The following is a 57,671-nucleotide window of genomic DNA, read 5'->3' as shown; positions in this document are numbered from 1 at the left end:
TGGCGACACCGGTGATGAGCGCGTTGCGGCGGTTCTTGAGCTGCTGGAACTGCATGGAGGGGACAACCTCTTCCGTCGGGCGGGGCCGTGCACGGGGCACACGGGTACCGCGAAGCGTGTTCGGAGAACAGCCCGCGTGCCGTGCATCGGACGGCCGTGGCGCCCCGTGGTGAGACGGGGCTGGCGGGGAGGGCGCGGGGCCGGACCGGGCTGGTACGGCCGCACTGCCTTGCGACCCGGTCATTCTTGGCAGACCGCCCCGACGGAGGCAATGAGCGCTGAAACGACTGCCGGTAGTAGACACGGCAGTGCGCCCGGCCTCGACCGGACGCTTCGAAGAGCAGTACCCCACCTGCGCCCCGGCCAAACCGATCTCCCGTAACACCCCGCTGACCTGGGCTGTTCGCCACCCGGACCGGCAGCCGGGGACGGGCCGGACCGGGGCGGGCGTCTTTACCCCGTATTTATCAACTATCGGCGGTAGTGGACGCCCGGGCCCGTGTGGGCGGGCTCACAGGAACCGGACCCGAGGGCTGCGCAGCGCGACGGCACGGTCACCCGGGAACGCCCCGCCGCCCGACGGTCGACCCTGGTGCGGAGAGCGGGCGGGCGACCTCCGATACTGGGGCGGTGATCATCGCCCTGGTGCTGCTGACGGTCCTGGCCCTGCTCGTCCTGGTGCACTGGTACCTCTGGCGGCGGCTGGTCCGCGACGTCTCCGCGCCCGGCGGGTGGTACCGGCGGATCGGGACGGTGCTGGCGGTCCTGCTGCCGCTGCTGAGTGTCGGTGCGCTGGTGGGCGGGCGGGTGCTGCCGCTGGCGGTCGAGCGGTGGTTCGCCTGGCCCGGCTACCTGTGGCTGGCGGTGCTGCTCTACCTCACCCTGGCCGTGCTCGTGGGCGAGGTGGTCCGGGCGGTCTGGCTGCGCAGGCCGGCCCGCCGCAGGCCCGAGCCGGCCGTCGGGCCGGCCGCCGAGCCGCCCGTGGACGGTGCGCCCGACGATCCGTCCCGGCGGCTGTTCGTGGCCCGGACGGTGGCGATCGGCGCCGCCGGTGCGGCGGTGGCGGTGGTGGGCAACGGTGCCTACGGGGTGCTGCGCGGGCCCCGGCTCAAGCAGGTGACCGTCCCGCTGGCGAAGCTGCCCCGGCGGGCGCACGGCTACCGGATCGCGGTGGTCAGCGACATCCACCTGGGGCCGATCCTGGGCCGCGCGCACACCCGGCGGATCGTCGACACGATCAACGGCGCCCAGCCCGACCTGATCGCGATCGTCGGCGACCTGGTGGATGGCAGCGTGCCCGAACTGGGCCCGGCCGCCGTGCCGTTGGCGGATCTGCGGGCCAGGGACGGCGCGTTCTTCGTGACCGGCAACCACGAGTACTTCTCCGGCGCGCAGCCGTGGGTGGAGTTCGTCCGCTCGCTCGGGGTGCGGCCGCTGGAGAACGACCGGATCGAGCTGCCCTGGTTCGACCTGGCCGGGGTGAACGACATCGCGGGCACCGCCCAGGGCCAGGGCCCCGACTTCGAGCAGGCGCTCGGCGACCGGGACCGGCTGCGGGCGGCGGTGCTGCTCTCGCACCAGCCGGTGACCGTGCACGACGCGGTCCGGCACGGCGTCGACCTCCAGCTGTCCGGCCACACCCACGGCGGGCAGCTCTGGCCGGGCAACTACATCGCCGAGCTGGCCAACCCGACGGTGGCCGGCCTGGAGCGGTACGGCGACACCCAGCTCTACGTGACCCGGGGCGCGGGGGCCTGGGGCCCGCCGGTCCGGGTCGGCGCCCCGTCCGACATCACGGTGCTGACGCTGGCCTCGCTCCAGGCCTGACGCGGGTTCCGGAGGCGGCGTCAGCAGCCCGTCCTTTCCCCGGAGTTGGTCCCGCCGAATGAACGAGGGAGAACTTCCGGACCAACAGCACGGCCGGAGGATGATTGTCCCTTCAATGACTCCCGTGTGCACACGTAGCTTTGGCATGCGCTGCCGGGGCGGCTCCGGAGCGAACGTGGAGGCACTCGGATGTCAGGGCAGCGGAGTGGCGACGACGGGGTCGCCGAGCCGGTACGGCGGGGATCGGTCCAGGCCGAGCGGGATGTGAACGGCCGGTACCGCTGGTCGTTGAAGGCGCCGAACGGCCGGATCGTGGCCGTGTCCGCGCCGGTGCACGAGAGCGCCGAGCAGGCCAGGCAGGTGTTCGAGGACTTACGCGGGGCGGCACCCGGCCTGGTGGTGCGGATCACCCACGTCCGGGACGGGATCGGCTGGATCTGGGTGGTGCCGGGCCCCAGGGGGGTGCCGGAGGCCCGGTCGCACCGGACCTACGAGCGGTACGCCACCTGTCAGAACGCGTTCCGGCGCTTCGTGGCCCTGCTGGAGCGCCCGGACGGTGTCGGGATCCCGGCCGCGCACGATGAGTTCTGAGAGCGGGACGGGCCCCCGGAGAGGCCCGAGACTGGTCACCGTCCGGCTCGGCGGCGGCCGGATCGGCTGGCTGCTCGCGGCGGCCAACGGCCGGCAGCTGGCCAGGTCGGCGGTGACCTACCGGAGCGAGGCCGAACTCGACGCGGCCCTCGGGCAGTTGCTGGTGGAGCGGGCCGCGCTGCGCTATCTGGTGCAGCAGGACGGCGACCGGGCCTGGGGCTGGTCGGCGCTGCTGCCGTCCCGTACCACCGGCCGGGTGATGGGTGAGGCGGTGGCCCGGAGTGCGCGGGGCTACCTGCGCCAGGACCAGTGCCGGCAGGGCATGGCCAGCTTCCAGGCGATGCTCCAGCACCTGCGCGCGGTCCGGGGTGCCGGGTGACCGGCAGGTTGCCGATCGCTCCCCGAACCGCCACCGGGAGAAGAACGATCCACCGGCCGGGCCGAGTTGACGCAGTCGCAGCGGGCTGCTGGACACCCGGCCCGGCCTCGGGCTAAACCTCCGGCCCCGAACCGGTTCCGGACCGGACCGCGGACCGGACCGCTCCGGGTGGACCTTCCACCGGCACGTGCCACCCGGCAAGTATCTGAGCCGTCGGACGAACGGCCGCCGAGTGCGGCCGCCGCCGGCGCTCCCGACCGGGCCCCGGGCCGGGAGCAGGCACCACAGATGCTCACTCCGACCGGAGGAACACCAAATGCGCAACACCGCCGCCAAGTTGGTCGCCGCCGTCGCGGTCACCGCCGCAGCCGTCGCCCTCGCGGCAGTTCCCGCCCAGGCCGCCGACCCGGTTGCACCGAACGCTGTCGACATCGTCGGCACCGGCTCCGACACCACTGCGCCGTTCATCGCCCAGATCTCGGCCGACTACAACGCCTCGATCGTCGGCGCCCCGGCCAGCACCCCGCGTCTGTACAGCTGGGAGCCGCTGGGCTCGGCCAACATCACCCCGAAGGCCGGCGCTGCCACCATCGCCCGCCCGAACGGCTCCAGCGCCGGCATCACCGCGCTGAACAACAACACCGTCACCACGGTCGACTTCGCCCGCTCCTCCCGGGGCCCGCAGACCGGTGACACCGCCGACGACCTGTTCGTGGCCTTCGCCAAGGACGCGGTCACCTGGTCCGCCAAGAACGCGGGGCACGCTCCGGCGAACCTCACCACCGCGCAGCTCAAGGGCATCTACGAGTGCACCATCACCAACTGGAGCACGGTGGGCGGCACCGCCGGCACCATCAAGCCCTTCCTGCCCCAGAACGGTTCGGGCACCCGTAGCTTCTTCCTCAAGGCCATCGGCGGCGCCACCCCGGTCACCCCGGGTGCCTGCGTGACCAGCGGCCCGCAGGAGAACACCGGCACCACCGCGGTGCTGGACGACGTCGACTCGATCTTCCCCTACTCGGTCGCGGCGTACATCAGCCAGGTCTGGGGCGGCCACAGCACCCCGACCGACAACCCGGGCAACCTGACCCTGCGCAACGTGAACAGCGTCGCCCCGGTCAACGCCTCGCACACCATCAACGCCCCGTTCGCCGCCAGCGCCTACGGCCGCGTGGTCTACAACGTGGTCCGCACCTCCGCCTGGAACACCGCGGGCACCTACTCCACCAACCTGAAGGCCGTCTTCGGCCCCTCGGGCTGGATCTGCACCCACCCGACCACCATCACCAACTACGGCTTCCTGGCCCTGCCGGGCGCGGCCTGCGGTACCACCACCACCATCTGATCCACCTGCTGATGCACCGCTGATCCACCTTCAGCACCACCCGACGGCCGAGCCCGCAGGGGCCCGGCCGTCGGCCTGCCCGGCACCTCGTTCCGCACCGTTCCACCCGCACCCCAAGGAGCCCGTCATGACCCGCCTCCGTACCCGTCTCGCCCTGGCCGGCGCCGCCGCGCTCGCTGCCGTGACCGCGCTGACCGGCCTGACCGGTACCGCCGCCGCCACCGAGGCTCCGGCCACGCCGGAGACGACGGCCCTCACCGCTCCGGTCGCCTCGATCGGCACCGCGGTGATCCGCGAGGACAGTGACTTCCTGCGCCGCAGCGCCGAGGCGGGCATCTTCGTCCTGCCGCTGCCGCCGGGCACCGCCGCCTACGACAGCGCCGCGGGCTTCTCCGGCAGCTTCCCGGTCACCGGTGCGACCGGTGTGCTGCGCGAGTACTACGGCAACGTCCAGCTCGGCGGCAGCCTGCTGGCGGTCAACGTCCGGACCGGGAAGACCGCGCTGTTCCAGCAGCTGGCCTTCGACGTCGACAACTGGCAGCTGACCGGCGTGCCGCTGGGCGGCACCGCCCCGGTCGGCCTGCTGGAGCCGACCGAGAGCACCGTCGCGGTCTCCGGCGGTGCCAACTCGCTGACCTCCAGCGCCCTGACCGTGGACGCCGAGGGCGCGCAGTACCTGGACACCAAGCTGGGCACGTCCTTCTTCACCGCGGGCAGCCGGATCGGTTCGTTCGCGTTGAACTACACCCAGACTTCCTGATCCGACGCCGAACCATCGCACCGGAACGGCCCGTGGCGCAGTGAATGGCGCCACGGGCCGTGCCATTTCGGCCGACGCGCAGGCAAGTTGGGGTCTCATACATCTGAATGGTCATCAACTGTCATATCCACATGGGGAAATACCGGAGTCTCGATCCCGGTGGGTCCGGTTTCGGACAGCCGTGATCGGCTCAGCGAAAGGGCAACCCTCATGAGGCTCCGCAGACCGGGCAGTTCCGCGCGTCGACGGTGGGCGAAGGTCTTCGCCGCCGCGACCATCGCCTGGGCGGCGGCGCTCACCCTGGCCGTGCTGCCCGGCAGTCTCGGCACGGTGCCCGAGGCGCACGCGGCCGGCGGGGTGACGGTGCAGGGCCCGCCGGTCTGGCACCCCGAGGACTGGACCACCGGGGACCGCGGCACGGTCACCCTGGAGACCGCGACCGACCTCACCAACGAGCGGGTCCGGGTCCGCTGGGCCGGCTTCACGCCCACGGTCTTCACCTGGGGCGGCCCGGTGGACGTCGCGGTGACCGGCTCCAGCGACATCCTCTACTCGGTCCGGGTCTACCAGTGCCGGGGCACCGACCCCAGGCCGACCGACTGCTACGGCAGCACCGTCTACAACGGGGACGCGGCCAAGGGCTTCGAGCAGGAGATGGCGCAGGGCGCCACCACCCCCGAGTTCCCCAGCAACATGGTGATCGCGCCCACCCGCCCGGACGGCACCGGCGAGGCCGAGATCGAGCTGTGGACCTCCCAGCAGAGCCAGACGCTGGGCTGCGACGCCACCCACCCCTGCTCGCTGGTGGTCGAGCCGCAGTACGGCGGCGACTCGCTCGGCGCGTACCAGACCCCGGTCGGCACGGTGAACTGCGACGACCACTCGCCGGACGGCGACGGCTTCTTCAACACCGCCTCGGACGGCTCGTTCCGGAAGAACGCGGGCGGCCGCTACCAGACCGGCGAGACCTGCGCCTGGAACCAGCGCGCCGTGGTGCCACTGAAGTTCGCCCCGACTCCCGGTGACTGCAAGGCGGCTGACGCCGAGTTCGCGATGGCCGGCCTGGAGATGGCCAACCGCGCGGTGCAGCAGTGGCGGGCCGGATTCTGCGGCGGTGACCAGCCGCTCAACCTCGGGTACGTGTTCGGCGGCGGCGAGCCGCAGGCCAGGGCGGCCTTCCTGGAGGGGCGCGGCGCCGACGTGGCGCTGACCGCGGAGGCCGACCGCAACCCGGCCGCCCGCCCGTACGTCTACGCGCCGCTCGCCACCACCGGGATCTCGGTGGTCTACGTCGTCGACGACAGCACCAACCGCCGCCAGGTCCGCCAACTGCGGCTGAATGCACGGCTGCTGGCCAAGATGCTGACCCAGTCGTACGACCTGCAGTACGGCGCCGTCATCCCCTCGGTGGACGGCAACCCGAAGTGCGTCTTCCTGGACCCGGAGTTCCTCAAGCTCAACCCGGTGGACGTGGTGAACGGCCCGGTCTGGCCCGACTGCGGTTCCGGCGGCAACAAGGCCGAGACCACCCCGGTGGTGGTCGGCGGTACCTCCGACCTGGTGCACCAGGTCACCTCCTGGATCGCCGCCGACCCGGAGGCGGCCCAGTTCCTCGGCGGTGCCAAGGACCCGTGGGGGATGCGGCTGAACTCCTTCTACCTGCGCTCCAAGTTCACCGGCTACCCGGTCGACACCTTCCAGCCGCAGGACTACAGCGGTCCCGGCAACTGGAAGCAGTACGAGTGGAGCCCGCTGATCGGCGGACTCGGCCAGGTCTCCCGCAACGTCCTGGAGGGCCGCGCCACCTGCAGCGACCCGAACCTCGACAACACCGGGGCGCACCCCAAGTGCGCCACCCAACCGGTCGGCCAGCGCGCGCTGTTCGCCATCATGGACGCCGGCCAGGCCAAGGCGTACTCGCTGCCGGAGGCGGCACTGGCCAACCCGGCCGGGGAGTTCGTCACCCCCTCGACCGGCGCGCTCCAGGCGGCCGTCGGGGTGATGGCCACCGACCCCGTCACCGGTACCCAGCACCTCCCGTACGGCGAGGCCGGATCGGCCTTCGCCGGTGCGAAGGGGGCCTACCCCCTGACCACGGTGCAGTACGCGATGCTGCCGACCAGCGGGGTGGCCGCGGGCAAGGCCGCGGCGATCTCCCGGTTCGTCCGGCAGGCCACCGACCTGGGCGGCGGTCAGATCTACGGCACCGCGCCCGGGCTGCTGGCCCCCGGCTTCCTGGCGCTGACCGAGGCGCAGTCCGCCCAGGCGAAGGCGGCGGCCGCCCATGTCGGGGCGCAGGACTCGGCACTGCCGGGCAACCAGGTCGCGGTGGCCGATCCGGGCACGCCGTCCACCGGCTCGGGGACGGGTACCGGCGGGACCACCGGCGGCGGGAGCACCGGTGGGACGACCGGCGGCGGCGGTTCTTCGGGCGGTGCCGACAACCCGGCTGCGCCGAACGGAACTTCGGGCGGAGCGGCGCCCGCTCCGGTGGCTGCGGCCAGCTCCACCCCGCCGGTGGCGGCCGCTCCGGTGGCGGCCGGACGGCCCGGACAGGACCGGGCCGGGGCGGCCCGGCTGATGCTGCCGGTGCTGCTGGTGATCGGCGCGGTGCTGCTGGTCGGCGGTCCGACCACGCTGCTGCTGAGCGGAACCGAGGCGGGCGGTCGGGTCACCGCCGGGCTGCGCTGGCTGGTCGGGTCCCGCAGGCGGAGCTGAACCGGCCCGCACCGCAAGCCAGTTGCCCGCTCCGACCGCAGTGGAGAACCCTGCCATGACATCCACCATCCCCGCCCCGGCGGACCTGGAACCAGAGGACCGGCCACGGCGGATCAGCGCGCCGGTGAGCCCGGGCGACCGGGTGTTCCGGTCCGTGCTGACCGCGGCCGGGCTCTCGGTCTTCCTGATCATGGGGCTGATCGCCTTCTTCCTGCTGCTGCGCGGCGGGCAGGCGCTGAAGGTCACCGGTTGGTCCTTCCTGACCGAGCAGCGCTGGAACACCGGCAACCACCAGTTCGGGATCGGCGCGGTGCTGCCCTTCGGCGTGCTGATCGCGCTGGTCGCCCTGCTGATCGCCGTCCCGGTGGCACTCGGCACCGCCGTCTTCATCTCCGAGTACGCACCGGTGCGGCTGCGGAAGGCGCTGATCTCGCTGGTCGACCTGATGGCCGCGATCCCGAGCATCGTCTACGGCCTCTGGGGCCTGTTCTTCCTCCAGCCGAAGCTGGTCGGCCTGTCCCGCTGGGCCTCCCACCACCTCGGCGACCAGCTGCCGTTCCTCAAGGTGCGCGGCGGCGACGTCGGCGCCTCCTACACCTCCTCCTCGTTCATCGCGGGCGTGGTGGTGTCGCTGATGATCATCCCGATCGTCACCTCGCTCAGCCGGGAGGTGTTCTCGCAGGCCCCCCAGGGTGAACGGGAGGGCGCGTACGCGCTGGGCAGCACCCGCTGGGGCATGGTGCGCACGGTGGTGCTGCCGTTCGGACGGGGCGGCGCGATCGGTGCGGTGATGCTGGGCTTCGGCCGGGCGATGGGCGAGACCATCGCGGTCGCGCTGATCATCTCGCCCGCGTTCGTGTTCAACCCGCATCTGCTGGAGGCCGGCGCCAACTCGATCTCGGCGCTGATCGCGCTGCGGTACGGCGAATCCGACGAGCTGTCACTCTCCGCCCTGATGGCGGCCGGACTGGTGCTGTTCGCCCTGACGCTGCTGGTCAACCTGGTGGCCGGCGTCATCATCAACCGCTCGCGCTCCGGCGCGGCGACCTCCGACTGAGCACCGAGGACACGGCCGATGACCGACACCCTTGCCCCCGCCCGCCCCCGTACCGACCCGGTCGAACCCGAGCTCCGGCTGCGGATCGGCGGCGTCACCCGCGCCGAACTGGCCACCCTGGCCGGTGCCGCCGGCGGATCGCTGGCCCTGGACTGGCTGCTGTACGAGCGGCTGCTGCCCTTCAGCGGCGCGCTCGGCTTCCTGCTCGGCTGGTACCTGCTCTTCCTCATCTGCTACGCCGGGGCCACCCGGCTCCAGTGGGACGGCCGACTGGTGCGCGAGCGCCTGGTGTCGGCGCTCGCCTGGAGTTCGGGCCTGCTGGTGGTCGCGCTGACCCTGGACCAGATCGGCTACCTGGTGCTGCAGGGCATCACCGCGGCCCGCCACCTCAACTTCTTCACCGAGTCGATGGAGACCACCGCGGCCCTCTCGCCGATCACCTCGGGCGGCGCGCTGCACGCGATCATCGGCTCGCTCGAACAGCTCGGCCTGGCCACGCTGTTCTCCGTCCCGCTGGGCATCGCCGCCGCCGTCTTCATGTCCGAGGTCGGCGGCCGGCTCGCCCGGCCGGTGCGCACCCTGGTCGAGGCGATGACCGCACTGCCCTCGATCGTGGCCGGCCTGTTCGTGCTCGGCGTGGTGATCCTGACCCTGGGCGCCGAACGCAGCGGCTTCGCCGCGTCGCTGGCGCTCACCGTGATGATGATGCCGATCATCACCCGGGCCGCCGAGGTGGTGATCCGGCTGGTGCCGGGCACCCTGCGGGAGGCCTCCTACGCGCTCGGCGCCAGCCAGTGGCGGACGGTCTGGAACGTGGTGCTGCCCACCGCCAGGCCCGGCCTCGCCACCGCCGTGGTGCTCGGGATGGCACGCGGGGTCGGCGAGACCTCGCCGGTGCTGCTCACCTCCGGGGTGACCCCGTACTTCAACCACAACCCGTTCAGCGGCCAGCAGATCAGCCTGCCGCTCTACATCTGGAACTACGTCCGCCAGCCCTACCCCGAGATGGTGGCCCGGGGGTTCGCCGCCGGGCTCACCCTGATGGCCGTGGTGCTGGTGCTGTTCCTCGTCGCCCGGGCCCTCGGCGGCCGCCGGCCGGGCGAACTGAGCCGCCGTCAGCGTCGGCAGATCGCCCGGGACCTCGGCGGTCGCGCCGCGGGCGGGCCGAGCCGTCGTCAGCGCCCGCTGACCGCCCGGGACGCGGCGGCATGACCGCCGGCTCCGGACCCATCGCTCCCGCACCGATCGACCACCCCAGAGGAGTCCCCATGCCGTGGGCATCCGCTCACCGGCCGCACCGCGTACCCGCCGTGCTGCTCGTCCTGCTGCTGCTCGCCGCCTCGGCGGCGCTCGGCCGGGCGACCCCGGCGTACGCCGCGACCTCGCTCAACGCGGACGGCTCCAGCTGGGCCGGTCCGGCCATCGACCAGTGGCGCCAGGACGTGGTGCCGCAGGGCATCCAGATCAACTTCAACCCGGCCGGATCGGCCGCGGGCCGGAAGGCCTGGGCCGGCGGGCTCAACGACTTCACCGCCTCCGACGTGCCGTTCCGCTCCAAGCAGGACACCGGCGCGAGCGGCGCGGTCGGCGGCTCGGGCGCGGCCGGCGCCGAACGGCCGGTCTACGGCTTCTCGTACGTGCCGATCACCGCGGGCGGCACCGCGTTCATGTACAACCTGGTGGTGGCGGGCAAGCGGGTCACCGACCTGCGGCTCTCCTCGGACACGCTGGTGAAGATCTTCACCGGGAAGATCACCAACTGGAACGACCCGGCCGTCACCAAGGACTACGGCCGGGCGCTGCCCAGCCTCCCGGTCACCCCGGTGGTCCGCTCCGACGGCTCCGGCGCCACCGCCCAGTTCACCCGCTGGATGCAGCACACCCACCAGGCCGAGTGGGAGGCGTACTGCAGGTCGATCAACGGGATCACCTGCGGCGACTACACCGAGTTCTACCCGGCCCTGCCCACGATGCGGGCGCAGAACGGCTCCGACGTGGTGGCCAACTACATCAAGTCCCCGTCCAACGGCGCCGGCACCATCGGCTACGACGAGTACTCCTTCGCCAAGCGCAGCAACTGGCCGGTGGTCAAGGTGCAGAACGCCGCCGGGTACTACGCACTGCCGACCGCCTCCAACGTCGCCGTCGCGCTGACCGCCGCGAAGATCAAGGGAGTTGACGACGCCACCCCGGCGAGCGACCCCAACTTCCTGCAGCAGAACCTCGACGACGTCTACAACATGACCGACCCCCGGGCCTACCCGGTCTCCAGCTACAGCTACCTGATCGTGCCGCGCGCGGGGGCGACCGACCCGGTGCCGCCCCGGTTCAACGACGCCAAGGGCAGTGCGCTCAGCCGGTTCATCGGCTACGTGCTGTGCGCGGGGCAGGGCCAGGCCGACAGCCTCGGCTACTCGCCGATCCCGCGCGGGCTGGTGCGCGGCGGAATGCTCCAGGTCGGCCACATCCCGGGCAACGCCAGCCCGGTGAACCCGGACACGCTCGACAACTGCGCCAACCCCACCTTCGACAGCAGCGGCCGGCTCACCGTGCTGGTGAACGCGCCGCAGCCGAGCCCCTGTGACAAGGCGGGCGCCCCGCTGGACTGCGTGGTCAAGGACGGCAAGCCGGTCGCGGCCGGTACCGGTGGCGGCAACTCCGGTGGCAGCACCGGTGGTTCGACCGGTGGCGGTACCGGTGGCGCGGCCGCCGGCGGCGCTGCGACCGGGACCGGCGGCACCGCGACCGACCCGAACGCCGCCCCGCCGGTGATCGACCCGCAGACCGGACAGGTCGTCGGCCCCGGCGGCTCCGGCGGCGGGGCCGGCGGTCAGGGCAACCTCCAGGCCAGCGCGGTGGAGGTCGGCAACCGCCAGGACGAGTGGCTGCTCAGCACCCTCACCGCGCTCGAACTGCTCGCCGTGGTCGCGGTACCGCCGCTGCTCGGCGGCTGGCTGGCGGCCCGGCGGCGCAACCGGGGAGCGACCCGATGAGCGCGCCGACGAAGGCGCCGGAGGAGATCCGGGACCAGGTCGTCCCGGTGGGCGGTGCGGCGGGGGAGCGACCGGCCGGGGCCCGACTGCCGGGGGCCGGGCGGAAGGTGCTCTCACCGGCCAGGCGCCGGGTGGTGCAGGCTAGTTGGGCGACCAGCTCGCTGGCGCTGCTGGTGGTCGGCTTCGGCGTCTTCGTACCCACCCTGTCCGGGCTCCAGCAGCAGCACTCGCAGGCCGCCGCGCACAAGACCCTGCGCGAGCAGCTCGCCGGCGCGGTCGCCCCGACCGGCCCGACCACCGACGGCGCACCGATGGCCGTGATCGACATCCCGGCGCTCGGCCTGTACGAGACGGTGGTGGTCGAGGGCACCACCGGCCGCGACCTGATGCGCGGCCCCGGCCACCGGCGGGACACCGTGCTGCCCGGGCAGCGGGGCGTCAGCGTGCTGTTCGGCCGGCGGGTGAGCTTCGGCGCCCCGTTCGCCCGGCTCGGCGAGCTCCGGGACGGCGACCGGATCGAGGTCGTCACCGGCCAGGGCCGGGCCAGTTACGTGGTCAACGAGCACGGCGAGGGCGGCGATCCGCTCACCGACCAGTTCGAGAACCGGCTGGTGCTGGTCACCGGGGACTCGGACTGGATCTCCTCCTCCACGGTGATGGTCGGTGCCCGGCTGCTCGGCGATCCGCAGCCGAACTCCGGTACCCGGGGCGTGCTGCGGCCCACCGACAAGGCGCTGGCCGCCGACCGGGCCGCGCTGCCCGCGCTCCAGCTCTGGGGCCTCGGCCTGCTCGGCGGCGTCACGCTGACCACCCTGGCGGTGCGGCTCTGGCACCGCTGGGCGGCCTACCTCTGCGCGGCGCCGGTGCTCGGCGCACTGCTGTGGAGCTGCTACGAGAACGCCGCCGCCCTCCTGCCCAACCTCTACTGAAGGACCACCGGCATGACCGACGCGCTCGACGCCATCGACACCGCCGTACTGCCCCGGCTCGACGACTCGCTGTACGGGATCGAGACCCGGGGCGTCTCCGCCTGGTTCGGCGACCGCAAGGTGCTGGACCGGGTCTCGCTCAGCATGACGGCCGGTCAGGTCACCGCGCTGATCGGCCCGTCCGGCTGCGGGAAGTCCACCTACCTGCGGATCCTCAACCGGATGCACGAGATGGTCCGGGGTTCCGGGCTGTCGGGGGAGGTGCTGCTCGCGGGCACCGACATCTACGCGGCCGGGCGGCGGCCCGCCGACGTGCGGCGGCGGATCGGGATGGTCTTCCAACGGCCGAACCCGTTCCCGGCGATGAGCATCTACGACAACGTCGCCAGCGGTCTGAAGCTGGCCGGGATCAAGACCGGCCGGGAGCAGCGCGACCACCTGGTGGAGAGCAGCCTGCAGGCCGCCGGGCTCTGGCAGGAGGTCAGCAACCGCCTCCGCTCGCCCGGGGGTTCGCTCTCCGGCGGGCAGCAGCAGCGGCTCTGCATCGCCCGCTCGCTGGCGGTCACGCCGGACGTGCTGCTGATGGACGAGCCCTGCTCGGCCCTCGACCCCACCTCCACCCGCCGGGTGGAGGAGACCATCGCGGAGCTGCGGGGGCGGCTGACGATCGTCATCGTCACGCACAACATGCAGCAGGCCCAGCGGGTGTCGCAGTCCTGCGCCTTCTTCCTGGCCAGCCACGACACCCCGGGTCGGATCGTCGAGGCGGGGCCGACGGAGCAGGTGTTCGGGGCGCCGACGGATCAGCGGACCGCGGACTATGTGAACGGGCGGTTCGGGTAGGGGAGTTGCCGGGCTCGTCAGGGTCGGGCCCGGCAGGCTGGTTGTTCGGCGGACCTGGTGAACGGGTGCTTCGGGCAGGGGGAGTTCGGCTCAGCGCCAGGCGGCCGTGCGGCCGGCCTGGCGTTGCTGTTGGGCCGGGATGTAGGGGTTGGTGACGGTGTGGGCGGCGGCCGGGGCGCTGCCCACGGCGGCCTGGGCGCGGCGGGCGAGCAGGCGGCGGTCGGTGCCGTTGTCGGTGGGCATGGGGGAGTGGAAGGTCAGTTCGGCGACCAGGCCGCGGGCGGCCAGGACCCGGCCGATCGAGGGGAGGAGCTCGTCGTCGCCGACGAAGGCCGGGGCGGTGCTGGGGTGCCCGTCCGCGAGCCGGTAGCGGATGGTCACGGGCTGGACCGGGGCGGCCGCGTCGATCGCGGCCTGGAACGCGGCCGGCCGGAACCGCCCGCCCGCCGCCCCGCACCAGGTGCTGCCCTCCGGGAACACCGCCACCGCCTGCCCGGACCGCAGGGCGGCGGCGATCTGCCCGACGGTGTCCGGGAGTTGGCGCAGCCGGTCGCGGTCGATGAAGACCGTCCCGCCCCGCCCGGCCAGCGGACCGAGCACCGGCCAGGACCTGACCTCGGTCTTGGCCAGCATCGGCCCGGGCCGGACGGTGGCGAACAGCAGGATGTCCAGCCAGGAGACGTGGTTGGCCACCAGCAGGACGCCGTCCGGGGCCGGTTCCTGGCCGGTGATCCGCAGCCGGACGCCGAGCGCGGCGACGATCGACCTGGTCCAGCCCCGGAGCAGGGCGTCCCGCAGCCGGGGCACCCGGGCCCAGCTGCGGACCAGCAGGATCACGGCGATCCCGGCCAGCAGCAGGCCCAGGCAGGCGGCCCCGCGCAGCACCCGGAGCGGGCCGGGCACGGTCGGGGCCGGCCCGGCCAGGCAGTTCTCCGGGGTGCAGGGAGCGGTGGGGAGCCAGCTGTTCACGGCCTGCTCACGCACCTGTTCCGGCGGAGAGGAAGTGCCGCAGGTAGCGCGGGTCGGTCCGCTCCAGCGAGAGCAGCACGTACAGGTCGGCCACCCCGAAGTCCGGGTCGTACGCGGGCTCGCCGCAGACCCAGGCGCCGAGCCGCAGGTAGCCGCGCAGCAGCGGCGGGATGGACGTCCGCTCGGGGCGGACCACCCCGGTGGGGTCCCAGGGGCGGTGCGGGGTGACGCGGTACTCGGCCGGGGCCAGGTAGCGGGCGGTCATGGCGTCCCAGACGCCGGCCGCGGTCGCGCCGCCGTCGGCGAGCGGGACGGAGCAGCAGCCGGCCACCCAGGTGTTGCCGGTGTCGACCAGGTAGCGGGCGATGCCGCCCCACATCAGGTTGATCACGGCGCCGTTGTCGCGGTGGCGGATGTCGATGCAGGAGCGGCCCACCTCGACCAGGCCGGGGCGGACGGCGGCCAGGTTGGAGAGGTCGAACTCGCTCTCGGAGTACAGCCGTCCGGCCCGGGCGGCCGCCTCCGGGCGGAGCAGCCGGTAGGTGCCGACCACCTCGCCGGTCTCGTTGTCGCGGACCAGCAGGTGGTCGCAGAACTGGTCGAACGGGTCGATGTCGAGCCCGGGGACGGGGGTGTCCAGGACGGCGCCCATCCCGGTCGCAAAGACGTCGTGCCGCAGCCGCTGGGCGGCGCGGACGTCCGCCTCGTCGGTGGCCAGCGAGACCGAGTAGGCCGGGGCGGTGGCGGGCCGGGCGGCCGGCGGTGAGGTGAGGGCGGTACCAAGGGCCATGACGGTTCTCCCAGGGCTTGGTGGAGCGCGGAGATCGGTGTTGCCCTATGTCTCTCCAGACTGGTTGGCGTTCGTATGACCAACCGGGAGAGCGCAGATGTGCACCTGTTGAATGCCCTGCCTTGCCCGTTCGGGCGAATGCCGGTGATCGGGTCGACAGCGGCCCGGTGATGGCAGAGGGTTCACTGCATGTCAGTTCTCTCCCCGCAGCACCTGCCCGCCGGCTACCGCAGCCGCCCCGCCACCGCCGCCGACCTGCCCGCGATCCACGGGCTGGTGACGGCCTGCGAGCGCGCGCTGTACGGCCGGGCGGAGACCGACCTGGACGCCGTCGCGGCCGACCTGGCCCGCCCCGGCCTGGTGCCCGGGCTGGACACGGTGCTGGTGCTGGACCCGGCGGGCGAGCCGGTCGGGCGGGCCTGGGTGAACCGCCGCTCCGAGGCCGACGTGCACCCCGCCCACCGGGGGCTCGGCATCGGCGGTTCGCTGCTCGACTGGATCGAGGCGCGGGCCCGCCAGGCGGGCACGGAGTGGGTCGCGCAGACCGTCCCGGACGGCGACCGGGCGGCGGTGGAGCTGCTGCGCGCGCACGGCTACGGGTCGATGGTCACCGCCTGGCTGCTGGAGATCGCCCTGCCGACCGGGTCGCCGCCGCCCGAGCCGCCGCCGGGCGTCACGGTGCGCACCTTCCGGCCGGGCGACGAGCACCCGGTGCACCTGCTGACCGAGGACGCGTTCGACGAGTGGCAGAGCCGGCGCAAGTCGTACCAGGAGTGGGCGCTGCTCGCGGTCGAGCGGGCGACCTTCGCGCCGGAGATGTCCTGGCTGGCCGTCGCCGACGGTGAACTGGTCGGTGCGGTACTGGCGTTGGACGTGCCGGACAGCGACGAGGGGTACGTCGAGCGGGTCGCGGTGCGCGCCGACCGGCGCAACCAGGGGATCGCCCGGCTGCTGCTGCAGCACACCTTCCGGAGCTTCCACGCGCAGGGCCGGAGCAGCTGCACGCTCTGGACCCACTCGGACACCGGCGCGCTGGCGCTGTACCAGCGGGTCGGCATGACGGTGCGGCGCAGCTCGACCGTGCACAGCAAGGCGGTCGCCATTGACACCCGCCAGGCCGGATCGATCTAATGCGAGCGCACGGAAGGCCGATCGTTCCGCGCTGTTCGCGGGGGAGAGCAGGACGTTGATGGTGACCGGACCGGCTGTTTCGGAGCACACCAGGCTGGCCGCGCTGTACGAGCGGGACCAGGCCTGCCAGGCCCTGGGCATATCCCTGGACGAGGTGTCGGCCGGGCACGCGCTGATGTCCATGCGGGTGACCGGGAGCATGCTCAACGGGCACGGCATGGCCCACGGCGGCTACCTGTTCCTGCTGGCCGACGCGGCGTTCTCGTACGCGTGCAACAGCTACGGCCCGGTCACGGTGGCCCAGGCGGCGCAGGTCACCTTCCTGGCACCGGCCGCGGCCGACGACGAGCTGGTGGCCGAGGCGGTGGAGCGGTCGCGCTCCGGGCGCAGCGGCATCTACGACGTGACCGTCCGTCAGTCCACCGGGAAGGTGGTCGCGGAGTTCCGCGGGCAGAGCTTCGTGCTGGCGGGCAAGGCGCACAGCGACGGCTGAAGGTCGGGGCCCCGCCCGGCGGGGCCCCGACGGCTCAGGCGGGCGGGCGCTCGTCCAGCACCTGCTGGAGCTTGCCGGTCCGGGGGTTGGTGACCAGCTCGGCGCGCGGCACCCACTCGATCCCGAGCGGGTGGATGGCACCGTCGGCCACCTCGGCCGGGAAGACCGGGCGGGCCGCGTAGACGGCCTCGATCAGCTGCCCGGCCAGCTCCGCGGGCGGCTCCTCGGTGTAGCCGAGGCGGAGGATCAGCGCGTCCCGGCCGTCCCAGCGGCGGTGCACCATCTGCATGCCGGTGATGTAGTTGTCCGGGTCCGCGGCGACCAGCACCGCCCGGACGTCCTCGATCGGCATCGCCACCATGCCGACCCGGCCGCCCTCCAACGACCGTCCGAGCAGCCGGAACCGCTGCCGCTCGGTGTCGACCCACTCGGCCCGGTCGCCGGCCGGGTAGCGGATCACCGGCATCAGGGACCGGAACAGGTTGGTGACCAGCAGCCGTCCCGGCACACCCGCGGTGGTGATCGGCTCCCCGGTCACGTCGTCCACGATCTCCACCAAGGTCCGGTTGGGGAACGGCTCGTGCACCCGGACGTCGTCGCCCGGCACCGGGCGGCCGACCAGGCCCGCGTCGATCGAGGCGTAGCCGACCGAGGCGACGGACGCCTTCGGGAACGCCCTGGACAGGATCGGCCGCAGGTCGGTGAAGAGCAGGTCGCCGCCGAACAGCAGCAGCTCGACCGAGTCGAGTACCTGGCCGCGCTCGATCAGGTGCTCGGCCACGGCGGCCAGCTTCATCGGCACGCCCGCCAGCACGTTGATCCCGAAGTCGGTGATCAGGTCGGCGATGAACTCGCTGGACGCCGCGGCGCCGATCGGCAGCCGGACGTTCTCCACCGGCGCGTTGTGCAGCGCGTGCTCGATGTAGAGGAAGCCGCCGTAGAGTTCACCGGCCCAGAACAGGTTGGCGACCCGGTGGCCCGACTTCAGCCCGGCCTGCACGATGCCCTCGCCGAACGCGGTCACCGAGTCGGCGTGCTCCGCGCGGGACCAGACCGAGAGCTTCGGCACGCCGGTGGTGCCACCGGTCTTGTAGACGCCGGCGTCGGTCAGCGGACCGGTCAGCAGGCGGTTGTCCGGCCAGGTGTTCGCCGCCCAGTACTCGGTCTGGTCGGTGATCGGGAGCTGGGTGAGGTGCGAGACCAGCTGCGGCACGTCGCGGTACGCCTCGGCGTAGAACGGCGAGTGGGTGCGGGCGTGGTCGACCAGCTGCTGAAGCGATTTGGCGGGCACTGCTGCTCCTTCTAGTTGTCGGGTTGCCCGATCCAGGTACGGGCCAGGGTCTGCACGGTCGAGCCGTCCCGGTCGGTGAGCTTGTGGCCGAGGTAGTCGGCGGCCCACCGGTTGGCCGGGACCCGGAACGGGGGCCGCTCGGCGCGCAGGGTGTCCACCACCACCTCGGCCACCTCCTGCGACAGCTGCCCGGCCCCCTCCCAGCCCTGGCTGCCGATCCAGGCGACGTAGTCGGCGAAGGTGGGCGCGTACGGACCCGAAGCGGCCTGCACGGTGCGGCGGTTGATGTCGGGGAAGATCCCGAACGAGGTGTCCTTGACGAAGCCGGGCACCACCACCGACACCTGCACGCCGTGCGCCCCGGCCACCGGCGCCAGGCTCTCCATGAAGCCCTCGACCGCGAACTTGGCCGCGCAGTAGGCCTCGTTGAAGGGCTGGCCGACCACGCCGTGCACGCTGCCGATCGTCACCAGCCGCCCCCGGCAGGCCCGCAGCAGCGGCATCGCGGCCCGGCTGGCCGCGACCACGCCGAAGAAGTTCACCTCCAGGTTGGCCCGCAGCGCGGCCATGGTGGACATCTCCAGGGTGGGGTCGAAGTTGGAGATGCCGGCGTTGTTGACCAGGGCGTCCAGCCGCCCGTACGTCCGCTGCACCCCGTCGAAGCAGCGCGTGACGGACTCGGCGTCGGTGACGTCGAGTTGACGGAGGTCCAGCGCCACTCCGGCCTGCTCGGCCGCGTCCAGCAGCGGGCGGGCCCGGTCGGTGTCGCGCATGGTGGCCACCACGGTGTACCCGGCCGTCGCCGCGGCGACGGCGGTGGCCAGCCCGATGCCCGAGGAGGTGCCGGTGATCAGCACGATCCCGTGCTCGGCCGTCATGACGCCCGCTCCGCCAACTCGGCGTCGCCGGCCGCCGCTTCGGCCCGCTTCCGCTCGTCCGCGTCCAGCAGCGGCTGGACCCGGATCGCGGGCAGGAACGAGCAGGCCGCCAGCAGCGTGCCGCCCGCCATGGTCACCCGGGTGGCGTCCAGGATGCCCAGCGGACCGGTCAGCAGGGTGACCGCCAGACCGCCGACCAGGGCGGCCAGCGGGATCACGCCCCAGGTGGCGGTGCGGAAGGCCGCGTGCATCGCGCCCTGGTGCTCGGCGGCCATCCTCGACTGCCTGATCGGGGCGCTGCACACGTTGATGCAGGACATGAAGAAGCCGTAGCAGCCCATGGTCGCGGCGATCACCGGACCGGTGGGCAGGGCGGGGGCGGCGAGCACACCGAGGCCGACCAGGCAGTGCAGCAGCAGCGCCCAGGCCAACGTCCGTCCGGTGCCCAGCCGTTCACTGATCTTCGGTGCCACCACGGCGCCGACCAGGGCGCCGACCGCCGCGACCGACATGGCCGCGCCGAAGACGGCGACCGAGGCGCCCAGGCCCCGGTACGCGAGCACCGGGAGCACGGTGACGAAGATCGGGCCGCCGCAGTTGAGCGTGACGGCCGCCAGTACCACCCGGCGCAGCACCGGGTCGGACCAGTTCAGCCGGAAGCCCACCGTGAGCCGCTGCCAGACCGACCCGGAGGCGACGGTCTTCACTCCCCAGGACGGCATCGAGCGCAGGCACAGCGCCGAGACCAGGTAGGTGGCCGCGTCCACCAGCAGGGCGGCCACGCCGAGCGCGCTGTACAGGCCGGCCGCGATGGACGGGCCCGCCACCTCGGAGACCGAACGGCTGCCCTCCAGCCGGGAGTAGGCCCGGACCAGGTGCTCCTTCTCGACCACGGCGGGCACGGCGACCAGGTAGCCGACGGTGAAGAAGATGGTCGCGCCGCTGATCAGCGCCACGCAGCCGAACAGCAGCGGCGTGGAGAGCCAGTCCAGCCAGTACGCGACCGGGATCACCGCCACCGCGACCAGCCGGACGAAGTCGCAGCCGAGCATGGTCCAGCGCTTGTCCCAGCGGTCCACCAGGACGCCGGCCACCGGCCCGAGCAGCGGGATGCCCAGGTACTGGGCCATCGCCACGATGCCGACCTGGAGCGCGCTGGCGTGCAGCACGAAGATCATCAGCGTCGGCACCACGAAGACCGTGATCCGGTCGCCGACGGTGCTGATGCTCTGGCCGAACCAGTACAGGTTGAAGCCGCGCCCCAGCGGGGTCGGCCGGGCCGCCTTCACGACTCCTCCCGGACCACGAGGCTGGCGGTCTTGCCGGTCCGCTCGTTGCTGATCAGCGCGTCCACCTCGCGGACCTGGAAGGACTCCGGGTCGTGCAGGAAGGCGGTGCTCAGGGTGAAGGTGGAGGAGAGCAGGTCCGCCCGGATCCGCTCGACCTCCGGGGCCGCGCCCGGGGCGGTCAGCAGCAGCAGGTCCACGCCGGTGGCCCGGCCCTGCTGCTGGGTCAGCAGGACCTGGGCCCGGGCCACGCCCGGCTCCCGCTCCACCTGCCCGATGATGTCGTCCACGTGCAGCCCCAGGCCGCGCACCTGCACCACGCTGTCCCGGCGGCCCAGCACCCGCATCGCCCGGCCGGGTCGGCCGCACGGGCAGTCCACCAGCAGACCGGCGTCGCCGGTGCGGTAGCGCAGCACCGGGTTGAGCATCTCCGGGTTGAGCGTGGTGAAGTCCAGCAGCCCGTCCGGGCCGACGTGCACCAGCTGCTCGGGCAGGGTGTGGAAGGTGTCGTCGGGGCAGTCCGGGCTGTTGGTGCCGACCACCCAGGTCTCGGTGCTGCCGAACATGCCCCAGCGGCGCGCGTCCGGCGCCACCGCCGCCATGTCCTGGTCCAGTTGGGGCTGCCAGGCCTCGCCGAGCCAGAGCACCTTGCGCAGCGCGGGCAGCTTCAGCCCGGCGGCCCGCGCATGCGCGAACCAGAGCCGCAGCACGCTCGGCGTGCCGCCGATCGCGGTCACCTTCCGGGCGGCGAAGAACCCCAGCCAGTCGGCGTACTCGTCCTTGGTGACCGAGCCGAGCGCGATGATCTGACACCCCGACAGATCGGCCAGGCCGGCCGCGAGGAAGTGTGCGCCCCACATCCGGCCCGCGCCCCAGGCGTTCACGAACACGTCGTCCCGGTCCAGCGGCTGCCAGTGCGCGTGCACCCCGGCCATGTAGAAGCCGGTGGGCGCGTAGCCGACCTTGGGCGCGCCGGTGCTGCCGCCGCTCTGGAACAGCCAGGTGGCGCCGTGCTGCGCCTGCGGCTCCAGGTGGGCCAGGGCGGTGTTGAGGTCGTCCTTCATCATCGGCGGCAGCGCGGCCAGGTCGCCGAGCGTGCGCGGCTGGTCGTGGCCGGTGTAACGGTCGGCCAACTCCGGTACGGTACGCAGCAGTTCGAGCGACTTCCGGGCGACGTCGAGCTTCGGCCCGGCCGCCTCCGGGGTGAGCGAGAAGGACTCGGTCATCGGGTCTCCGTCCCGGCTGCGCCGTTGGCCAGCCACTTCGCGTGGGCGTCCCGGTAGGCGGCGAACCGGGCCCGGGTGATGCCCCGCTGGATCGAGCGGTTCGGATCGTCGAAGTCGGGGGCGATCACGCCGTCCGGCTCCAGCTCGGAGAACCAGAACTGCTCCCCGTCGTGCAGGAAGTCGATGCAGAAGAACGGGATCGGCATCCGCTCGGCGAACCAGGCGGTTGCCTCGGCCAGTTCGGCCGGGATCTCGGCGAACTCCATGGTGCCGCCCCGGCTCGCGTTGGCCACCGGCGAACCGGCCTCCGGGGTCCGCTTCAGCACGGCGTACGGCTTGCCGTCGATGACGTAGACCCGATAGTCGACCGTGCCGTCGCCCAGGTACGGCTGGACCACCAGGGTGGTGTCGCCGCCCTGGGCCAGACTGGCCAGGCCCCGGATGTCCTCGGAGCTGCGGGCCAGATTGATCCCGCCGCCACCGCACCAGCCGGCCGGCTTCACGATGGCCGGGTAGGTCATGTTCCCCAGCGCGACCTCGTAGAGGTGCTTGCCGACGTCCCGGCCGGTGCCGATCCGGATCGACGGGATCGGCGGCACCGGGGAGCCGTTCAGGTGCAGCAGGGTGGCCAGCTTGTCGTTGCCGATCAGCGAGACCTGCGGCGGGAACGGCAGGTAGAAGCCCGCCTCCTCCAGCACCGCGTACAGCGCGTACTGGTTGAAGATGTCCATCGACTGGTAGGGCAGCGAGTAGAGCGCGGTGACGAACAGGGTGTCCTGCGGGCTGACGAGTTCGTCGTCCACGTAGACCCGGGGGGCGCCGCGCACGGTGCCGTCCACGGTCACCGCGTCGGGGGAGTGCCTGGTCCAGCTCATGCCCGACTCCGCGGCGATCTCCTCGTAGAGATCCCAGAAGTAGTGCCGCCACATCGCGCCGGTCCGGGTGGACTCCCGGTCGGGGAAGATCCAGCACATCCGGCGCAGCGGGCCGTGCTCGGGGTTCGGATTCACTGAGGGTCCTTCAGGGAGTCGGGGGGAACGGGCCGCCGGGCCGCTCGGACCACCGGCGCTGGCCGGCCTCCGGCAGGGTGTCCAGCGGGTCGTAGTAGGGGTGGCGCCGGTCCAGCAGGGTGTCGGGGCCGGAGTCCCCGGCCTGCCGAACCTCCAGCTCGGTGCGGTAGTTCTTGGTCCAGTACGAGATGCCGAGCTCGCGGTCGTAGGCCACCGCCTGGTGCACCCAGCGCTTGCCGACGTCCGGGACGTCGCAGACGATCCGCGGGGTGGCGTAGCCGGGGAGGTAGCCCATGATCGCCTCCTGCAGCTGCTGCGCCTCGTGCATCGAGGTGCGCCAGTGCTCCGCGTTGGGGATCATGTCGCAGAGGTAGAAGTAGTACGGCAGGATGTTCGCCTCGCCCTGGAGCGCGAAGCAGAGGTCGAGCAGGTCGTCGGGGGTGGCGTTCACCCCGCGCATCAGCACGCCCTGGTTGCGCACGTCCCGGACCCCCGCGTCCAGCAGGGCCCGGGCCGCCTCGGCGACCAGCGGGGTCACCGACTGCACGTGGTTGGCGTGGGTGTGCACGGCGAGGTTGACCGCGCGCCGGGCCGCCACCGCGGCCACCCGGCCCATCCCCTCGACCACCTTCGGCTGGAGCCAGTGCTGCGGCAGGCCGACCACCGCCTTGCTGGCGAGCCGGATGTCGCGGACCGAGCCCAGATCGAGCAACTGGAGCAGGAACGACTCCAGTTGGGGCCAGGGCACATTGGCCAGGTCACCGCCGGAGACCACCACGTCGCGCACCGCGGGGGTGCGCTTGAGGTAGTCCAGGATCTGCTCCTGCCGGTCGGCCGGCCGGAGCACCAGCCGGGTCTTGGTGACCTGCGGGGTCGAGTTCCCGACCAGGTCCATCCGGGTGCAGTGCCCGCAGTACTGCGGGCAGGTGGAGGTCAACTCGGCCAGCACCTTGGTGGGGTAGCGGTGGGTCAGCCCCTCCACCACCCACATCTCGGCCTCGTGCAGCGAGTCGCGCTCGGCCTTCGGGTGGCTCGGCCAGCGCGGCTGCCGGTCCGAGCGGACCGGCAGCATGTAGCGGCGGACCGGGTCGGCCAGGAACGCCTCGGTGAACGCCTCCGGTCCGGTCCGGGCGTCCGGCGCCATGGTGTTCAGCATCTGTGGCGGCAGCAGCATCGACATGGTGGCGAACTCGGCCTGGTCGGCCGCGAGTTCCTGGTAGAACCGGTCGGTGAGCAGCCCGCCGGCCACGGCCCGCAGCTGCCGGATGTTCTTCACGCAGTGGGCCCGCTGCCACTGGGCGTCCCGCCACTGCGCCGCCGTGACCTGGCGCCAGCCCGGCAGCCGGCGCCAGTCCGGCTCGACCAGGGCGGTCCGTACGTACTGGTACGGCTGCCGGTTCAGGTGATGCTCCATCTCCGGTGCTACCGGCCGGTGAAGAGGGTGGCGAAGCGGGTCCGCAGCTCGCGCTTGAGCACCTTGCCGGTCGGCCCGAGCGGGAAGTCGGCCGGCGTCCGGGCGATGCTCACCGCCGCGAGCCCGGCCAGCCCGGCCCCGGCGAGCGCCTTGTTCGCGGCCTCCTGGACCTCCTCGGCGGTGCACTCCCCGGCCCCGGCCTGCAACCGGACCACGGCGACCGGCCGCTGGCCCTCCCCGGCCGCGCCGGGCACGCCCACCACCGAGCAGTCCTGCACCAGTTCGGCGCAGTCGGCCAGCAGCACCTCCTCGATCGGCAGGCTGTAGACCGGACCGCCCGCGGTGTCGATCACGTCCACCGTGCGGTCCAGGTGGTAGAAGTTGCCCTCGGCGTCGCGGCGGGCCAGGTCACCGGTGAGCCAGTAGCCGGCCAGCTCGAAACTGCCGGTGAGCCGGGGGTTGTTCCAGTAGCCGGGAGTCCGGGACGGGGTGACCACACCGAGCATCCCGACCGTGCCGTCCGGCAGCTCCCCGCCGTCCTCGCCCAGCACCGCGGCCTTGAGCACCACCTCCAGCGGCTTGCCCACGCACCGGTCGTTGCGGGCGCTCTCCGGCGTGGTGACCTGGCCGAACAGCGCCATGCCCATCTCGGACGAACCCAGGCCGTCGATGAACTGCGAACCGGGCAGGGCGGGTTGCTCGGCCGCCTGGCTGGGCAGCAGCCAGGGCTTGATCAGCCCGGCCGGCCGCTCGCCGAGCCCGACCAGCCGGCGGATGTGCCCGTAGTGCGCGCTGTCGCCGGTGTTGAACCAGGAGTGCACCCGCGCCGCGCCCACGACCGGCAGCTCACCGGTGGCCAGCTCGACGAAGGTGCGCGGGAAGGAGGCGACCATGGTGGGCCGGAACGCCCGCATCACCGGCTCCACCACGGTGCGTCGCCAGTCGGACATCACCACGGTGGGCAGGCCGAGCAGGGTGGCGGTGAGGAAGTAGCTCAGCCCGCCCGCGTGGGTGTGCGGCATCAGCGACATCAGCCGGTCGTACGGCTCGGCCGGGAAGCGCACCATCCGCGGCTGCTTGCCGTCCCAGAACTGGCGGTGCGCCAGCATGGTGGACTTCGGCGTGCCGGTGGTGCCGGAGGAGTGGATCAGCGCGACCACGTCGTCGGCGGCGTGCCGGTACGGGTAGACCTCGGGGAGCTCGGCCGACTCGGCGTCGAAGGCCTGGACCTCGGCCGCCAGGGCGAGGAAGCGCGGCCGGTCGCGGGGGTCCTCGCGGTAGGCCGAGGCGAGCCGGGTGGTGTCGTCCGCGACCACGCCGACCACGCCGACGTGGGTGAGGTAGCGCACCATCACGTCGTGTCTCATGGCGTCGTTGACCAGGGCGGGGACGGCGCCCAGCGCGGTGAGCGCGAAGAAGTGCAGCAGCGGCTCCAGGCCCTCGCCGACCACCACGCCGACCGGCTCACCGGGGCGGACACCGTTGGCCCAGTACCACTTGGCGTAGCGGTCGCGCAGGGCGGCCAGGTCGAGCAGGCTGTGGCCGCGCAGCACCACCTCGCCGCGGTGGTCGGTGTGGTGGCTGTAGGCGAACGGGACCGCGCGGTGGGGATTGACCGCGATCGCGTGGTCCAGGAAGTTGCCGGCCCCGAGCTCGGGCTCGGTCATCAGTTGCTGCCGTGCGGCGAGGGGCGCGACGGAACTCTGATCGCTCATGGGGATCTCCCGGTGCGGGCCGCCCGGCAGGGGGTTCTGGTGGGACCGTTGCCGGACGGGCAGGTTGAAGAGAAGTCAGGTGCTCGGCAGAACGGGGTGGTTCGGCGGAACAGGGGTGGAGCGGGGTGGAGCAGATCGGGGTCGGGCAGGACGAACCGGAAGGCGCTCAGGCCTGGTTGAGGATCTCCGCGACCACGCGGTGGCCGGACCGGATCGCGCCTTCCATCAGCCCGAAGTACTCGGTGCTGGTCTCGGTGCCGGCCCAGTGCACCCGCCCGTGCGGCGCGGTGAGGGTCGGGCCGAGCCGGAGCCAGTCGCCGGGCCCGAACAGTGCGGCGTAACAGCCGTGGCTGTACGGCTCGTTGACCCAGTCGGTGAGCCGGAAGCCGATCGGCTCCGGCAGCATCGGGAACAGCCGGGCGGCCTGCCCGACCGCCGCCTCGCGCTGCTGCTCCGGGGTCAGCGCCGCGTACCGGTGCGCCTCGCTCCCGGTCACGAAGCCGGTCAGCACACCGACCCCGCCGCCGGCCGGCGAGTCGTCCACGGTGGAGAGCAGCGGGCCCTCGGCGTTGACGGACCAGCCGGAGAGCCCGTGCTCGCGCCAGACCGGCTCGGGGTAGACCAGGTTCACCTTGACCGCACAGCCGCGGGCGGTGCGCCCGCTGGCCCGCCGCACCGGCAGTTCCGGGCGGTGCTCGACGGCGTCCGCCAGCAGCGGCGGCAGTGCCAGCACCGCCACGTCCGCGCGGTAATCCCCGTGCGCGGTACGGACGGTGACGCCGTCGTCGTCCTGGTGGACGGCGAGGACGGGCTGGTTCAGCCGGACGCGTTCGCCCAGCCGGTCGGCCAGCCGCTCGCACGCCTGGTGGGCGCCGCCGGCGATCCGGTCCTGCTGGGCACCGCCCTCGAAGGCGTTGAGGTAGCGGATGCCGCCGCCCGAGCGCAGGTAGAACGCCAGGTGCAGGACGGAGACGTCGGCCGGGTCGGCGGCCATCATCTCGCCGAGGAAGAGCGGGAAGAACAGCCGGGCGTCCGGGTGGGTCAGGTGCTGCTCCGCCCACTCGGCCGCGGTCAACCGGTCCAGCCGCTCCGCGTCGGGGGTCAGCCACGGGGCCTCGGGCCGGACGGCGGCGGTGAGTTCGTCCAGCAGCTCGAACATGTCGCCGAGCGCCACCGCGTTGAGCGGCGGGAACCGTCCGTCCCGGGTGGTGTCCGCCGCGCCGAGGGCGAAGCGGCTGGCGCCGTGCATCGTGGTCGGGGTGGTCTTGAGATCCAACTCGGCCATCAGGGACAGCAGTTCGGTGTGACGCTCACCCAGGTAGGCGGCGCCGGCGTCGATCCAGGCGTTCGGCCCGACCTTGAGGCCGTGGGTGCGGCCGCCGACCCGGTCCCGGGCCTCCAGCACGGTGACCTCGACGCCCGCCGCCGCCAGCCCGGCCGCGGCGGTCAGTCCCGCCAGGCCGGCGCCGACCACGACCGCGCTGGTGCGGTAGGAGGCGTTCACCGGGCGGCCACGATCTTTTTGGCGAGTCCCTCCGGGGTGGGCGCGAGCAGGAAGTCCTCGAAGGCCAGCTCCACGCCGTGGTTGCGGGCGATCGCGCTGAGCACCCGGGTGGCGATCAGTGAGTCGCCGCCGAGCTGGAAGAAGTCGGACTCCGCCGTGACGTCGGCGGTCTCCAGCACGCGACGGAAGATCGCCACCAGGTCGTCGACCTCCGCACCGGAGGCGGCGGAAGTGCTGGTAGTGGGGCTGCTCATTGGAGGTCTCCTTTGACCTGTCTGTGGGCTGCGTAGCGCTGGTGCGACCCCGCGCGGTCGACCTTTCCGCTCGGGGTGAGCACGAGATGGGGGACGACGGTGATCCGGCTGGGCACCAGATGGCCGGGAACCCGGGTGTGCAGATAGGACCGGACGTCGCTGTCCAGGGTCCCGACCGTGCCGGGCGTACGGGGCACCACGTAGGCGACCAGCGCGGACCGGCCGGCCAGCACGGCGCCGGTCACCGCCACCGCGGTCACCTCGGGGTGGCCGGCGATATGGGCCTCGACCTCGGCCGGGTCCACCCGGATGCCGCGGACCTTGACCTCGTGGTCGAGCCGGCCCCGGTGGGTCAGGACGCCGTCGGGTGCGCTGCTCACCCGGTCGCCGGTGCGGAACAGGCGCTCGCCGTCGAGAAGGGTGAAGGCCGCCTCGGTGGCCTCGGGCCGGCCGAGGTAGCCCAGCGCCAGCCCGGGGCCGCCGATCAGCAACTCACCCTGCTCGCTGATCCGTTCGACCACGTGCGGGAGGGCCCGGCCGATCGGCACCCGGCTGTCGTCGGCCCAGGTCCGAGGGGTGGCCTCGGGCCCGTGCAGGTCGACGGCATGGGTGACCAGGGTGGTCTCGGTGCAGCCGTAGGTGTTGACCAGGCGGATCCGCCCGGTGTCCAGGGCGCTCCAGTCGGCCAGCCGGGCCGGCTTCGCGGCCTCGCCGCCGATCACCACCAGCCGGACGCTGCCCGGCAGGGCGAGCCCCTCCTCGGCGAGGTGGAGCACCAGCTCGTGCCAGAAGGCGGTCGGCAGGTCGAGCACGGTGATCCGCTCCCGCTCGACCAGCCGCAGGAAGCGCGGGAACGATCCCGAGTGCGCCTCGCGGTCGAGCACCAGGGCGGCCCCGGTGGTGAGGGTCGGCAGGATCTCCTCGAAGCAGGTGTCCCAGTTCAGCGATGCGAACTGCAGCACCCGGTCCGCTGGCGTGAGCGCGAAGAGTCCGCGCAGCGAGTGGACGGCGGCGGAGATCGCCCCGCGCGGGGTGACGACCGGTTTCGGCTGCCCGGTGGAGCCCGAGGTGAAGAGGATGTACGCCGGTGCCGCGGGTTCGCGGCCGGCCGCCGGAAGTTCGGCCGCATCCGGTTCGGAATAGTCCGACTCGACGTATTTCAAGCCGAGTTGGGCGGCTGGTCCGGGTTCGGCGGCGACCATGGTGCGGCAGTCGACCGCCGACAGCATCGCCTGTTGTCGCGGCAACGGGAATGCCGGATCGACGGGGCAGTAGACCCCTTCGGCGGCGAGGACGCCGAGCAGCCCGACCACCGTTTCCGGTGTATGCGTCGCATGGACCGCGACCACGCCGGGATTGGGTCCCAGACGTGCGGCAAGCGAGTTCGCCAGCTGGTCGAGCCGACGATAACTGATGGCGTGTCCTTGGTGGACGATCGCCGGACGATCCGGGTTACGAAGAGTTGTTTCCCTGAACACGTCAAGGAGGTTGGGTGCAACCTCGATGGCGTCATGAAGATTTGACATGCCCGCCCCAGGTCATGCTTGCGAGCGCTTGGTCTGTGCTCGGCGATCCGGGACTCTACCTTCGAACATGTGTCGCCACAATGGTTGTTGAGGCTGTTTCCTCAAGGCGGCGTGGCTGAAATGTGAACACGCTCGAGCGGGCCGGACGACGTGCGACGCGAGGGCGATTGACTGCGCACCGCGCATGGACGGCTACGCCAGGTGGTTTTGCCGCAGCCTTGCCCAGCGGCCCTCGGCGGGAGTGCGGGCATTTCAGCCCGGGTTCCCATCTCCGTTGGAAATAGCGCCGGTTGACGGTCCGTCGAAATCAGGACGGCGGAATTCCGCCGGGGCGGAAAGGACCGGAGCTACGGGGGCGATCCGGTAAATCGCCGCTGGACCGGGTTGGCGCACGCTCGGAATCACGGCTGAAACCGCCCGGTGGCGACCCGGCCCGGACCGAGGTCGGCTGACCGGGACCGATCGATCCCCCGGGTGCGCGGTCATCCGGCGAGCAGGTGTTCCGCCCCGAAGGCCGCGGCCGTGTTCCCGTGCCGGAACGGGCTAATTCAGTGGGGGAGTTCCGGCCGGTTCTGCCACCATCGGCGGATGGGTGTGCTGGACGCGGTAGCAGGCAGGGTCGCCGGTGGGGCCACGGTGGAGTTCCGCCCGAGCGGCAACTCGATGGTCCCGTTGATCCGCAGCCGGCAGCAGGTCGTGGTGGCTCCGGTCGACCCGTCGAGGCTGGCGGTCGGGGACATCGTGCTGGCCCGCGTCGCCGGGACGGTCTACCTGCACCTGGTGTCGTCCGTGGACCCGGCCAGGAGACGGGTGCAGATCAGCAACAACCGCGGCCGCGTCAACGGCTGGACCGGCCACGACCGGGTCTTCGGCATCTGTACGGCGGTCGACGGAGTTCCCCGGCCGGGTGCCGTCGGCAAGCTGCGGATCTGACGGGGCGTCACCGGTTGGTGCCATCGGGGTGATTTCGGTGACAGACCGGTCCGACGCCACTACCGTTGGCGATCGGGGCAGACGGCCGGGGTGGGGGCACCTGACAGTGATGATGTCGAGGACGACGTATGTCCGGTCCGAGGGCAGGCCGGTCGATCACGAGGCGTTCGAACAGCGCCGCCGATCGGTCTCACCGAACGCGTTGGCCGGAAACCCGCACACCGAGCAGCGCACCGTGGTGCTCCCGCCCGCAGCGGCCGAGGCCGCGTTGCGGGTCGAGGTGGCACCGCCGGGGCGCAACCTCCCGCCGCGCGCGGCGGGAGAGCTGGTCGGCCGGGAGGAGGCACTGCGGGCGATCGCCGACGCGCTCGCGGCCGGCGACGGCAGTGGCCTGGTCACCCAGGCCACCACCCTGCACGGGCTCGGCGGCGTCGGGAAGACCACCCTCGCCCTGCACTACGCCTACGCCAACGTCGAGGACTACCGGCTGATCTGGTGGATCACCGCCGAGTCCGAGGAGCAGGTGGCCGAGGCGTTCGCCGACCTCGCCGTCCAGCTGCACCCGACCTGGGCGCTCGGGGCTCCGCCGAGCCAGCAGGTGGAGTGGGCGCTCACCTGGCTGCGGGCGCACGACCGGTGGCTGCTGGTCTACGACAACGCCGAGGACCCGGTCCACCTCACGCCCTACCTGGGCCGGCTGCTCGGCCACGGCCACCAACTGGTCACCAGCCGCCGGGCCGGCGGCTGGCACCCGGGCATCAGCCCGATCCGGATCGACGTGCTCACCAGCTCCGACTCGGCCCAACTGCTCTGCCACACCGCCTTCCAGGGCGCAGCCGTCGAGCGGACCGAGCAGGCCGAGGCGCAGGCCCTCGCGGACGAGCTCGGCAACCTCCCGCTCGCCCTCGCCCAGGCCGGGGCCTACGTCCAGCAGACCGGGACCACCTTCGGCGCCTACCGGAGCCTGCTGCGCTCGGCCGGCCAGGCCGAACCGGGCGTGCCGGCCCGCACCGTCGACACCGTGGCCCGGCTCTGGCGGACCACGCTGCGCACCGTGCAGACCACCGCGCCGTTCGCCGTCGCACTGCTGCGCACCCTCGCCTGGTACGCGCCGGACGCCGTACCGCGCGAGGCCCTGCTCCCCTTCGGCGGGCGGCGCCCGGGCGAGGTGGACGCGGCGCTGGAGGTGCTCGCCGACTACAACCTGATCACCCTCGGGGAGAGCACGGTCACCGTGCACCGGCTGCTGCAGAGCGTGCTCCGCGCGGCCGACCCGGCCAAGCGGGTGCGGAGCCGGGCCGAGGGCCAACTGGCCGAGGCCGTGGCCAGGTTGTGGCCGACCGCCGACCTGAGGCTGCGGCGGGCGCTGCTGCCGCACATCCGGGACCTGGCCGCCACCGGCCCGTCCGAGCGGCCCACGGCCGAGACGGCCGCGCTCTACGCGGCGGCACTGGAGGAGCTGACCGACAAGGCGCAGCGGGTGTTCGCCATCCCGCTGGCCACCGCACTGGCCGACGCCCGGACCCGGCTGCTCGGTGCCGACAACGCCGACACGCTGTCGGCCCGGGGCCGGCTCGCCGAGCTGCACGCCCGCGCCGGTGACCCGGCCCGGGCCGTGGTGCTCAGCCGGGAGGTGGTGGCCGACCGGGTCCGGCTCCAGGGGCAGGACCATCCGGACACCCTGGCCGACCGCAACACACTGGCGCACGCGTACCGGAAGGCCGGCGAACATGCCAGCGCGGTGGCGGAGTTCGTGTCGGTGGTGGCAGAGCGGACCCGGGTGCTCGGCGCCGACCATCCCGACACCCTGTCCAGCCGGTCCGGTCTGGCGTACGCGCTCCAGGTGGCGGGCCGGCACCTGGAGGCGGTCCGGGAGCTGGAGCAGCTGCTGGCCGATGCGACCGGGGTGCTGGGCGCCGACCACCCCGAGCTGCTGGCCCACCGCGACAGCCTGGCCTTCGCCCAACTCACGTCAGGGAACCACCGCTTGGCGGTGGAGATGTATCAGCAGACGGTGGCCGACCGGGCGCAGGCTTTCGGGCCCGACCATCCGGACGTGCTCACCAGCCGGGGCTGGCTGGCGGAGGCGTACGCGGTGGCGGGAGACCGCGCCGCGGCCGTCGCCGGGCACGAGGCGGTGGTCCGCGACCGGGCCCGCACGCAGGGCGAGGACCACCCCCGGACCCTGGAAGCCCGTGGCTGGCTCGCCAAAGCCCGTTCCGTGGCCGGCTATCCATCCCTGGCGGCGGCGGACTTCACCGACCTGGTGGCCGCCTACGTCCGGGTGCTCGGCCCGGAGCACCCGGACACCCTCGCGGCGCGCAACGGGCTGGCCTCCGCGTGGATGGCGGCCGGTGACCACCGCAGGGCGGTCGAGCAGCACGAGGCCCTGGTCCGGGACCGCGCGGCGGTCCAGGGGCCGGACCACCCGGACACGCTGGAGGAGCGCGGCGATCTCGCGCTCGCGCTGCAGCGGGCGGGGCGATTCGTCGAGGGGCTGGCGGGCCGCGAGCAGTTGGTCGCCGACCGGGTCCGGGTCCAGGGGCCTGATCACCCGGACACGCTGGACGAACGGGGCGCGCTGGCCCGGGCGTTGCAGGTGAGCGGGCGGCCCCGGGAGGCGCTGGCCGAGCGCGAGCGCCTGGTGGCCGACCGCACCCGGGTGCACGGCCCGGACCACCCGGAGACCCTGGACGAACGGCTGAGTCTGGTCCGGGCCCACAGCGAGGCGGGCGACCATCGACGGGCGCTGGAGCTGTGCGCGGAACTGGTGGCCGACGCCGAACGGATCAACGGCCCGGACCACCCGGAATCGCTCTCCAGCCGATGGTGGCTGGTCTCCCTGCACTGCGACGCCCGGGCGTACCGCCGTGCGCTGGAGCTCCTCGACGCCCTGCTCCAGGACCGGACCCGGGTCCAGGGCGCCGATCACCTCGACACCCTCAACGTCCGGTTCTGGCAGGCCAACACCTGCGAGGAGATGGGTGACCACCGGCGGGCGCTGGAGTTGTACAGTGCGCTGATCTCCGACCGCGAACGGGTCCAGGGGCCGGACCACCCGACCACCTTCAACTCCCGTTGGTGGCAGGCCCACGCGTACCGCGAGGCCGGTGAGTACCGGCGCGCGACGGAGCTGTTCGGTGCGGTGTTGGCCGACCAGGTGCGGGTGCTCGGGGCGGATCACCCCGAAACCTTGAACACGCGGCTCTCGTTGGCGCGGGCCCACTCCGCTGCGGGTGAGTACCGGCGGGCGTCGGAGTTGTACGGCGAGCTGCTCGCCGACCGTGCGCGGATTCAGGGGCCGGACCACCCCGAGGCTCTCAACGTCCGTTTCTGGCAGGCGTTCGCGGACCGGGAGGCCGACGAGCACCAGCAGGCGGTGGAGGCGTTCCTCGGGCTGGTGGCCGACTACGAGCGGATCCACGGCCCGCACCACCCAGCGACGCTGAACACCCGGTTGGCGCTGGCCCGGACGTACTCCGTTGCGGGCGAGCACCGGCGGGCGCTGGAGTCGTACGAGGCGCTGGTGGCGGACTGGGCCGGGTTGTCGGGGGCGGACCATCCGGATGTGGTCAACGCCCGTTGGTGGCAGGCTTCCGCCCACCGGGAGGCGGGTGACCACCGGCACGCCGTGGACCTGTTCGAGGTGTTGGTGGCCGACTACGAGCGGATCCACGGCCCGCACCACCCGGGGACGCTGACCGCTCGGTTGGCGCTGGGCCGGACGTACTCCGCTGCGGGTGACCACCGGCGGGCGCTGGAGTCGTACGAGGCGCTGGTGGCGGACTGGGCCGGGTTGTCGGGGGCGGACCATCCGGATGTCCTCAACACCCGTTGGTGGCAGGCTTTCGCCCATCGGAAGGCGGGTGACCACCGGCACGCCGTGGACCTGTTCGAGGCGTTGGCAACGGACCGCGAGCGGGTCCAGGGCCCGGGGCATTCGGACGTGTTGGAAACGAGGATGAGCCTGGCGAGGACCCTCACCGTGGCGGGTGACCACCGGAGTGCGGTCCAGGCCTATGAGGCGCTGGTGGCGGACTGGGCCGGGTTGTCGGGGGCGGACCATCCGGATGTCCTCAACGCCCGTTGGTGGCAGGCTTTCGCACAGCGTGACGCCGGCGACCACTGGCGCGCGCTGGAGCTGTACCGGTCCTTGGCGGCCGACCGCGAGCGGGTCGAAGGTCCGGAGAACCCCGGCACGCTGGTGGCCCGGGCGGGGCTGGCCTGGACGCGCTCGGTCGCGGGTGACCACCGGCAGGCGGTCGAGTCGTACGAGGCGCTGGTCGCCGACCGGGAGCGGATCCAGGGCCCGGACCACCCGGACACCTTGATCACCCGGTCCGATCTGGCTGCGGTGTACCTGGCTGCGGGTGACCACCGGCGGGCGGTGGAGTCGTACGAGGCGCTGGTCGCCGAACGCGAGCGGATCGAGGGCCCCGAGCACCCGGACGTCTTCGCGGTGCGGTTCAGCCTCGCTCGGGCACTGGCCGATGCCGGTGCACACCAGCGCGCGCTGGTGTCGTTCGAGGCATTGGCGGCCGACGGCGCGAGGATCAGGGGGCCCGAGCACCCGAGCACGCTCGACTACCGGTGGTGGCAGGCGTGGCAGCACCACCTGGCGGGTGACCACCGCAAGGCCGTGGAGCTGGCCGAAGCACAGGTGGCCGACCGCGAGCGGATCGACGGCCCCGGGCACCCCAATGCCTTCAACAGCCGGTCCCTGCTGGCCAGGTGCTGCCGGTCGGCGGGCGAACAGCGCCGTGCGGTTGGCCTGTTGGGCGATCTGGTCGCCGACCGGGAGCGGGTCCAGGGCCCGGACCACCCCGACACCCTGGCCGAGCGTGGCAATCTGGCCGGTGCCCGCCGACAGGCCGGGCTGGTGCGCCAGGCACTGACGGACCGTGAACTCCTGCTGGCCGACCGGACCCGGATTCACGGACCCGACCACCCCGAAACACTCGCCGCGCGCTCCTTGCTCGCCTGGACGCTCCAGAAGGCTGGCGCCCACAGCCGGGCGATCGAGCTGTTCGAGGAACTGGTCGCCGACCGGGAGCGGGTCCAGGGCCCGGACCACCCGGACACCCTGGCCGAGCGGTCGGAACTCGGCCACGCGCTCCGGGCCGCCGGTCGACGCTGCCGGGAGGTGGTGCTGCGGCGGCAGCTGGTCGCCGACCGGGAGCGGGTCCAGGGCCCGGACCACCCCGACACCCTCGCCGCGCGTTCCGGTCTGGCGCACGCGCTCCGGTGGCGCTGGGACCACGACGGGGCCGACGCGCTCCACCGGGCGGTGCGGGCCGACCGGGCCCGGGTGCTCGGGGAGGTGCACCCGGACACCCTCGACAGCTGGGCCGGGATTGCGTACAACCTCCACCAGGCGGGCCGGCACGCGGAGTCGGCGGAGTGCTACCGGGAGGTGGTCGCGGCCGCCGCCGACGCGCTCGGCCCGGCTCGCCCGGACGTGTTCGGGCTGCGCTGCGACCGTGCCTGGACCCTGCTGCTGGCGGGGGACTACCGGAGTGCGGTCGAGGAGCTGTCGGCCCTGCTGGCCGACTGGTCGGAGGCGGCGGGGGCGGGCCACCCCGGAGTGATCGAGGTCGGACGCCTGCTCGTGCTCGCCCGTCGGCAGAGCGGCGACCACACCGGCGCCGTGGCGCTGGTGGCCTCGCTGGCGGAGACGGCGGCCGAGTTCCTCGGGCCGGCCGACGAGGAGACCCTGACGACCCGGGAGACCCGGGGCCTGCTGCTGGCGCTCGGGGACCGGCAGCTGCGCGGAGTGGTCCTGCTGGAGGAGCTGGCGGAGGAGTGCGTCGAGAGCCTGGGCCGGTGCCACCCGCTCACCCTGAGTGTCCGTCAGAGCCTGGCGTACGCAAGGCTGTCGGCCGGTGACCCGGACGGAGCGGTGCGCGTCTACACGGACGTGCTGGCCGACCACTACGCGGGCGTGCTGCCCGACCATGCGCCGGACGGTACCGCCCGCCCCGGCTCTCCCGTGCTGCCCGGGGCCGGGGACCAGGAGAGCGACGAGCCGGCCCTGGTGATCGGGAGCAGGCGGCCGCAGGACAGCGAGGTCTTCCCGACCCTGGCGATCGGGCTCGCCCAGGCCCTGGCGGCGGCCGGACGGACGGCCGCCGCCGAGGAGTTGCTGATGGCCACCTGCGCGGGCCGGGACGCCGTGATCGGCGCGGGCCATCCGCTGGCGGCCGAGAGCAGGGCCGCGCTCACGCGCCTGCGCGACAGCGGTCCGGTGCCGGTCGCGGCCCTGCCCGCGCTGCCCAGGACGGCCGCTTCGCTGCCGGTCCCGGCCTCCCGCAGATCGCGGGGGACGGCCGCGGCGAAGGCCGGGCCGCCAGCGGTGCGGGCCGCCTGGCAGCCCCGGGTCACGATGCTCGACGAACCCGCCGTCGGCGCGGCCGTCCGGCTCCGGCTCCGGCTGGAGCCGGTACCGGAGGCGGCCGAGGTCGAGGCCGATGCCGGTGAGCTGCCGAACCTGCACCTGGTCGCCTCCGTCGGCCGGCACGCCGCGGTCGAGCCGGTCGTGGCCGGGTTCGTCCCCGCCGAGGCGCCGGCCGAGTTCGTGTTCCGGCCGAGCGCGCCGGGCCCGCACCAGGTGCGGATCACCGTCTACGACGAGGGGCACGGTGCGGCCCTCCAGGACCTCGTGGTCGTGGTCGACGTCCCCGCAGCAGCGGCCCTCGGGTCCGCCGAGAACCAGGAGTGACCGACGTGCCCCGTGAACTCCCGGTCGAGATCCGGCACAACCCCTCCGCCGACTACACCAGGCTGCCGCGGCCGCGGGGTTCGGCCGGTGCGCTCGACCTCAAGGACCCCGCTCCGCTGGACCTGGTGGTGACCCTCCGGCGGCACGGGGACGCGCTGCAGATCTCGGCCTGGATGCCGGGGGAGCGGTCGCCGCGCACCCGGACGCACCGGGCCGAACTGGCGGTCACCGCACCGGAACTGCTCCGCCGCGCGGCCCGGCTGCGGACCAAGTGGCGGGACCGGCTGGTGAACTACTGCTCGGTGGACGACTTCGGGATGTCGCTGGGGGACTACCCCTTCGCCAAGGCCGTCGACCTCACCGGCCTGGCGCCGGTGGTCGAGCTCAGGGTGGCCGAACTGGCGGAGGAGGGTCGGTACTTCCTGGAGTCGATGCTGGCCGGGCCGGACCGGGAGCTGGGCCTGTTCCGGGCCCATCTGAACCGGGTGCTGACCGAGCAGGGGGCGCTGCGGGTCAGCTTCGACTCCGAACTCCACCTCCCCTGGCCGATGCTGGCGGTCGACGGGGGCGGCGGGGACACCTGGACCGACTTCCTCGGCTACCGGCACCAGGTCGAGCAGACCGGTGCGGCCTATCCGCACATCCAACCGCCGTACCCGGCCCGGTCCCGTCCGGTCACCAGCCTCAACACCGACGACACGCTGGACCAGGTCGGCCGGGCGCCCGAGGTCCGCCAGCTGCTGGAGGACCGGACCAAACTGACCGTCAGGACCGAGTCCCAGGGGCTGCTGGAGGCGCTCGCCACCGCGGTCCTGGACGAGGACCTGATGTACTTCTGGTGCCACGGCCAGTTCGTCGACAACGGCTCCTCGTACGCCCAGCTCGCGGTCCGGCTGACCGACGAACTCGACATCGACGCGGACCTGGTGCGCCAGTACCGGCGGCGGCACCTCGACGCACCCGAGGCGATGTTCCGCCCGTTCGTGCTGCTGAACGCCTGCCACACCGGGCAGTCGGCCGCCGCGGAGCTGGAGCACCTGGGCCGGGCCCTGGTGGACCTCGGCGCGGACGGCGTGCTCGGCCCGCAGATCGCCATACCGCAGGAGTTCGCGGCCGAGTACGCGTTCGCCTTCCTGGACCACTACCTGACCGGCGAGTTCACCGCCGGCGAGATCACGCAGCTGTTGGTCCGGCGCTTCGCCCACGAGTACCGCAACCCGCTGGCGCTCGCCTACTCGCTGCTCTGCGGCATCGACAGCATCCTGGAGCTCACCCCATGACGTCCGCTGCCCGCTCCACCTCCCGTTCCGCCTCCCGTCGACGGCGCCCCCCGGCGGTCGTCCGCCCGGTGGCGGTGGACCTGGACGAGCTCGGCCGACTGCTCGTCCCCGGCACCCGCGCGCCGGTGCCGGGCGCCCGGGTCGCCGAGCAACTGGCGCGGCAGCTGCGCGTCCCCGCCCGGGCGACCGACATCTACGTGTACGTGCACGGCTGGCAGACCAGCCCGGCGGCGGCCCAGCGCGCCGCCGCCGGGCTGCTCGGCCGGGCGGTCGAACTCCAGCGGGTGGCGCGGGCGGCGTACCCGGGGTTGGCGCGCGGGTACCGGCCGTGGTGCGTGGTGGTCCGCTGGCCGTCGTCCAGCCTGCCCTCGCTCGGCGGCTACCGGCGCATCCGCGACCGTGCGCACGCGATGAGTGAGCCCGGCCTGGGCCAGGCGAGCCAGGTGATCGGCCACCTGCTCGGCTACCTGGACGCGGACCGCGGCAACCCGGCCGAGCCCGCCGTCATGGCCAATCGCTCCGGCCAGTACCTGCACCTGGTCGGGCACTCCTTCGGCGGGCGCTTCCTGTGCGAGGCGGTCCAGTACGCGGCCGACCGGCCGGCCGGCGCCCCGGTGCTGGGCTGGAGCCACCCGGCCGACCCCGCCCGGCCGTTCACTGCGGACAGCGCGGTGGTGTTCCAGATGGCCGCCCCGCGCGACGTGTTCGAGGAGCGGTTCGAGCGGCTGTTCGCCGCCCCCGGGCGCTCCGGTGCTCCGCTGCGCGGGCCGCTGGTGCTGACCCATTCGCGTTGGGACCGTGCGACCGGCTTCTGGCACCTGCGCGCCGAGGGCCGCCCGGGCATCGGCCACTCCGGGACCGGGGCGGCGCCGGTGCACCAGTTCTCCACCCTGCTCCGTCCGACCGGTTCGCCCTACCCGCAGCACGTGCTGGACCACCCGATCGTGAACATCGATGCCAGCGGGGTCTACCGGGGCGGGCCGGCCACCCGGCTGGCCCCGGCCGGGGCGCACTCGGACTTCCAGCACCCGGAGTCGGCCCACCTGCTGCTGAGCCTGGCCTCCCACTCGCGCTGACCGCTGACCGCTGCCATTAGTCCGCAGGAGCCGCCACCGGGCGCTCGTGGTCGGGCCAGACGGTGATGTGGTCGTGCTCCAGGACCAGCCGCACCCGGTGCGCCAGACCCAGCGACTCGGTGAACTCGCGCGGGAGCTGGAGCCGTCCGACCCGGTCCAGCACGGTGTACTCCTGGGCGGTGAGGGTGCCGTCCGCCCCGGTGGCGGCCGGGTGCCGGAGCACTTCGGTGGAGGTGCGCCCGTCCCGGATGCGGACGGTGCGGCGGACCTGGTCGGCCACCAGCGGGTCGTGGGTGACGATCAGCACCGTGGTGCCCAACTCGCTGTTGGCGGTGCGCAGGGCGGCGAAGATGCCCTCCGAGGTGGTGGCGTCCAGCTCACCGGTGGGCTCGTCGGCGAGCAGCAGGCGCGGGCGGTTGGCGAGGGCGACGGCGATCGCCACCCGCTGCTGCTCGCCGCCGGAGAGTGCGGCGGGAGTGCGGTCGGCCGCCTGGGCGATCCCCATCAGGTCGAGCAACTCCAGCGCCCGAGAGCTGCGTTGGCGGCGCGGCAGGCCGACGTACCCCATCGGCAGCTGCACGTTCTCCCGGGCCGTCAGGTAGGGCAGCAGGTTGCTCGCGGTCTGCTGCCGGATCACCCCGACGGTCCGGCGCCGGTAGGCGGTCCGGGCGCGCTGCCCGAGCGCGCCCAGGTCGGTGCCGTCCACCTCGACGGTGCCGGCGCTGGGGCTGTCGAGGCCGGCCAGGATGCCGAGCAGGGTGGACTTGCCGGAGCCCGAGGCACCGACCAGGGCCAGCAGTTCGCCCTCCTGCACGGTCAGGTCCAGCCCCTGGAGTGCCTGGACCTCGACCCCGCCGCGGGCGGTGGTGCCGGTGCGGTAGATCCGCACCAGGCTCTGGCAGGCCACCATCGGCCGGGCGGTCGGGGCCGGGGCGTGGCTGGTCGGGGTGCGGCCGGTCGGGGGCCGTTCGGTCGGACGGGCAGTCACAGTGCCTCTCCCAGTCGTAGGACGGCGCCCAGGCCCCGGCGGCGGCTGATCGCCGCTTCCAGCGCGGCGGCCGCCAGTACCAGGACGGTCAGCGCGCCGCCGAGCAGCGCCGTGGCCGTCCAGTCGATCTGCGGGGCGGGCTCGAACGGCCCGCCGGTCAGTGCCCCCAGCTGCAGGCCGGGGCCGAGCGCGCCGGGCAGCAGCAGGCCGAGCGCCGTGCCGCCGACCGCCGCCGTGAGCAACAGCGGTAGCAGCTGCAGCACTTGGAGCCCCAGCACCGCACGGCCGGTCAGCCCCAGGGTGCGCAGGTAGGAGGTGGTGCGGGCGCGTTCGGCGGCGCCGAGGACCAGCTCCAGCACGAACGCGCCGAGGGCGAGCAGCAGGCTCAGCCCGGTGGCGGCCCGGAACGCGAGCCGGAGCGAGTGGGTCAGCCCATCGGTCCGCAGCAGGTCCAACTCATTCGCGCGCACCCGGAGTTCGACCGTCCTGTTGGTCGCGCCATTGAGCGCGGTCGCCCCGGCGGCGGCGTCCCGCACGGCGGCGGGGTCGACCGGCGGCCCGCCGGCGGCCGGGTAGAGCAGGAGGGCGGACGGGCGGTTGGCCTGCGCGGGCAGCCGCTGTGCGGACGGGCCGGTGAACAGCAGCAGCGGACCGGCCTGCGGGCCGTCGCCGAGCACCGGCCCGAGTGCCGGATCGCGCAGCGCCTCGGCGGGCAGGGAGCCGACCAGGCGGACCAGGAAGCGGTTCAGGCCCGGCGCGGCCACCTCGAAGGTGCCGTCGGGGAAGGCGGCGGCGAGCCCGGGGTCGGCCAGTGCGCTCAGGACGGGGCCGGAGTCGGCCAGGCCGACGGCCGTGTCCACCCCGTCGGCGGCGAGCAGGGCCCGGGCCAGCGGCGAGGAGGGGGCGGCGGCGCCGAGCGCGGCCGCGTCCAGGCCGACCAGCCGGGCGCCCTGGAAGGCGGTCCCGTCGTCCTGCGAGGTCAGCTCGCCCGTCACGCCGGTCACGGTCACCCGGTGGCCCACGGTGCGGACCGGCGCCAGGTCGTCCGGCAGCCGGTCCCGCGGCCCGACCAGGGCGATCGGTGCTCCGCCGGTGCGCCAGTCGGCGGTCTGCGCGGCGCTCCGCTCCAGCGTGCGCGCGACCATGCTGCCGAAGACCCCGCCGCCCACGGCCAGCACCAGCACCAGCAGGGCGAGCGCGGCCGCGCCGCTCTGCGCACCGGCCCGGGCCAGCCCCACCAGCGGGACCAGGCCGGACGAGCGGCGGGCCCACCGGGTGGCCCGGAGCAGCAGCGGGGGCAGCAGCCGGAGCAGCACCAGCACCATGACCAGCGCCAACAGCACCGGCACCAGGGAGAGTTGCAGGTCGATACCGGATCCTGCGAAGGCACCGCGGGCCCGCAGTGCGGCCAGTCCGCCCCCGGCCGACAGCAGGACCAGGCCCTCCAGCACGAGCCGGCGCGAGCGGGGCAGGGGCCCGGCCCGCCCGGCCGAGGCGAGCAGGACGGCGGCGGGCGCGCACCAGACCAGCAGGGCGGCGACCAGCACCGGCACCGGTGACCCCAGCCCGGCACCCGGCGGCGCGAGCGCGAGGCCGACCGCCCAGCCCACCGCGACGCCGAGGCAGACCCGCACCGCGGCCTCGGCGAGCAGGCGGCCCGCGATCCCGGTCAGCCGGGCGCCCCGGGAGAGTTGAAGGGCGAAGGCACCGCTGCGGCGCAGGGCGCCGAGCCGGGCGGCGGCCACGGCGGTGGCCACCACCACGGTGAGCAGCCCGACCAGCGCGAAGCCCTGCAACTGCTCGGTGCGCCCGCGCCGGACGGCGAAGGCGTCCAGCTCGGGGGTGATCCGGTCGGTGACGACGGCCTTGGAGACCAGGTGGTCGGCCAGGACGCACCGGTCATCGAAGGCCTGACGGCACAGCCGGGTCGAGTCGACCGCGCTCAACCCGGCCAGGGCGGCACGCAGTCGGGCCAGCCCGGCCGCGGTGGCAGCAGGGCCGGAGCGGTCGACCGCCACCGGCAGGTCCCAGGCCAGCTGGAGCGACACCTCGCCGCGGCTCTCGGCCTGCTCGATCCCGCCCGAGCTGGTCAGCACCTGGGCGTTCAGCTCCTGGCCGCTGCGGGTCGGCACGGTCAAGGGCGCGACCAGCAACGGGAACTGCTGCCAGAGCCGGGCCGCGCCGCGGTCGGTCCGGAAGACCCCGACCAGGACCACGGGGGTGGCCCAGGCGTTGCCCCGCAGCCCGAACTGCTGACCCGTCGTCAGTCCGAGCCGCTCCCGAGTGGTTTCGGAGACCGCGATCTCGATCGGTGCCGCTGTCGACGGGCCGGTTCGGGGGTCCGGCGCGGGTTGCCCCGGTGCACGGCCCTGGACGTACTCCACCGGGGCGCCGGCGGCGTCGGGCCGGGCGTACGCCAGGCTGAGCTGCGCGGGCACGCCGTACGGAGCGGGCACCCCGGGGCCTTCCGCCGCAGCGCTCGGGGTGGTCGCGCGGCCCGGTGACGAGCCGAGCGCGGCGGACAACGGCGGGGCGGCGGCACCGCGCAGTGCCGTGCCGACCGCGTCCAGGTCCCGGTCGAGCGTGCCACGGAGCACCGGACTGCGGGAGTACATCGGGTCGGTGTGGGCACGGGCGGAGAGCAGCGGTCCTGGAACCTGGGCCCGGGTCAGCCGGTCGGCGAGCGAACCGGCCGCCAGCCGGTCGAAGAGCGGCGGCCAGCTCAGCGGGATCGCGGTGAGCAGCACGGTGAGCAGCCCGAGCACGGCTGCGACCGGCCAGGCGATCCGCGCCTCGCGCCGGATCAGACGCAGTGTCAGCATGTGCAGCTCTTCCTGTCGGAACGTCCGGGCCCGCCGGTGCCGCCGCGCCGGTACGGAGGGCGATCGGTCGCCGGGCCCGTCCGGGGTCGGCCATGGTCCGCGACCGGGCTCATCCGGTGTCCCCCGCGCGCAGGGCCCGGACCAGGTCGACCCGGGCGAGCAGCCGGGTGAGCACCAGGACGGCCAGGGCCAGCAGCAGACCGCTGGCCAGCACCGTGAGGGCCGCGGCGGGTCGGCCCGGGGCGGCGTCCAGCGCCGGGAAGAGCGCAGCCGAGGTGTCGTCCAGCACGAGCAGGGGCAGCAGCAGGTCCGCCAGCAGCAGGCCCAACAGGCCGCCGAGCAGCACCGGGAGCGCGGTCACCGCGACCTGTTCGGCGCGGAGCAGCGCGGTCAGCTCGGCCCGCCGCACGCCCAGCGCACGCAGCACCGCGAAGTCCCGCCGACGGGCCCGGACCGCGCTCACCGTGTGCAGCGTCAGGGCGGTCACGGCGAACAGCGGTGCGGTGACCAGGACCAGCAGCCAGGCGCAGTGCAGTCCGGTCCGGAACGGGTCGTCCGCCAGCCCGGTGGCGACCCGGCGGGCGCTCTGCGCCAGGCCGAACCCGCCGCGGCCGTCCGCGGCGGCCCAGGTGGCGGCCGGGTCGCTGCTGCTCAGCCACCAGCGGACGTCGACGGGCGGCGTCGCGCCGCCGGGCGCGCGGGCGGCGGCGAGCGCGCGCAGATCCAGCAGCAGGTGCCCCTGGCCCCGTTCGTAGCCGGGCAGCACGGCGATCTCCCCGGTGATCAGGACCGGCTGGCCTCCGGCCCGGCGCTGGTCCCAGCTGAGGTGGACGGTGTCGCCGACCCTGGCGTTCAGCTCGGCCAGCAGGGCGCGGTCGGCGAGTGCGGGCAGGGCGGGGAGCGCCGGGGCGGACGTTCCGGTCCCGGGCAGCACCGCGAAGACCGCGTCCAGGGCGGCCAGATCCGGAAGGTCGGAGAGCCATGCGGGCCGGTGCGAGCGCAGCACGGCGCGGAGCAGGTCGGCGCCGTCGCTCTGCCAGGTGCAGGCGGTGGCCCGGTCGTTCTCGGGGGCCAAGTCGTTGAGGTAGGAATCGGCCTTCGGGGCGGGCCCGGCACCTGGGCAGCCGAGTGTGTCCGGTGCGCCGAAGGCCGTACCGGAGCGGAACCAGCTCTGGCCGGGCGGGAGCGCGAGCCCGGTCCGCCGGTCGGCGGTGACGGCGTCGATCCGCGACAGGCGCAGGTCGAGCGTGGTCCGCGCGCTCAGCTCGGCGGGGAAGCGGACCCCGAGCCGACTGATCGTCAGCGGGTAGGCGCGCCGCTCGGCGCCGGGCAGCTCCAGGGGCAGGGTCAGGGTGTGCGGGCGGCCGTCGGCGGGCGAGGGCACCGTCAGGCGGTCGGTCAGCCCCTGGGCGTCCTGGACCCAGAGCTCCAACTGCAGGCCGGCCACGGCCTGGTCGGCGGTGGCCTGGACGGTTGCCTCCAGGGCGGTGGGCCGGTCCGGTACCGGGATCCCCTGGGCCGGTACGGCGCTCAGCGGGGCCAGCAGCTTCCGGTCCGGGCCGAGGACGGGCAGCCCGCCGGAGCCGGCGGCGGCCGAGGTGTCGACGGCGACGGTCCGCACCACCGTGCTGCCGACGAAGGCGGACTGCTCGGCCACCGGGGTCAGTCCCGTGACCCCGGGCAGCGCGGCCAGCGCGGTGTGCCGCTGCGCCGACGGGCCGGAGACCCCGGACAGCCGGAGGTCGGCGCCGACCGCGAAGACCCCCCGGTCGCGGTCACCGGTCGGCAGCGCGGCCAGCACCCCGGCCGCCAGAGTGCCGCAGGCCACCGCCAGCAGCGTGACCAGCACCGGTACCGACTGGCGTCCGGCGTCGCGGCTCAACTGCCAGCCGCCGAGCGGCAGGACCAGCCCACGGGCCCGGCTCGCCGCCCGTTCCAGCAGGCGTCCCAGCAGCGGCAGCAGCCGCAGCAGCAGGACGGCACCGGCCACCGCCAGCGCCATCGGGGCGAGCACCAGCACCGGGTCGACCCCGGCGTCGAGGCTACGGCCGGGGTGCCGGGCCACCACGCCGCCGTAGTGCCGCAGTTGGAGGAAGCCGAGGACCGCCACGGCGAGCAGGGCCAGGTCCGCGCCGGCCCGCTGGGCGCCCGCCCGGAGCGGTCGGCGCCCGCGCAGCGCCCGCTGGGCGCCCGGATCCAGCGCCTGTACGGCCAGCGGCACCAGCAGCGCCGCACCGTGCATGGCGAGGGCGAACGCGGCGGTCCACCAGGCGGTTCGGCCGCCGGCCGTGGTCAGGCCGTGCACCCCGGCGCTCCGCAGGACGGCGGCGAGCAGCGGTTCGGACAGCAGCAGCCCGGCCAGGGCGGCGGGTACGGCGGCCAGCGCCCACTCACCGGCCGCCACCGCGAGCAACCGCAGCGAGCCGGCGCCGCGCGAGCGCTGGAGCGCCTGCTCGGCCGCCGCCGCGTCGGCCAGCCGACGGGCCGTCAGGACCAGCACCACGGCGGCGAGTACGGCCAGTAGGGCGAGCGGTACGGCGATCTCGGCCCGGGTCGTCAGGGCGGGGAGCGCCAGGTTGTCGACCGCCGCTGGCAGGTCGCTGCGCACCGTGGTGTCGGTCAGCGCCGGGGTGCTGCCGCGGTAGACCGAGCGGGCGGTGTCGCCGGCTGCGAAGGCGGCCACCCGGTCGCGCAGCGCGGTGAGTCGGGCCAGGCTCAGCCCGTCGGTGTCGGGCAGGGCGAGCCAGACGGCCAGCGTGCGGTTGCCGAACGCGGGCAGCGCGGTCAGCTGGGCGCTGTCGGTCAGCAGCAGGACGGGGGCGGCGCGATCGCCGCCGCCGAGGCCGGACCAGATCGCGGCGGCCGCCGGGGCGGGACGGTAGACGCCGGTCACGGTGAGCTTGAGCGGGCCGCCGGTGAGCGGGTCGCGGACGATCGTGCTGCCGCCGCTGTCCAGGCCGAGCCGGTCGGCGGCGGCTTCGGGGAGGGCGACCCGCAGTGTGCCGTCGGCGCTGGGAGCGGGAGTGTCGGCCGGGGCGGCGGGAGCGGAGGCGGCGGTGGGCCAACTGCCGCTGCGGAGGGTGGCGTAGCGACCCGGGTCCGGCAGGGCGACGGGGAGCCCGGGCAGCACGGTGTCGGCTGCCTCCTGGCGCCCGGCGGGCGGCAGCGGCAGGGCCAGGGCACCGGTGACGCGGAACGCCGTCTCGGTGCGGAACGGGGTGCCGCCCATGGTCCGGACCAGCGCGGTGTGCACCGCCCGGTCGGCCGCGGGCAGCCCCTGCGCCGTCCAGCGCGCGTCCACCTCCACCGAGCGGCCGGCGTCGGCGGCGAGCCGCTCGCGCACCCCCGTGGCCGCAGCGGCCCCGGCCAGCCCGGCCACCGCGGCCAGCACCGCCGTCGCCACCAGGATGCTCACGGCGACCGCGGCCAGCACCAGCCCGTGCCGCCCGATCCGGCGCCCGACCCCCGTCAGAACCACTTGCCGCTCCCCTCGGCACCCTCCGGGCCGGAGAGCGCGTGCCACGAGATCATCCGCGGCACAGAGTTGAGGTTCTATCACAGGAATCACACTTTGGTCTGTACCAATCCGATCCCTGGAACCATCCCTGCGGTGGGTTTCGGAGCGGGGTGGTGCGGTGGGGGAACTACGGGCCCCGGTGGGGCGTCCTCTGCGCAGGAGTCGGGGGACGAGACCACGGATCTCGGGAGACAGTGATGGCTCGGATGACTCGCAACAGGGCGGTTCGGCACGGGGTGGCCGCGATGGCGGTGGCGATGGCAGTTTCGGCGGGGACGGCGTTTCCGGCGGCAGCAGGCGGCGGGGCCGGTCACCGGGCGACGCGGGCCGCGATGGCGGCGGCGGTCGAGGCCGAGAGGCTGCCCGGCATGATCGCCACCGTCCGGCAGGGGCAGGGGAGTTGGTCGGCGGCGGTGGGGGTGGCCGACACCGTGACCGGGCGGGCGCGGTCGGCGCAGGAGCGGATCCGGATCGGCAGCGTGACCAAGACCTTCGTCGCCACCGTGCTGCTCCAGCCCCAGCACGAGCGGCGGATCGACCTCGACGACACGGTGGAGAAGTGGCTGCCGGGAGTGGTGCGGGGCAACGGCAACGACGGTTCGGCGATCACCGTTCGGCAATTGCTCAACCACACCAGCGGGGTGTTCTCCTACGACCAGGACCCGGCGCTGGCCGAGCTGCTGTTCACCACCCAGTTCCTGACCCACCGCTACGACACCTACCGGCCACAGGACTTGGTGCGGGTGGCGATGTCGCACCCGCCGGTGTTCGCGCCGGGGGAGAGGTACGAGTACTCCAACACCAACTTCATCCTGGCCGGCCTGATCGTCACCCGGGTGACCGGGCACTCGTACGCCGACGAGATCGAGCGGCGGATCATCCGGCCCCTCGGCCTGACCGGCACCAGCCTGCCCGGCACCGCCGCGGGCATGCCCCGGCCGCACGCGCGCGGGTACTCGACCCTGCTCGGCGGCTCGACCACCCAGGTGGACACCACCGAGCTGAATCCGTCCTGGGGCGGGTCGGCCGGCGAGATGATCTCCACGACCGACGATCTGGCCAGGTTCCTGTCCGCCCTGATGCGTGGACGGCTGCTGCCGCAGGCCCAGTTGGACGAGATGCTCAGCACGGCGAGCACCGGCGGGCTCGGCATCGGCCACAGCACCCTCTCCTGCGGGGTCACCGTCTGGGGCCATGACGGCGGCATCCACGGGTCGGTGACCCTGGCACTGACCACCAGGGACGGGCAGCACTCGGCGGCGTTCCAGACCAACGGTGACTGGTTCGAGAACGAACGCCCGCTGGTCGAGGCCGAGTTCTGCGGCTGACCGGCCGGGGGAGACCGGGGAGCGGCCGCCGTCCGGCGGCCGCTCCCACCCGGGCTGCCGTACGCCGTCAGTGGGTCGGGAGCTGCTCGCCGCCCGTAGCCACGTACCCGGGCGCGGCGATGCGCTTGAGGCCGGGCAGGAGGAAGACCGTCCCGACCACGACCGAGAGGGTGGCCAGCACGCCGGCCGTGACGAACACCGGGCGGGCGCCCGCCGTGGTGAGCAGCAGGCCGGCGCCGAAGTACACCAGGAGCTGGAGCACGGTGGAGAAGGTGGCGTCGACGCTCTCGACCCGGCCGAGGAACTTCTCGTCCACGGACTCCTGCAGCACGGTGTCGTAGGCGATGTTGTAGGGCGCGTTGGTGGCCGCGCTGAGCACGACGCCGAGCGCCAGCACCAGCACGGTCGGGGCCAGGCCCATGCCGAACTGCGACACCACCATGCCGGCCACACAAGTGACCAGCAGGTAGCCCTGGTTGAGCTTGCGGGCGAGCACGGTGACGGCCAGGGCGGCCACGGTGGCGACGATGCCGTTGAGGGAGATCACGAAGCCCAGTGCGGAGGGCGAGGCGTGCAGGTCCTGGGTCAGCAGGAAGACCAGGGCCACCGAGTTGGCGTTCGAGGTGATGGTGGTCCCGGCCACGGTGAGGATGAACCACTTGGCCACGGGGTGGTGCCGGATGTAGCGCAGGCCCTCCGCGTTCTCCTGGAGCGCCTCCCGGACGGCGGTGCGGATCCGGTCGGTCCAGGCGATCGGCGCGCTCGGCTGCTTGGGCTCTGTGTTCCGGGCGGGCAGCTTGATCCTGGTCAGGAACAGCGCGGAGACCAGGAAGCTCGCGGTGTCCAGGGCGAACGCCAGGGTGGGGCCGAGGGCGACGAACACCAGGCCGGCCGCCGCCGCGCCGACCGCCGCGGCCACCCAACCACTGGTCTCGATCAGGCCGTTGGCCCGGCCGAGCGAGTCCTTGGGGACCAGCCGGGGCACGATCGCGAACGAGGAACTGGCGAAGAACACCGAGACGAGCGAGGCGGTGGCCACCGCCACGTAGGCGAGTGGGAGCGCGTCCCACCAGAACGAGACCAGCAGCAGGGCGCTGCACAGGGCCCGCAGCAGGTCGGCCACCACCATGATGGTGCGCTGGTTCCCCCGGTCCGCCAGCACGCCCGAGAACATCCCGAGCAGCAGCGGCGGCAGGGTGCCGGCCAGCAGCAGCAGGACCCGGGCCAGGGCGCTCTGGTCGGAGTCGACGAAGACCCAGAGAGTCAGGGTGATGATCCGGAACCGGTCGCCGATATCGGAGAGCGTGCGCGCCGCCAGATAGGAGACGAAGCCCGGTGTGAACAGGGCCGATGACTTGTCGCTCGTCGTTTTCACAGGCGGCACCCTAACCAGGAGACGGGTTTGCTGAACAGGGGTCGTCCGGCTGCGGATCATGCCGCGAAGACCGCCCGTAGGGTATCGGCGGCGGCGCGGAATTCGACCCTATGACGTCATAGGTTCTCCCCTTCCCGGTCGGCTGTTTGACTCCGTCGCACCGGCCGGACGATCCGGCCCAGGACCGAGGAGGCAAGACATGGCGAACGACATCACGGCAGCCGGTCAGAGCGAGTACCTGGACGACGAGTTCCTCATCGAGGTCATCGACATCGATGACGAGTTCCTGCTGGCCAAGAACGCGGTCAACGTCTGCTGACGTCCCTGCTGCCGGTGCGGTGCCGGGCCTTCGGGCCCGGCACTGCACCTCCCGATCAGAGGAGGGCTCTGCCGTGGTCGACACCTACTATCCGTCGCCCTACCTGTGTGTCGGCGACCAGGAGTTCACCGGCTCCAACGGGCGCCCCGTGGTCCCGGTCTTCCGTACCAGCGACGCCACCATGCTGATGGTGCCGGCCGCGCTGGCCGACCTGCTGCTCCGCCCGGGGATCCCAAGCGGCTCCGTCCCCGCCCGGGCGCTGGCGAGCCTGCTGGAGTCGGGCCTGGTCGGCCCCGACCCGGCGGCCTTCCGTGCGGCGCACCACGGGGTGATGAAGCGTCACGACTCCGGGCGCCGGACCTTCGTGCTGCTGCCCACCTCCTACTGCAACATGGGCTGCGAGTACTGCGGCCAGGAACACCGGCGGGCCGCGCTCGGCCGGGACCACCGGGAGGCGGTGCTGGCCCGGGTGCTCCGGGCGGCCGAGGACGAGCGGACCGACCACCTCCATGTCGCCTGGTTCGGCGGCGAGCCGCTGATGGCCTTCGCGACGCTGCGCTCCATGGCGCGGGAGATCGTCGGCAGGGTGCAGGAGCGCGGCGTCGAGTTCAGCTCCAAGATCACCACGAACGGCGCGCTGCTGGACCGCCGGAAGCTCCGGGCGCTGGTGCACGAGTGCGGCGTCACCCGGTTCGACATCACGCTGGACGGGCCGCGCGAGATCCACGACGCCCACCGCCCGCTGAAGAGCGGGAAACCGAGCTTCGACCGGCTGGTGGACTTTCTGGCCGAGAGCGTGGCGGATCCGGAGTTCGCGGAGGTCGCATTCATCCTCCGCACCAATGTGGACGTCCAGAACCACCGCCATGTTCCGGAATACCTGCAGGAGATGGCCCGGCGCGGATTCGCCGGAATTCGGAACGTGACCTTCCAGCTCGCCCCCATTCACAGCTGGGGGAACGACATCGACGCGTTGAGCCTGTCGAAGGACCAGGTCGCCCGACTGGAAATCGAATGGTTCACGATGATGGCCGACCTCGGGCTGAACTTCTCCGCCCTGCCGGCCACCGTGGTGGAGAACACCTGCGTCGCCACCACCCTCGGCGGCGAGGTGATCGGCTCGAACGGCAACGTCTTCTCCTGCACCGAGCACCCCCTGGTGCCCGAGCACGAGCGGGACTCCGTGCTGATCCCCGTCACCGCCCTCAAGCCCGGCCAACCGCGCCCGCCCGGCCGGTTCGACACCTGGACCGACCGGGTCACCGCCGGCGGCATGCCCTGCTCCAGCTGCTGGCTGCTGCCGGTCTGCGGCGGCAACTGCCCCAAGCGCTGGGACGAGGGCGAGATCGCCTGCCCGTCGATGAAGGCCAACCTGCCGCAGCGCCTCTCCGCGGTGGCACGGTCCAAGGGCCTGCGGCCGACCGGCCGGACCCTGACCCGGACTCCGACCGGGGAGAGGGGCTGACCGTGCTGCGGGCCGTCGATCCGATCTTCATCCAGCCGACCCCCACCGGCATCCTGGTCTCCAGTCCGCTGGTCGCCGACCGCCTGCGGGTCGCACCGCAGGTGGCCGAACTCCTGTTGGCAGCACGGAATCCACTGCCCGAGAACGTGGCGGACATCGGCCTCGGGCTCACCCCGAAGACGTACGGGACGGCGCTCCGCCAGCTGCTCCGCCTCGGCTTCCTGGTCGAGGACGGCGACGGCGTCGAGGGCGTCGAGGACGGCGGGGCGGTGGCGACGCCCGCGCCCTGGGACGCCTGGGGGGACGTGGCCTGGTGGTTCCACCAGCGCTCGCGCAACGTGATGTATCTGTCCGACCCGGAACGCATCGACGAGTTCAAGACCGAGCTGCTGGGGACCCGCCGCCCGAGCGCCTTCCCCCGCACCGAGCCAGACCGCCCCGTCCTGCTGCTGCCGCGGGTCCGGGCCGCGATGCCGGCCACCTTCCAGGACGTCCTGGAGCAGCGCCGCACCCACCGCTCCTTCCGCGACGAACCGGTGCCGATCGAGGCCTTCGCCACCCTGCTGCACTACTGCTTCGCCCCGCTGCGGTTCGTCGACTGCGGGGACCTGGGGGTCACCCAGCTGCGGGCCAGCGCCTCGGCCGGGGCGCGCCACGAGGCGGAGGCGTGCGTCGCGGTCTTCAACGTCGAGGACGTGGCACCGGGCCTCTACCGCTACGACCCGGTCCGGCACGGCCTGACCGCGATCGACGGGCCCGCCGATCGGGAGCAGTGGGAGGAGCTGACGTTCCGTCAGGGCTTCTTCGAGACCGGCGGATTCGGCGTGGTGACCGTCGCCGCCTCGGAGCGGATGTCCTGGAAGTACCGCCACGCCCGGGCCTACCGGAGCCTGCTGCAGAACGTCGGCCACGTCGCCCAGGTGTTCTCGATGACGGCCACGGCCCTCGGGCTCGGCGCCGCCATCACGGGAGCGTTCCAGGACGACGCGCTGGAGGAACTGCTGGCGCTGGACGCTCCCACGGAGTTCGCCACCTTCGTGATGGTGTGCGGCCGTCCGCTGACCCGGGCGAACGGGCTGCCGGTCAGCGGACGCGCGCCCACGGTGCCCTGGGAGCTGCAGTGACAGCGCCCGGGCAGGTCCTTTTTGGGCCACCGGAGTTCCTGGCGGACGACACCAGGGTGCTCGACGACGAGCACCGGCTGGCCGAACGGGCCGCCGCGATCGCCGCTCCCGGCCCGACCAGCCTGGAACAGCTCTTCCTGGCGGCCAACCTGCTGGCACTCGCGCTGGTCCGCCTCGGCGAGACCGTCCGGGCCCAGCGGCTGTGCCGATCCGAGATCGCGTACGCCCGGAGCCTGCGGGGCACACCGCACCAGGCCGAGGCAGCGGTCTACGGACTGGAGGCGCAGGTCAACCTGATCCGGGTGGACGCCCTCCAGGGGCGCACGGCCGCCGCACTCGCGGGCTTCGCCGAACTGGAACGGATCGCCGACGGCCGGCCGGCCCGGCTTCCCGAACTGAGCTGGGACCCGGCCGTCCTCGGCAACGACGTGGCGCAGCACCGCAAGGCCAGGGTGTACGCCCGGAACGTGCTGGTGATCGACACCTGCAAGGCCCTGCTGCGGAGCGGGGACACGGCAGCACTGACGGCGGAGGCGCAGCGGTACGTCGCACGGTGGCCGAAGAGCGTCCGGGCCGGACTGCACCACCCGGCCGAGGCACCCTACCTGGTGGACCCGGCCGGGCGGCCCGAACCGGTCCCGGGGGAGGGCAGCCTGCCGGAGCGGAGGCTGGCCTTCATCCAACTGCTGCACCTGGCCGCCGGATCGGCGCAGGAAGCGGACCCCTCGGCCCGCGAACGGGCCGAACGGGCGGACCGTTGCTGGACGTTGGTCCAGGGGACGTTCTCCTCACCGGGCACCCTGCCGCGCTGGCAGGCCTCCCTGGGCAGCACCATGCTCGCGGTCGGCCGGACCGAGCGGGGCCTGGAGCTGCTGCGCTGCGCCCTCGCGGCCGCCCAGGAGCACGGTGACCGCGCGCTCCGGCGGGCCGTGCACGGCCGGTTGACCGCGCACGGTGTGCCCGTTCCGGCGGAGCCGCCTGCGGGGGACCGGGCCGCCGCCACTGTGCTGGCGATCGCCACGGCGGAGCGACTGGCCGAACTGCTCTCCAGGCAGGAGAGTCCCGCCCGGGCCTGACCGCTGCGCCGTCAGAGGCGGGTCGCGGTGCGGACGAGATCGGCAACGGCCTTGGACCTGCTGTGCGGTGGCCAGGCGATGACGGTCGTGACGGCCGGTGCGTCCGGCACCGGCACCGTCGTGAGGTCGTCGCGGAGGTGCGCCCGGAGAGACTCGGGGACGAGTGCGCAGGCCCGTCCGAGCGCGATCAGCTGGAACAGCTGGGTGTGGTCCCGTACTTGGGGGCCGGGGCCGTCCGGATAGGTGCCGTCCCGGCGGGGCCAGCGCGGCAGGGGCAGGTCCGTGAGGGCGGTGAGGTCGGCCGGCGACAGGTGGGGGCGGCCGGACCAGGGGTGTCCGGCGGGCAGCACCACGACCTGCTGTTCGGTGTGCAGGTCCTCGGTGTCGAGACCGGCCGTGGTGTCGAAAGGCCGCTGGAGCAGGGCGACATCGGCACGCCCGTCGCGCAGCAGCCGCTCCTGCTCGCCGGGCCCGCACAGCACCACCTCGACGGCGACCGCGCCGGGCTCGGCGGCGTAGGCGGCCAGCAGCTTCGACAGCAGCTCCCTGGACGCTCCGGCTTTCGTGGCCAGCACCACACCGGGCAGTTCGGCAGCCGCGCGGCGGGTGCGGCGCTCGGCGGCCTCGACCGCGTCGAGCGCGGCCCGGGCCTCCCGCAGCAGCACCGACCCGGCCCCGGTCAGGGTGACCGCGCGAGCGGTCCGGTGCAGCAGGACCACTCCGAGCCGCCGCTCCAGCAGCTGGATCGCCCGCGACAGCGGCGGCTGCGCCATGGCGAGCCGCTGCGCCGCCCGCCCGAAGTGCAACTCCTCCGCGACGGCGACGAAATACCGCAACTCCCGGGTCTCCACCGCGTCATCGTAGCCGCCGCCCACCACGGTCGATACCCGTGCGGTATCGCCGACCACCCAGTCGGTCTTGGACGTCCCGATCGGGTCGGCACCACGCTGGAGGACATGAGTGAACAGACGATCGCGCTGGTGACCGGCGCGAACAAGGGGATCGGCTACGAGATCGCGGCGGGCCTGGGCGCCCTCGGCTGGCGCATCGCCGTGGGCGCGCGGGACCAGCAGCGCCGCGACGCCGCGGTGGAGCGGCTGCGCGCAGCGGGGACGGACGCGTTCGGCGTCCCGCTCGACGTGGCGGACGACGCCAGTGCGGCCGCTGCGGCCGAGCTGATCGCCGACCGTGCCGGGGGGCTCGACGTCCTGGTCAACAACGCCGCGATCACCGGCAGCATGCCGCAGACGCCCAGTGCGCTCGACCCCGCGACCGTACGCGCGGTGGTGGAGACCAACGTGATCGGGGTCATCCGGGTCACCAACGCGATGCTGCCGCTGCTGCGCGGCTCGGCAGCGGCGCGGATCGTGAACATGTCCAGCAGCGTCGGCTCGCTGGTCCTGCAGACCACGCCCGGCATCGACATGGGCCCGGTTCCCGCTGCCTACCTGGCGTCCAAGACCTTCCTGAACGCCGTCACCGTCCAGTACGCCAAGGAGCTGAGCGGTACCGGCATCCTGGTCAACTCCGGCTGCCCCGGCTTCACCGCCACTGATCTGAACGGCTTCCAGGGCGTCCGAACTCCCCAGCAGGGCGCGGCGATCGCGATCCGGCTGGCGACCCTGCCCGGTGACGGACCGAGCGGTGGATTCTTCGACGACGGTGGAACAGTGCCCTGGTGAACGGCAGTTCGGACCCGGCCGGGTGGCGTGGGGCGCGGTCGACGTGGTGGCGGTGCGTCAGTCCAGGTACTGGAGCGCGACCCGGCAGCGCGCCGACGCCCGCCGGTCGGGTTCCACCGGCGGGAGGTCGTCCGGTGCCGAGTCCTCCCGGGCGGCCGCCTCCGCCGGCTGCGGCAGCAACCGGAGCCGGCGGTCGGACCGGGTGCGACGGCCGGCGGACACGAATCCGACGGGGGACGGGAGCTCGGTGATCGCCATCAGGTGTTCCTCTCGGCTGCGGCGCGGCTCCGGACGTGGCCGCGCTCACGACTCCAGTGAAGACCCGGAGAGGTCCGGGCGGCCCGGGCCTTGACGCGTGACCTACGCGGGTGGGGCGCCGATTGACGGAACCTTGACGGCGACAGGGTGATCAGTCGTCAGCCGAGGGAGCGGACGCGGTGAGCGGCCCGGGCGGCCCGGCGCTCTGCGGCCTCGGCGAGCACGGCGGCTTTGGCCTCCTCCCCGGCGTCGAACGGAGCGGGGGAGAAGAGGCGGCCGGCCCTGACGTGCCGTTCCCAGTCGTCCTGCCAGAAATCCACGGTCCAGCCGGGCCACAACTCCGGTGCCAGGTAAGCCTCCGGGCAGGAGAACAGGGACCACCAGCCCAGGCGGCGGCGCTCCGGATCGAGATGGATGCCCGCGTTGGCGTGCAGGCGGAAGACCCCGTGCCCGGGAGCATCGGCGAGGCGGTCGAGCAGGGAGACGCCCTCCAGGACGGGGTGGTCGAAGGCGTCCGAGGCGACATGGCAGCGGTCCGCGCCGACCGTGACCACCACGCCGCCCGGGTCGGGCCCGGCCAGGTCCTCGTCGCCGGGCGCGAGGAACGGGGCCAGGGAGCGCCCCCCGTCGCGGTCGCGGACGTACTCCGGGTCCAGTCCGAGGTACGCGCGCAGTTCGGCCGCGCCGTCGTACAGCCAGCGGACCTCCCAGCCCTGCCAGGCCGCCCGGATCAGCGCGAACACGGCTGCACGGTGCCGGAGTTGTGTGCTCGGGCCCTCCCAGGCGAAGAACAGCAGCACCTTCCGCCCGAGGTCGACCAGGATCCCACCCTGGGCCATGACGTCGTCCAGCCACCAGCCGTCCTGGCGGAGCCCGGGGAGCAGCTCGAGCACCGCCGCCGGCCCGTCGAGCAGGTCGAGGTCGAGCCCGACCGCCCAGCCGGTCCGGTACAGCTCGTGGGTGCCGTTCGCACGCACCACGATGACGTTGGCCCTGTCTCCCATGCGCCCAGGATGGCCGGGGCGGGTGACGGTCGGCCAGCGGTTTTCGGCGGCCCGGAAGGCAGCGCTCCGATCGGTCCGCGGACCGGGCCCGGCGGGCTCAGACCGGGGCGGCCTCGGCCCGCTCGCCCATGGTCCTGCGCAGCTCCGTCGGCCCCATGCCGTGCCAGCGCCGGACCGCGCGGCGCAGCGCCCGCTCGTCCGCGAACCCCACCCGCCGGGCCACCTCGCGGAGCGTCAGCGGCGACCGGCGCAGCAGCTGCTCGACCTGTTCGCGGCGTACCCCGTCCACGATCGCCTCGTAGGTCGTGCCGCACTCCGAGATCCGGCGCCGGAGCGTGCGCTCACTGGTCGCGTGCCGCTGCGCCTGGTCGGCGAACGAGGGCACCACCGGGAGGCTGCGGGTGACGGACGCCGCCAGGACCTGGAGCAGGCCCTGCGGCTCCCGGCGGGGCGTGGACGCCTCGTCGATCAGGGCGAGGATCGTGGCCAGGGTCCGTGGATCCCGGTTCGGCATCGGCGCCCGGGCCCATCCGCGCGAGACCACGAGCCGGCTGACGGGTGCGCCGAAGTGCAGCGGACAGCGGAGCACCTCGGTGTGCAGCGCGGTCCCGGCCGGACGGGGATGGGTGAACTCGACCAGTCGGGGGTCGAAGGAGGCGCCGATCCCCAGCCGGATCAGGGCGACGGTGCTGGAGAGCGCCTCCTCGGCCAGGAAGACCCCGACCGCGGGGTCCAGGTCCGGGTCGGCCGGGTCGACCCGGACCTCGAAGCCGCCGTGCGGGCCCTCCGGCTCCCCCATCGAGAAGGTCAGCATCGCCCCGGCCAGCTGCTGGTGACGGACCCCCAGTTCGACGGCGTCCTGCAAGGTGTCGGCGGCCAGCAGGGCGAGGCCGAGCGGGCCCCAGGACGAGAGGGTCTGCACGGCGCCCACGGCGAGGCCGAGGCAGGGGTCGCCGGTCAGCTCCAGGGCCCGTTCGATCACCGCGCAGCCCTGCCGGTAGGAGACCCGGATGTCCGGGGACTCGAGGACCGCCCGGTCGAGGCCCACCGACGCCAGCGCGGGATCGAGGTCCACGCCCCGCTCACCGGCGACGGCGGCGAGGTGCCACAGGATGCTCGGGCGGATCGCGGCCGAGGAGTCCCGGTGCGTCGTGGGACCGTGGGCCGCCCCGGAGCTGTTCGTGGTCATGGCCCACCACTCCTGACGGTCGTCCCTCTGCCGACTATAGGAAGGAATGGCCGCTGAGGCCCCCTGTACGGCCGGTGCGGCCCTGCCGCCCGGCCGGAACCCTCCGTAGCGTCGTGGGGGAGCCAACCGGAGTCGAAGGGGCAGGGCGGGGGTCGAACGGACGTTTCCGTTCCGCCACCCGTCGGGCCGGATGCGTCCGACCCCACCCGAGATCGGGAGCCTTCCATGGTCCTGCTCGAAGCGGTGCAGGAAAGCACCAGCTCCAGCTCCAGCGCCCAGCCCGGCCACCCGCCCGCCGACCCGCCCGCCGAACCCTCCGCCGCCGCGCCCGCCCACCGCCCGGCGTGCGGTGTCCGGGCGCTGCTGAGCCTGCGCAGCCTGGCGGGGCGGGTCCTCCTGGTCCAGCTGGTGATCGTGCTGCTCCTGGTGGGTGCCGCCGTCGCCGCCATGGTGCTGCAGGCCCGGTCCAGCACGGTGAGTGACGCCCGGCGGGTGACCCTGGGGGTCGCCGAGTCCTTCGCCCACGCGCCGGGACTGGTCCAGGCCCTCGACGGCCCGGACCCGTCGGCGGTGCTGCAGCCGCAGGCC

General features: G+C 73.5%; 44 protein-coding genes (2 of these 44 only partly in view). 23 read left to right on the top strand and 21 right to left on the bottom strand.

The features are described 5' to 3' along the window. Positions 1-55, bottom strand: partial view of an aggregation-promoting factor C-terminal-like domain-containing protein gene (locus tag ABT118_RS06890; protein WP_350645476.1) — the beginning only. Its footprint begins 737 nt before the window's first position; the window shows 55 of its 792 coding nt (coding positions 1-55); it begins with the start codon at positions 53-55; its stop codon lies beyond the left edge, outside the window. A 575-nt stretch (positions 56-630) separates the two neighbouring features. Here ABT118_RS06890 and ABT118_RS06885 point away from each other — a divergent pair. From ABT118_RS06885 to ABT118_RS06835, 11 genes are all read left to right on the top strand, one after another. After that, positions 631-1,827, top strand: coding sequence for a metallophosphoesterase (locus ABT118_RS06885; protein WP_350645474.1), 1,197 nt, complete (start codon positions 631-633; stop codon positions 1,825-1,827). Positions 1,828-2,016: 189 nt separating this feature from the next. Then, a complete protein-coding gene (locus ABT118_RS06880; protein WP_350645472.1) occupies positions 2,017-2,418 on the top strand; it encodes a YegP family protein in 402 nt (133 codons plus the stop codon). Further along, positions 2,408-2,797, top strand: coding sequence for a hypothetical protein (locus ABT118_RS06875; protein WP_350645470.1), 390 nt, complete (start codon positions 2,408-2,410; stop codon positions 2,795-2,797). Before ABT118_RS06880 ends, ABT118_RS06875 begins: the two co-directional genes overlap by 11 nt. A gap of 316 nt (positions 2,798-3,113) precedes the next feature. Further along, positions 3,114-4,142 carry a substrate-binding domain-containing protein gene (locus ABT118_RS06870; RefSeq protein ID WP_350645468.1) on the top strand — a complete coding sequence of 343 codons (1,029 nt, stop codon included), beginning with the start codon at positions 3,114-3,116 and terminating at the stop codon, positions 4,140-4,142. A 127-nt stretch (positions 4,143-4,269) separates the two neighbouring features. Beyond that, positions 4,270-4,902, top strand: a complete 633-nt coding sequence (locus tag ABT118_RS06865) for a hypothetical protein (protein WP_350645466.1) — start codon at positions 4,270-4,272, stop codon at positions 4,900-4,902. 210 nt (positions 4,903-5,112) lie between these two features. Then, on the top strand, positions 5,113-7,620 hold the full coding sequence (locus tag ABT118_RS06860) for a hypothetical protein (RefSeq protein WP_350645464.1): 2,508 nt from the start codon (positions 5,113-5,115) through the stop codon (positions 7,618-7,620). Positions 7,621-7,675: 55 nt separating this feature from the next. Next, complete coding sequence (gene pstC / locus ABT118_RS06855) at positions 7,676-8,677, top strand: phosphate ABC transporter permease subunit PstC (protein ID WP_350645462.1); 1,002 nt, start codon at positions 7,676-7,678, stop codon at positions 8,675-8,677. Between the two features lie 18 nt (positions 8,678-8,695). After that, the gene (gene pstA, locus ABT118_RS06850; RefSeq protein ID WP_350645460.1) at positions 8,696-9,889 is read left to right on the top strand and encodes a phosphate ABC transporter permease PstA; all 1,194 of its coding nucleotides are present in this window, start codon (positions 8,696-8,698) and stop codon (positions 9,887-9,889) included. Between the two features lie 56 nt (positions 9,890-9,945). Continuing rightward, entirely contained in the window at positions 9,946-11,670 is a 1,725-nt protein-coding gene (locus tag ABT118_RS06845) for a substrate-binding domain-containing protein (protein WP_350645459.1), read from the top strand. Then, the gene (locus ABT118_RS06840; protein WP_350645457.1) at positions 11,667-12,599 is read left to right on the top strand and encodes a class E sortase; all 933 of its coding nucleotides are present in this window, start codon (positions 11,667-11,669) and stop codon (positions 12,597-12,599) included. The genes ABT118_RS06845 and ABT118_RS06840 overlap by 4 nt, the downstream gene beginning before the upstream one ends. A gap of 12 nt (positions 12,600-12,611) precedes the next feature. Beyond that, positions 12,612-13,442 (top strand): phosphate ABC transporter ATP-binding protein, encoded by an 831-nt coding sequence (locus tag ABT118_RS06835; protein ID WP_350645455.1) that lies wholly within the window; start codon positions 12,612-12,614, stop codon positions 13,440-13,442. A 90-nt stretch (positions 13,443-13,532) separates the two neighbouring features. Here ABT118_RS06835 and ABT118_RS06830 read toward each other — a convergent pair whose 3' ends face one another. Both ABT118_RS06830 and ABT118_RS06825 read right to left on the bottom strand, forming a co-directional pair. Continuing rightward, entirely contained in the window at positions 13,533-14,411 is an 879-nt protein-coding gene (locus tag ABT118_RS06830) for a lysophospholipid acyltransferase family protein (RefSeq protein ID WP_350645453.1), read from the bottom strand. Between the two features lie 7 nt (positions 14,412-14,418). Beyond that, the gene (locus ABT118_RS06825; RefSeq protein ID WP_350645452.1) at positions 14,419-15,201 is read right to left on the bottom strand and encodes a GNAT family N-acetyltransferase; all 783 of its coding nucleotides are present in this window, start codon (positions 15,199-15,201) and stop codon (positions 14,419-14,421) included. Positions 15,202-15,390: 189 nt separating this feature from the next. On the opposite strand from ABT118_RS06825, the gene ABT118_RS06820 reads away from it, so the two are divergent. Together ABT118_RS06820 and paaI are read left to right on the top strand one after the other, a co-directional pair. Further along, on the top strand, positions 15,391-16,332 hold the full coding sequence (locus ABT118_RS06820; protein WP_350645450.1) for a GNAT family N-acetyltransferase: 942 nt from the start codon (positions 15,391-15,393) through the stop codon (positions 16,330-16,332). 58 nt (positions 16,333-16,390) lie between these two features. Next, positions 16,391-16,825: a hydroxyphenylacetyl-CoA thioesterase PaaI gene (paaI, locus tag ABT118_RS06815; protein WP_350645448.1), complete on the top strand. Its 435-nt coding sequence runs from the start codon at positions 16,391-16,393 to the stop codon at positions 16,823-16,825. A gap of 34 nt (positions 16,826-16,859) precedes the next feature. Here paaI and ABT118_RS06810 read toward each other — a convergent pair whose 3' ends face one another. The 10 genes from ABT118_RS06810 to ABT118_RS06765 form a co-directional block, all read right to left on the bottom strand. Beyond that, on the bottom strand, positions 16,860-18,116 hold the full coding sequence (locus tag ABT118_RS06810; RefSeq protein WP_350645446.1) for an AMP-binding protein: 1,257 nt from the start codon (positions 18,114-18,116) through the stop codon (positions 16,860-16,862). Positions 18,117-18,127: 11 nt separating this feature from the next. Further along, the gene (locus tag ABT118_RS06805) at positions 18,128-18,994 is read right to left on the bottom strand and encodes an SDR family NAD(P)-dependent oxidoreductase (RefSeq protein WP_350645445.1); all 867 of its coding nucleotides are present in this window, start codon (positions 18,992-18,994) and stop codon (positions 18,128-18,130) included. Then, complete coding sequence (locus ABT118_RS06800; RefSeq protein WP_350645443.1) at positions 18,991-20,283, bottom strand: MFS transporter; 1,293 nt, start codon at positions 20,281-20,283, stop codon at positions 18,991-18,993. Before ABT118_RS06800 ends, ABT118_RS06805 begins: the two co-directional genes overlap by 4 nt. Then, complete coding sequence (locus tag ABT118_RS06795; RefSeq protein WP_350645441.1) at positions 20,280-21,506, bottom strand: phenylacetate--CoA ligase family protein; 1,227 nt, start codon at positions 21,504-21,506, stop codon at positions 20,280-20,282. Before ABT118_RS06795 ends, ABT118_RS06800 begins: the two co-directional genes overlap by 4 nt. Then, positions 21,503-22,516: an ATP-grasp domain-containing protein gene (locus tag ABT118_RS06790; RefSeq protein ID WP_350645439.1), complete on the bottom strand. Its 1,014-nt coding sequence runs from the start codon at positions 22,514-22,516 to the stop codon at positions 21,503-21,505. The genes ABT118_RS06795 and ABT118_RS06790 overlap by 4 nt, the downstream gene beginning before the upstream one ends. A 10-nt stretch (positions 22,517-22,526) precedes the next feature. Next, positions 22,527-23,930, bottom strand: a complete 1,404-nt coding sequence (locus ABT118_RS06785) for a KamA family radical SAM protein (RefSeq protein WP_350645438.1) — start codon at positions 23,928-23,930, stop codon at positions 22,527-22,529. 8 nt (positions 23,931-23,938) lie between these two features. Continuing rightward, on the bottom strand, positions 23,939-25,645 hold the full coding sequence (locus ABT118_RS06780) for a class I adenylate-forming enzyme family protein (protein WP_350645437.1): 1,707 nt from the start codon (positions 25,643-25,645) through the stop codon (positions 23,939-23,941). Between the two features lie 166 nt (positions 25,646-25,811). Further along, on the bottom strand, positions 25,812-27,149 hold the full coding sequence (locus ABT118_RS06775) for a flavin monoamine oxidase family protein (protein ID WP_350645436.1): 1,338 nt from the start codon (positions 27,147-27,149) through the stop codon (positions 25,812-25,814). Next, entirely contained in the window at positions 27,146-27,403 is a 258-nt protein-coding gene (locus tag ABT118_RS06770; RefSeq protein WP_350645435.1) for an acyl carrier protein, read from the bottom strand. The genes ABT118_RS06775 and ABT118_RS06770 overlap by 4 nt, the downstream gene beginning before the upstream one ends. Further along, positions 27,400-28,929: an amino acid adenylation domain-containing protein gene (locus ABT118_RS06765; RefSeq protein ID WP_350645434.1), complete on the bottom strand. Its 1,530-nt coding sequence runs from the start codon at positions 28,927-28,929 to the stop codon at positions 27,400-27,402. The genes ABT118_RS06770 and ABT118_RS06765 overlap by 4 nt, the downstream gene beginning before the upstream one ends. Before the next feature lie 588 nt (positions 28,930-29,517). On the opposite strand from ABT118_RS06765, the gene ABT118_RS06760 reads away from it, so the two are divergent. From ABT118_RS06760 to ABT118_RS06745, 4 genes are all read left to right on the top strand, one after another. Next, positions 29,518-29,862 (top strand): S26 family signal peptidase, encoded by a 345-nt coding sequence (locus ABT118_RS06760; RefSeq protein ID WP_350645433.1) that lies wholly within the window; start codon positions 29,518-29,520, stop codon positions 29,860-29,862. Positions 29,863-30,064: 202 nt separating this feature from the next. Then, positions 30,065-36,580: an FxSxx-COOH system tetratricopeptide repeat protein gene (gene fxsT / locus ABT118_RS06755; RefSeq protein WP_350645432.1), complete on the top strand. Its 6,516-nt coding sequence runs from the start codon at positions 30,065-30,067 to the stop codon at positions 36,578-36,580. 5 nt (positions 36,581-36,585) lie between these two features. Beyond that, on the top strand, positions 36,586-37,860 hold the full coding sequence (locus ABT118_RS06750) for a CHAT domain-containing protein (protein ID WP_350645431.1): 1,275 nt from the start codon (positions 36,586-36,588) through the stop codon (positions 37,858-37,860). Next, on the top strand, positions 37,857-38,936 hold the full coding sequence (locus ABT118_RS06745) for a hypothetical protein (protein ID WP_350645430.1): 1,080 nt from the start codon (positions 37,857-37,859) through the stop codon (positions 38,934-38,936). Before ABT118_RS06750 ends, ABT118_RS06745 begins: the two co-directional genes overlap by 4 nt. Before the next feature lie 16 nt (positions 38,937-38,952). On the opposite strand, the gene ABT118_RS06740 is transcribed toward ABT118_RS06745, so the two are convergent. The 3 genes from ABT118_RS06740 to ABT118_RS06730 form a co-directional block, all read right to left on the bottom strand. Then, positions 38,953-39,924, bottom strand: coding sequence for an ABC transporter ATP-binding protein (locus ABT118_RS06740; RefSeq protein ID WP_502884492.1), 972 nt, complete (start codon positions 39,922-39,924; stop codon positions 38,953-38,955). Further along, on the bottom strand, positions 39,921-42,746 hold the full coding sequence (locus tag ABT118_RS06735) for a hypothetical protein (RefSeq protein WP_350645429.1): 2,826 nt from the start codon (positions 42,744-42,746) through the stop codon (positions 39,921-39,923). The genes ABT118_RS06740 and ABT118_RS06735 overlap by 4 nt, the downstream gene beginning before the upstream one ends. 109 nt (positions 42,747-42,855) lie before the next feature. Further along, complete coding sequence (locus ABT118_RS06730) at positions 42,856-46,224, bottom strand: FtsX-like permease family protein (RefSeq protein WP_350645428.1); 3,369 nt, start codon at positions 46,222-46,224, stop codon at positions 42,856-42,858. Between the two features lie 245 nt (positions 46,225-46,469). Here ABT118_RS06730 and ABT118_RS06725 point away from each other — a divergent pair, with 245 nt between their 5' ends. Beyond that, on the top strand, positions 46,470-47,591 hold the full coding sequence (locus tag ABT118_RS06725) for a serine hydrolase domain-containing protein (RefSeq protein ID WP_350645426.1): 1,122 nt from the start codon (positions 46,470-46,472) through the stop codon (positions 47,589-47,591). A gap of 67 nt (positions 47,592-47,658) precedes the next feature. Here ABT118_RS06725 and ABT118_RS06720 read toward each other — a convergent pair whose 3' ends face one another. Then, positions 47,659-48,966: an MFS transporter gene (locus ABT118_RS06720; RefSeq protein WP_350645424.1), complete on the bottom strand. Its 1,308-nt coding sequence runs from the start codon at positions 48,964-48,966 to the stop codon at positions 47,659-47,661. A gap of 392 nt (positions 48,967-49,358) precedes the next feature. Here ABT118_RS06720 and ABT118_RS06715 point away from each other — a divergent pair, with 392 nt between their 5' ends. The 3 genes from ABT118_RS06715 to ABT118_RS06705 are packed head-to-tail and all read left to right on the top strand — an operon-like array spanning position 49,359 to position 52,950. Further along, the gene (locus ABT118_RS06715) at positions 49,359-50,750 is read left to right on the top strand and encodes a radical SAM/SPASM domain-containing protein (protein WP_350645422.1); all 1,392 of its coding nucleotides are present in this window, start codon (positions 49,359-49,361) and stop codon (positions 50,748-50,750) included. Between the two features lie 2 nt (positions 50,751-50,752). Next, complete coding sequence (locus tag ABT118_RS06710) at positions 50,753-51,874, top strand: SagB/ThcOx family dehydrogenase (RefSeq protein ID WP_350645420.1); 1,122 nt, start codon at positions 50,753-50,755, stop codon at positions 51,872-51,874. Continuing rightward, a complete protein-coding gene (locus tag ABT118_RS06705) occupies positions 51,871-52,950 on the top strand; it encodes a hypothetical protein (protein ID WP_350645419.1) in 1,080 nt (359 codons plus the stop codon). Before ABT118_RS06710 ends, ABT118_RS06705 begins: the two co-directional genes overlap by 4 nt. Before the next feature lie 11 nt (positions 52,951-52,961). On the opposite strand, the gene ABT118_RS06700 is transcribed toward ABT118_RS06705, so the two are convergent. Beyond that, positions 52,962-53,801 carry a LysR family transcriptional regulator gene (locus tag ABT118_RS06700; RefSeq protein WP_350645418.1) on the bottom strand — a complete coding sequence of 280 codons (840 nt, stop codon included), beginning with the start codon at positions 53,799-53,801 and terminating at the stop codon, positions 52,962-52,964. A gap of 105 nt (positions 53,802-53,906) precedes the next feature. On the opposite strand from ABT118_RS06700, the gene ABT118_RS06695 reads away from it, so the two are divergent. Next, a complete protein-coding gene (locus ABT118_RS06695) occupies positions 53,907-54,632 on the top strand; it encodes an SDR family NAD(P)-dependent oxidoreductase (protein WP_350645417.1) in 726 nt (241 codons plus the stop codon). Positions 54,633-54,689: 57 nt separating this feature from the next. Here the strand turns inward: ABT118_RS06695 and ABT118_RS06690 are convergent, their stop codons facing one another. From ABT118_RS06690 to ABT118_RS06680, 3 genes are all read right to left on the bottom strand, one after another. Further along, positions 54,690-54,890, bottom strand: a complete 201-nt coding sequence (locus ABT118_RS06690) for a hypothetical protein (protein WP_350645416.1) — start codon at positions 54,888-54,890, stop codon at positions 54,690-54,692. A 158-nt stretch (positions 54,891-55,048) separates the two neighbouring features. Further along, positions 55,049-55,894 (bottom strand): hypothetical protein, encoded by an 846-nt coding sequence (locus ABT118_RS06685; protein WP_350645414.1) that lies wholly within the window; start codon positions 55,892-55,894, stop codon positions 55,049-55,051. A 97-nt stretch (positions 55,895-55,991) separates the two neighbouring features. Next, a complete protein-coding gene (locus ABT118_RS06680) occupies positions 55,992-57,083 on the bottom strand; it encodes an AraC family transcriptional regulator (RefSeq protein ID WP_350645413.1) in 1,092 nt (363 codons plus the stop codon). A gap of 225 nt (positions 57,084-57,308) precedes the next feature. Here ABT118_RS06680 and ABT118_RS06675 point away from each other — a divergent pair, with 225 nt between their 5' ends. Continuing rightward, positions 57,309-57,671: the 5' portion of a SpoIIE family protein phosphatase gene (locus tag ABT118_RS06675; protein ID WP_350645411.1), read on the top strand. Its footprint extends 2,367 nt past the window's final position; the window shows 363 of its 2,730 coding nt (coding positions 1-363); the start codon lies at positions 57,309-57,311; its stop codon lies off the right edge, out of view.

The sequence above is a fragment of the Kitasatospora sp. NPDC002040 genome, assembly GCF_040296785.1.
GTDB lineage: Bacteria > Actinomycetota > Actinomycetes > Streptomycetales > Streptomycetaceae > Kitasatospora.
This window is presented reverse-complemented; position numbering and strand designations above follow the sequence as displayed.

What these genes read in the sequence shown, in the direction of transcription:
- ABT118_RS06880 (WP_350645472.1), top strand. Translation starts at nt 2,017, where the DNA reads ATGTCAGGGCAGCGGAGTGGCGACGACGGGGTCGCCGAGCCGGTACGG.
- ABT118_RS06875 (WP_350645470.1), top strand. Translation starts at nt 2,408, where the DNA reads ATGAGTTCTGAGAGCGGGACGGGCCCCCGGAGAGGCCCGAGACTGGTC.
- ABT118_RS06870 (WP_350645468.1), top strand. Translation starts at nt 3,114, where the DNA reads ATGCGCAACACCGCCGCCAAGTTGGTCGCCGCCGTCGCGGTCACCGCC.
- ABT118_RS06865 (WP_350645466.1), top strand. Translation starts at nt 4,270, where the DNA reads ATGACCCGCCTCCGTACCCGTCTCGCCCTGGCCGGCGCCGCCGCGCTC.
- ABT118_RS06860 (WP_350645464.1), top strand. Translation starts at nt 5,113, where the DNA reads ATGAGGCTCCGCAGACCGGGCAGTTCCGCGCGTCGACGGTGGGCGAAG.
- pstC (WP_350645462.1), top strand. Translation starts at nt 7,676, where the DNA reads ATGACATCCACCATCCCCGCCCCGGCGGACCTGGAACCAGAGGACCGG.
- pstA (WP_350645460.1), top strand. Translation starts at nt 8,696, where the DNA reads ATGACCGACACCCTTGCCCCCGCCCGCCCCCGTACCGACCCGGTCGAA.
- ABT118_RS06845 (WP_350645459.1), top strand. Translation starts at nt 9,946, where the DNA reads ATGCCGTGGGCATCCGCTCACCGGCCGCACCGCGTACCCGCCGTGCTG.
- ABT118_RS06840 (WP_350645457.1), top strand. Translation starts at nt 11,667, where the DNA reads ATGAGCGCGCCGACGAAGGCGCCGGAGGAGATCCGGGACCAGGTCGTC.
- ABT118_RS06835 (WP_350645455.1), top strand. Translation starts at nt 12,612, where the DNA reads ATGACCGACGCGCTCGACGCCATCGACACCGCCGTACTGCCCCGGCTC.
- ABT118_RS06825 (WP_350645452.1), bottom strand. Translation starts at nt 15,201, where the DNA reads ATGGCCCTTGGTACCGCCCTCACCTCACCGCCGGCCGCCCGGCCCGCC.
- ABT118_RS06820 (WP_350645450.1), top strand. Translation starts at nt 15,391, where the DNA reads ATGTCAGTTCTCTCCCCGCAGCACCTGCCCGCCGGCTACCGCAGCCGC.
- paaI (WP_350645448.1), top strand. Translation starts at nt 16,391, where the DNA reads ATGGTGACCGGACCGGCTGTTTCGGAGCACACCAGGCTGGCCGCGCTG.
- ABT118_RS06805 (WP_350645445.1), bottom strand. Translation starts at nt 18,994, where the DNA reads ATGACGGCCGAGCACGGGATCGTGCTGATCACCGGCACCTCCTCGGGC.
- ABT118_RS06795 (WP_350645441.1), bottom strand. Translation starts at nt 21,506, where the DNA reads ATGACCGAGTCCTTCTCGCTCACCCCGGAGGCGGCCGGGCCGAAGCTC.
- ABT118_RS06785 (WP_350645438.1), bottom strand. Translation starts at nt 23,930, where the DNA reads ATGGAGCATCACCTGAACCGGCAGCCGTACCAGTACGTACGGACCGCC.
- ABT118_RS06780 (WP_350645437.1), bottom strand. Translation starts at nt 25,645, where the DNA reads ATGAGCGATCAGAGTTCCGTCGCGCCCCTCGCCGCACGGCAGCAACTG.
- ABT118_RS06770 (WP_350645435.1), bottom strand. Translation starts at nt 27,403, where the DNA reads ATGAGCAGCCCCACTACCAGCACTTCCGCCGCCTCCGGTGCGGAGGTC.
- ABT118_RS06765 (WP_350645434.1), bottom strand. Translation starts at nt 28,929, where the DNA reads ATGTCAAATCTTCATGACGCCATCGAGGTTGCACCCAACCTCCTTGAC.
- ABT118_RS06760 (WP_350645433.1), top strand. Translation starts at nt 29,518, where the DNA reads ATGGGTGTGCTGGACGCGGTAGCAGGCAGGGTCGCCGGTGGGGCCACG.
- ABT118_RS06745 (WP_350645430.1), top strand. Translation starts at nt 37,857, where the DNA reads ATGACGTCCGCTGCCCGCTCCACCTCCCGTTCCGCCTCCCGTCGACGG.
- ABT118_RS06735 (WP_350645429.1), bottom strand. Translation starts at nt 42,746, where the DNA reads ATGCTGACACTGCGTCTGATCCGGCGCGAGGCGCGGATCGCCTGGCCG.
- ABT118_RS06725 (WP_350645426.1), top strand. Translation starts at nt 46,470, where the DNA reads ATGACTCGCAACAGGGCGGTTCGGCACGGGGTGGCCGCGATGGCGGTG.
- ABT118_RS06695 (WP_350645417.1), top strand. Translation starts at nt 53,907, where the DNA reads ATGAGTGAACAGACGATCGCGCTGGTGACCGGCGCGAACAAGGGGATC.
- ABT118_RS06690 (WP_350645416.1), bottom strand. Translation starts at nt 54,890, where the DNA reads ATGGCGATCACCGAGCTCCCGTCCCCCGTCGGATTCGTGTCCGCCGGC.
- ABT118_RS06685 (WP_350645414.1), bottom strand. Translation starts at nt 55,894, where the DNA reads ATGGGAGACAGGGCCAACGTCATCGTGGTGCGTGCGAACGGCACCCAC.
- ABT118_RS06680 (WP_350645413.1), bottom strand. Translation starts at nt 57,083, where the DNA reads ATGACCACGAACAGCTCCGGGGCGGCCCACGGTCCCACGACGCACCGG.